The organism is Thioalkalivibrio sp. ALJ21 (assembly GCF_000378605.1).
In the GTDB taxonomy this organism is placed as follows: domain Bacteria; phylum Pseudomonadota; class Gammaproteobacteria; order Ectothiorhodospirales; family Ectothiorhodospiraceae; genus Thioalkalivibrio.
The window spans coordinates 570,325-627,995 of sequence record NZ_KB905155.1 but is presented as its reverse complement, the minus strand read 5'-3'; the positions used below and the strand labels follow the sequence as shown (position 1 = coordinate 627,995).

Below are 57,671 nucleotides of genomic sequence, written 5' to 3'. Positions count from 1 at the left end.
GGATCCCCATCCTTGTAAAGCATGAGCACCTCACCATCGACGTACAGTTGGTTACCTTCGCGGTCCAAAGCCAGGACGCCCTCGTCGAAAGCGAAGACCACGTCGCCAACACCATCACCCCCAGCGTTTTCGGTAAAGTTGAGCGTGCCGGTATAGCCCGCTTCAAGTGCCGCCTGATCCGGAACGAAATCACTCGGGCCGTCGTCGACGATCTCGAGTTGTTTGCCTAGCCCTTCGGTAATCGTTTCGCTCGCCGTATTACCCGAGCCATCCTCAACCGTTGCGGTAACCTCAAGGTCGATCAGTCCTGAAAGCGAGACGATGTCATCCGGATTGTCCGTGTCCGCGTGATCGATCGGCAGGAACTGCTCCATCTCCAGGATTTCACCGTTGATCCGGACTTCGAACACCGTCGTGTCGTCCGAGAGCTGCCCGATCACGGCACCATCCTGCACGGTCAGATAGACTGCCTCCCCACCACTTGTCAGGCCCGAATCACCCTCGTCGGCCTGCAAGGCGTAGGTCAGAGACGCAGTCAGTGATTCAGAACCCACCGAACCGGTTGCCGTTACGTAACTGGAAAGATTGGTCTGGTCCGTGCTGGACCCTTCGCCGATCGTGCCCGCATCAAAAGTCTGAAGGCTCAGGGCACTCATATCCACTTCGAGCTTATCGACATTTGGCAGATCGAACGGACCCGCCGTGTCCGACGCCTCCGCCGTATTGCCGTCATCATCCGACGCAGTCGCCGTCACCTCGTAGGTCTCGCCATCCTCGAAGGCCAGACCCTCCAGCTCCGCCGTCGGCACCGACCAGGTGCCATCGTCTGCCGGCGTCGCCGTGAACGCCTGGTCCACACCTTCGCCACTGACCACGACCTCGATCGACGTCGCATTGCTCGAGGTGCCACTGATCTCCGCCGAGACCTCGTTGTTCTCCGAGCCCAGCTCGAAGCTCACACCCACCGTCGGCAGATCGAACGGACCCGCCGTGTCCGACGCCTCCGCCGTATTGCCGTCATCATCCGACGCAGTCGCCGTCACCTCGTAGGTCTCGCCATCCTCGAAGGCCAGACCCTCCAGCTCCGCCGTCGGCACCGACCAGGTGCCATCGTCTGCCGGCGTCGCCGTGAACGCCTGGTCCACACCTTCGCCACTGACCACGACCTCGATCGACGTCGCATTGCTCGAGGTGCCACTGATCTCCGCCGAGACCTCGTTGTTCTCCGAGCCCAGCTCGAAGCTCACACCCACCGTCGGCAGATCGAACGACGCCATGAGCGATGGCGAAACGGAACTAAACCCGAGGTCGTCGGTGGCTAGCGCATACACCGAATACTCAACTCCTTCCTCGAAGTTCAGATCAGTGAGGTCAACAACCCACTCGCCATTTTCCTGAGTCGCTTCGACCGATTGACTGTTAACAAACACCGTTACACCAGTGGCATCGGTTGCGTTGATCGTCAGGGAAGGATTCGGATCCCCCCCATTACCACCGGCGAAGCCCTCAGGGGCAAATTCAAAGTCACTGATCTCCACAGATGGGAGCGTAAATGCCGCTTCCAGCACGCCGGTCTGTTCGTCACCATTCTCATCGACAACGAAAGCCTCGATTTGGAGGTCGCCCGGGTTCAATCCCGAGATATCAACATTGGTCGCGATCCAGGATCCGTCGTCCTGGATCACCACTTCCTGACCGACCGTGCTGCCGTCCGTGCTGCCGTAGTTGACGCTGTTGCCATCGGAATCGGTAATCGTGAGGCTGACGAATGAACCGGCAGGAATATCCTCGGTCGATCCGGAAATCGTCGCCAGCACGCTCTGCATGCCTTCCCCAAAGTCAGGCACGGCAAACATCATCATTCCGGTCTGACCATCCCCTTGCGGGCCGAAATCGTTCGGCTGCATACGCTCGCCCGGCCCATACATGAAGGACGAGAGCGTGATCGAACCGCCCGGAGTTACATCTTCCGAGGTATCACCATCCGAGGCATCACCTTCCGAGGTGTCTCCATCCGCAAGCGTCCCTCCCCCTTCACCACCGGCGTCACCGGGGCCGCCCAGAGCGTTGGGGTCATAGGCGTACTCGATCTGGCCGATCTCTTCGGAGCCGCGGGCGATACGCACGAAGCTGCCGCCTTCGCCAGCTGCGCCGCCGTCGGCACCGGCGGCCGGGGCTTCGATGATGTCGGTGATGTCTTCACCGCGATCCAGGGCGGCGATGATCTCTTCGACCGTGGCGTCGGCGATCTCGCCTTCTTCGGGCTGGGGTTGGGCGGATTCCGCCAGGTCGTCGGTGATGGTGGCGGACTCGTTGCCCGCGAGGGACATGGTGGAGCCGTCCTCGAAGGCCATCTCGATGAAGGCGCCGTCTTCGGCGATGACTTCTTCGCCGTAGAAGATCTCGTCTCCGGCTTGCAGGACGCGGGTGTTGCCGTCCTCGTCTCGCGCGATCACGGTGCCAACAACGGACTCGACGGTAGCTACGACGACTTCAGACATGACCTTCTCCTTGGACTCGGAAGTACTTCACAGTTTTCGATGGGTACGAGCCTAGGGGAGTCGGCGTTGGCACGACAGGTGTACCGAAGTACAGGGTTTGTGGGGTTATGGGAGAACCGATATGAGGCTCGGTTGGATGAAAACGGGTCGAAGCTGCGGGGCGCGGGGGCTGGATTGATGCGATTCGCTGTGCTCATCGCATCCTACGTGACGCCATCCCCCTCGTTTGATGAGGGTCGTAGGATGCGATGCGCGCAGCGAATCGCACCACCGCCGCTGGAGGCGGCTGACGCGCGTGGCCCGAGAATCAGACGGTCGGGTGCGATTCGCGCAGGCGGGTCAGGTGGAGCACGAGCTGGACACGGTCCTCCACGTTGAGCTTCTTGAAGACGGAGCCGAGGTGCATCTTGACGGTGCGTTCGGTCATGCCGAGCTGGCGTGCAATCTCCTTGTTGTGCGCCCCCGTGGTCACGGCCAGGGCAACTTCCCGCTCGCGGGGCGTAAGGTTCTCGAACCCCTCGGGCGGCGTTTCCGGGTCGCGGGGCTGGGCGCTGCGGACTGTGCGAATCATCCGGGTCATCAGGTCGGGACCCACCCACAAGCCACCCCCGGTGACGGTGGCTGCGATCGTTCGCAGCTGGGCGACGTTGGCCAGTGTATGGCAGTAGCCGTGGGCCCCGGCGTCGAACGCGCGGATACCCTCCTCGTCATTCGGGTGGCGCGACTGCACGATCACCCGATGCACCAGCGTCCTTTGTTTGACGTACTCCTCCCAGTCGGCCAGATCCGTACCAATCCAGCAGGCTTCGGTGCCCTCCGGCAGGGTCGACGGAAATGGCGGGCGCAGCACCTGGGCATCCGGAAAGGCCTCTACCCAGCGCGACGACGGCCGCGACGCTCGGTCCATCATAAAGATCTGCATGTTGCTCAACGCTCCGTAAAAGCCAGCTCGCCCGCGCGGAGGATCGGCTTCAGCAAATACTGCAGGATGGTGCGCCGCCCAGTGATGATATCTACCTGCGTGACCATCCCGGTCATGATCGGATGCTCCTCGTCGAACCCGGTTTCCTCGGTTCGTACGCGGACCTTGTAATAGGTGTTGCCGTCGTCGTCGGTAATCGTGTCCGGGCTGATGTGCTCCACGGTGGCATCCAGGCCGCCGTAGATGGCGAAGTCATAGGCGGTAAACTTCACCTTGGCGTTAAGCCCCGGACGCAGATAAGCAATATCGCGTGGCGACACGCGCGCCTCGATCAGCAACTCGTCCTCCAGCGGCACCACCTCGGCCACCTCGCGCCCGGGCGAGATCACGCCGCCGCGCGTAGTGATGAACATCCGCTGCACAATCCCCGCCATGGGCGATCGCACCTCGGACAGCCGCACACGGTCCTCCAGGCCCTCGGTGCCCTCGGCCAGCTCCTGCAGCCGCCCAAGGGTGTCGGCGAGCTCCGAGCGCCACTGATTGCGGAAATTCAGCCGCACCTCGCGGATCTTCTCTTCCGCTTCCTCGATCGCGGCGTCCAGACGGGCGATCTGGGCCGTCGCCTGATCGCGGTCCCCGCGGGCGTTGGAGACCTCGCGGCGCAAGCGCAGGATCTCCACTTCGGATACCGCCCCGCTCTGCACCAGCGGTTCGGTCACCTCCAGCTCGCGGCTGGCCAGCTCCAGGGCACGGATGGCCTGGCTGCGGCGCGCCCTTACCTCGTTCAGCTCCTCGCGTCTTTGCCGCATCTGTTCTTCGGCAATGCGAATTCGCGAGCGCAGCTCATCCAGGCTTTCTTCGTAAAGCTGCTGTTCCTGTTCGACGATGGCCTGCGGTCCTTCCTGAAGGTCTGGTGTAATCAGGAACGGGGTTTCCGTCAGCAGCGCCATCAGGCGCGCGCGGCGCGCTTTCAATGCGAACTCGCTCGCCCTTGCCTCGCCCAGGTCGGACAAAAATCGCGTCGGGTCCACACGCACGAGCACATCGCCCTGTTCCACGACATCCCCTTCGCGTACCAGCACGTCGGAGACCACACCCCCGTCCATCGACTGCAGCACCTGAAGATTCTGCGACGGAATCACCCGCCCATCCGCGCGTGCCACCTCGTCAATCTCGGCAACGGAGGCCCAATAAACCAGCAGGCCCAGCGTGATCAGGATCCCGTAGAGGAGCGCGCGGGCGCGAATCGGACGCTCCTGTATCTGCGTCCAGTCGGCGTCCGATGCCCAGTTGCGGTGGTCGCCACCACCCTTGGTCAGCCACGGGCGAAAGATACGGTCCACCATCGGCGCACCGACCTTTCCGGTCTGATCCATACCGCGGCCAAGCGCCTCGAAACCCTGGCCGTCCCTGCGCGTGCGCTTGCTCATGCCTGCGCCTTGCCCACGCGGCCTTCCCGCAACGCCTGGATCACCTGCTCCTTCGGCCCGTCGGCCACCACACGGCCCTGATCCAGCACGATGATCCGGTCCACCAGCTCCAGCAGCGAGGTGCGGTGCGTGACGATCACGGTGGTGCGCCCCTGGATGAACTCCGCCAGACGGCGCTTCATGCCCTGCTCGGTGGAGTTATCCATGGAGCTTGTCGGCTCGTCCATCAACAGCATGCTGGGCTCGTGCAACACGGCCCGCGCCACACCAACACTCTGCTTCTGCCCGCCCGAAAGCCGGCCACCGCGCTCCCCGACCTGCAGATCAACCCCTTCCGGATGGGTATTGATCAGATCCTCGATCCCGGAGATCGCAATCGCCTTGCGAATGGCCTCGTCGCCGGCCAGCGGATCGGCGGCCACCAGGTTCTCGCGCAGGCTCCCATAGAACAGCGTGACCTCCTGGCCCACGTAGCCCAGCGACCGTCGCAGCTCGGCCGGGTCCAGCTGGCGAACGTCGATCCCGTCCACCAGCACGGCCCCGGAGGTCGGCTGATAAAGGCCCATGATCAGCTTGGCCAGGGTGCTCTTGCCGGAGCCTACCCGTCCCAGCACGGCGACGTGTTCACCCGGCTCGATCTTCAGCGAAACACTCTGCAACGCCGGCGTGGCGGACTCGGGGTAGGCGAAGCCAACATTGCGAAACTCGATCGCGCCCTCGAACCGATCGCGACTCAGGAAGTGCGAGTCCGCCGGGCGCTCCACCGGCAGCGCCATGATCTCGTTCAGCGAGCCGAGTGCGGTCGAGGCCTGGTGATACTGCATCAGCAGCCCGGCGGTCTGGCTGATGGGCGCCATCGCGCGCGAGGAGATCAGGTAGGCGGCAATCAGCCCGCCCATGGAGAGATCCCCCTCCATCAGCAGGAACACGCCGAGCACGATGATCGCGACGCCGACCGTGTGCTGCGCCCACATCGCCGTGTGCGTCACGCTTGCGGTCAGGAGTCGATTCTGCGCACTGGTCCGGGCCAGGTGCGTCGTGGCGCGTTCCCAGGTCGCCTGCACCCGCCCCTCCGCGCCCAGGGCTTTGAGCGTCTCGGCACCGGTGAGGCTCTCGACCAGGGTCGAGTTGCGCTGCGCCGCCACGCGGTAGCTCTCTTCCGCGAGTCCGTGCAGCTTGCGATGGATGGCAGTGGCATAGAACAGCAGCAGCAACGCGCCAATGGCCACGGGGATCGCCAGCGGCCAGGCGATCAACGCGATGATCGCGATAAACATGAACGCGAACGGCAGATCGACAAAGGCGATGATCGTTGCGGACGATATAAAGCTGCGCACCGATTCGAACGCGCCAATGTTCGACGCAAACGAACCCACCGAGGCCGGGCGGTTCTCCATGCGCAGCCCGAGCACGCGCTCCATGATGTGCGAAGAGAGTTTTACATCCGCGCGCATCGCCGCCTTGTCGACGAAGTGGCTGCGCATGGTGCGCAGGATCAGGTCCGCGATCAGCACGATCACGACACCCGCCGCGAACATGAACAGCGTCTCGGTCGCATGATTCGGGACCACGCGGTCGTACACGTTCAGCACGAACAGCGGCATCGCCAGCGCGAACAGGTTGATCATCACCGCCGCGATCAGCACATCGCGATACAACGGCCGGTTCTCGCGAATAACCCGCCAGAACCAGTGCCCCTTGCTCTCCTTCGAGACCCGCGGTGCGCGCGCATCCATGCGGAATTCTGGGCGCACATAGATTGCACGTCCCACATAACGCTCTTTGAGCCGTTTCAGCGGGACGTCGATGACCGCATCACCCAGCTCGGGGTCGATCACCCGGGCCACGCTCTTGTCTTCGTTCCAGCCGACCAGCACCCAGGCCTCGTTCTCGTCCAGCAGCAGCAGCGCGGGCAGCAGGTCGTCCTTCAGTCCGCGGGCGTCGCGGGTGACGGTGCGTGTGGTCAGTCCGGCACGCTGTGCCGCACGCGGGACCAGGGAGGGGCACAGCCGCCCGTCGTCCAGCGGAAGACCCGCAAGCGCGGAATCCGGCGTCAGACGCAGCCCGTGCATGCGGGCGATCAGGATCAATCCACCGAGAAGGCTGTCCGAACGGCCCTCCCCATCCACGATCGGGAACTCCGGCTCGCGGTCATCCACATCGCCCATGGACCCCGACTCGGGTGTGCCCGTGGCCGGATCCAGTACGGGATCCCCGCGATCATCATTGGAAGGAGGCTGGCTAATCGGTACACCCCTGTGGCCGGACACAGAATCTCGGCATCCGCGCGCACTGTTGATGTGCAGAACGTGAACGCCTTCTCATATTTGCTTGATTCTGCGCCCCAACGTACCGCCGGGCAACGCCTTTACATCACGGGGATCTAACGCTTTCGGCGTAGACGAAAGAAATTGCGCAACAGCTCGGCAGAACGCTTCGCCGCCACGCCTTCGATGCATTCCAGACGGTGGTTATGAGCGGGGTGATGAAGCAGGTCGATGGCGCCTCCGGCGGCCCCTGTGCGGGGGTCTGAAGCTGCAAACACCAGCCGTTCCACCCGGGCGTGGATCATCGCCCCCGCACACATCGAACACGGCTCGAGGGTCACGTAGAGCGTGGTACCGGTCAGCCGATAGTTGGAACACCGCTTTCCGGCTCTACGGAGGACTCTAATCTCGGCGTGCGCAGTGGCGTCATGCTCGCCGATCGGTGCGTTGTGGGCGACGGCCAGACAATAACCCTCCGCATCCACCAGAACAGCGCCCACCGGCACCTCGCCGACCTCCGCGGCCCGCTCGGCCTGCGCAAGGGCGACATCCATCCAGTAGGCATGCGCACCGGGTTCCGTGGGCGCCGGACCGCGCTCGCCGGGTTCCATGCTCCGCGCGTCGGACGCGACCTCAGCCGCCATCGCCCGGGCGCGGTGCGGCGAGTGCGCGCTCGATCACGTCGACCAGGTCCTGCGGCTTGCGCTGGGGCGCAAAGCGGTCGAGTACGGAGCCATCACGACCGACCAGAAACTTGGTGAAGTTCCACTTGATCCCCTGCGTGCCCAATGCGCCGGGGGCCTGCTGCTTGAGGTGCTGGTACAACGGGTGCGCACCCTCGCCGTTCACCTCGATCTTGGCAAACACCGGAAACTCGACCCCGAAACGCACACCGCAGGCCTGTATGGCCTCCGCATCACCCGGCTCCTGCCTGCCAAACTGGTTGCAGGGGAAGCCGAGCACGTGAAAGCCGCGTCCGGCGAACTGTTCCTGCAGTGCCTGCAGCCCCTCGTACTGCGGGGTGAACCCGCACTCGCTGGCCACATTGACGATCAGCAGGACATCCCCGCGATAGGCCCCCAGGGGCTGTTCGGTGCCATCTGCCGCCGGCACCGAGAAGTCGAAGACATCAGTCATCGCGCGCAGCCTCGACATCTTCCAGAATCGCATCCTCCAGATCCGCCAGGACCTCGGCCGTCGCACGCGACAGGGCCGACACCAGCTGTGAGGCCGAACGCCGTTCCAGCGCCTGTTCGGATTCCAGGTGGACCAGACGGCTGCGATCGCCCTGGCTCAGCTGGGCGCGCAGCCCCATGTGCCCGGTCCCCATCACGGCCAGACCATTGGATCCGACCTCATCAGTCCCTTCCAGGTCTCCGTACAGCGCGGTGATCAGGACATGGACCCGCACGGCAGGACGCCCCTGTTCGCGCACTGCAGAGGCGTTGTCGACCAGCTCCAGCGCGGCATCATTGCGCGTCCAGCGTTCCCGCAGCAGTTGTTCAAGCTGCTCCGACGGCTTCAGGAACCACTCGTTGTAGTAATCCGACTCATACTGGTGATTCCCCAGCCGGTACACCAGCCCATTGCCGGCATAGGCCGGAGCGACCCGGACCGACCCCAGTTCGACGGCCACCGGCCCCTCCGCCGTACGTGCGGGCGGCTCGTCCGGCAACTCCAGCAGATACCAGGAGCGATCGAGCGGCTCGCGATCCGGCAACAGCGTGCACCCGCCCAGGACCAGCGCGGCGAGCATCAGGGTCGGAACTTTCCACCAGTTCATGCTTACTCCTCGTCCATGCGGCTGCGCGGTGGCGGGGCACCGAACAGCGTGCCACCGGGGTTGCGGCGTACATCATCCGACAAGCTGCGCAGGCCCGAGATCGCGCCTTGCAGCTCGTCCAGGGTCTCCAGCAGCTTCGACTCGCTGACATCCATGCCCCGATCCAGTCGCTCGACCATCGAGTCCATGCGTTCGACCAGGCCCGCGACATCGGCAGCCTCGGCCGTACGACGCAGCTCCTGGATCGCCTTGCGAGTCTCGGTGGGCAGTGCCTGTGTGTCCGGGTGGTCCACCAGGGCCTCGACCGACTGCATTACCCGATCGGCCGTGCGCATGGTCTGCTCGAGCTCCGAGATCAGGTCATCAGCTCGCTGGTTCAGCCCCCCAGTGTCCAGACTGGATACGGTGTCGTCGACGGTCACCAGCAACGTGTTCAGGTTCTCGATGGTGCCCTCGATATCCAGCCCGTCGATCCGCTTGAGCAGATTCTCGGCGTACTCCATGAACTGCACGGCGATACTCGGGGACGACGGGATGTAGATCGACCGCGGCTCCCAGTCGTGTTCCAGCGGTGGGTGTTCTTCCGGATCGGAGAAGTCCGCCTCCAGATAGTTCATGCCCGTGATGCCCTGTGCCGCAATGCGCACCCGCAGGCCCGCTTCCACCAGGTTCTTCAGGACTTCCGCCTCGAAATCCTGCTCGCGGGCACTAGCCGCGAAGCGGTCCGGCCAGAGCCGGGCCTCGACCATCACATAGCGCTTGCGCTCGCGCGGGTCCACGTCTTGCTGGTACTCCACCGAGGTAAAGCCCAGGTGCGTGATCTCGCCAATGGTCACGCCGCGAAACTTCACCGGCGCACCGATCTCCAGCCCCTGCACGGATGAATCGACGTAGGTCTCGATCGGGATCGATGCGCGAAAGAGATTGCCCGCGGTCATGATGATCAGCGCGGTCACCAGCGCCACCAGACCACCGACGATGAACAATCCCAGGCGAAAATGTTGTCGGGCACTCATGTAGATCTCTCTTCGGAGTCGGCCGAATCGGCCCGCTGCAGGAACCGCTGTACCCACGGGTGATCGGATGTATCACGCAGAGTCGCCGGGTTCCCTTCGGCAACGATGCCCTTGCTTTCCTTGTCGAGCATAATGACCCGGTCGGCAATCGCAAAAATACTGGCCAGCTCGTGGCTGACAATCACGATGGTCATGTCCAGGCTGCGCGCCAGCCGCAGGATCAACTGGTCGAGCTCCGCCGAGGTGATCGGGTCCAGCCCTGCGGAGGGTTCGTCCAGGAACAGGACTTCCGGGTCCAGCACCATCGCACGCGCAATCGCCGCGCGCTTTTGCATGCCGCCGCTGATCTCCGAAGGCATGAAGTCCGCGAACTCCCCAAGCCCGACGAGCTGCAGGCGCGCCCTGGCGATCGCGTCCATCGCCTCGCGTGGCAGGTCGGTATGGACCTCCAGCGGCAGACGCACGTTCTCGAGCAGCGTCATGGAGCCGAACAGCGCCCCCATCTGGTACATCACCCCGACACGGCGCAGGATCGCCTCGCGCGCCTTGCCTTCCGCAGTCGTGATGTCGGCGCCGGCCACCCAGATGTGTCCGTTCTGCGGTGTGTAGAGCCCGATCATGTGCTTGAGCAGCGTACTCTTGCCGCTCCCGGAGCCGCCGAGGATTACGAAGATCTCGCCACGCTGAACGTCGAAGTTGAGGTCCCGCATCAGCACAAAGTCGCCAAACCCCATGGTGAGGTCGCGCACCTTGATCACCGGCTCCGCGCTCGCCACCTGTCAGACCCCCATGTGATAGAACAGGACGGCAAACAGGCCGTCGAACACCACGATCAGGATGATCGACGTCACCACCGCGCTGGTAGTGGAGATGCCGACGGCCGCGGCACCGCTGGCCGTTTGCAGCCCGCGCAGGCAGCCCACGCCCGCGATCAGCAGGCCAAAGATCAACGCCTTGAACAGTCCCGTGAACAGGTCCGAAAGGTCGAGCGCGACGGTCACCTGATTAAAGAACGCCGTCCAGGGGATCCCGAATCCCTGCATCACCACTGCGGCACCCAGCAGGCCAATCATGTTCGCGTACAGCGCCAGCAGCGGCGCGACCAGGATGCCCGCGAGCACCTTCGGCAGCACCAGAAAACGCACCGGGTCGAGCCCCATGGTCTTCAGGGCGTTGACCTCCTCGTTCACCTTCATCGTGCCGATCTCGGCCGCAAACGCGGCCCCGGACCGCCCGGCCAGCAGGATTGCCATCATCAACGGCCCCAGCTCGCGGAACAGCGACACTGCCACCAGATTGGCGACAAAGATCTCGCCACCGAACTGCCGCATCGCGATCGCAGACTGGAATGCCAGGATCACACCCAGCAGGAAGGCAATCAGGGACACGATGGGCAGCGCCTGGAACCCGGCCGCCTCGGCCACCCGAAAGGTGTCCCCCCAGCGAACCTGGCGGGGATTCAGCACGGCCGAACCCAGGGCCCGCGTCAGCTCGCCGATGAATCCGAACTGCGAATAGGCCGCCTGCCCAACGCGCGACACGGCCTCGAGTGACTGGGCCAGCAGTCCCCCGCGAGTCTCGTGACGCGCCGGCTCTACGGTTTCCAGCTCACGGTACGGGGTCAGCTGCTCCTCCACCAGACCCTGGACACCCACCAGTTCCACCTGGCGCCCCGCCCGCTCGATATCGCGCTCCAGGGCATGCAGCAACGCCGCCCCGGCACCATCGCAATACTCGAGGTCACCGACATCCAGCGTCACCGCAGCCTGCGTACCCTCGGCCAGCTCGCGGGCGCGGCGGCGCAGAGGCGACCAGACACGCTCCACCGCATGCACGTCCAGCCGACCCGACAGCTGCAGGCAGGCATCCGGCGAGGCTGTGGCATCATAGCGAAACGTCTGGCCCGAATCGGCGGCCTGCTTGTCCATACTGTCGCTCATGGGGCAATTGCGGCCATGGTAGCCGCAAACTCACCCGACACGCGAAGCGGGGCTTAAATATCTCGCACGCATCACGCTGATCGGGCGCCCTCTTTTTCGCCCGACACCATCCACCACGAGGAGCCCAATGCCTGCGGCCAATGAAGCTCTACACCAGGTCGAAAGCGCGCTGAACGACATCCTGCTGGGCAAACCCGATCGGGTCCGGCTGGCCTTGACCTGCCTGCTCGCCAACGGCCATCTGCTGATCGAGGATCAGCCGGGCGTTGGCAAGACGACCCTCGCCCATGCCCTGGCCGCGGCGATGAACCTCGATTACCGCCGCGTGCAGTTCACCAGCGATCTCCTGCCCGGCGATGTCCTCGGGGTGTCGGTGTTCGAGCAGGGCTCCGGCGAGTTCCGCTTTCACCCCGGCCCGATCTTTACCCAGGTCCTGCTGGCCGACGAGATCAATCGCGCGCCCCCCAAGACCCAGAGCGCCCTGCTCGAGGCGATGGAAGAGCGTCAGGCCAGTGTGGAGGGCGCGACCCGCCCCCTGCCCGAACCGTTCTTCGTGATCGCCACGCAGAACCCGGAAGAACAGGTCGGCACACATCCCCTGCCGGAATCCCAGATGGATCGCTTCCTGATGCGCATCGAACTGGGCTATCCCGATGCCCGCGCCGAGCGCGCGTTGCTCGAACGCGGCGGTGCAGCGGCGGCTCCCGTTGCCCATCCTGCCCCGAGCGCGATTGTATCTCCCGAGGACCTGCAGGCTTGGCAGTCCCGGATTGTCCAGGTGCATGCCGAACCGGTGGTGCTGGACTATCTCCAGGACCTGATTCAGGCGAGCCGCGACCGCGCACGCTTTGCCCACGGACTCTCGCCGCGGGCCGGGCTCGGCCTGCTGCGCGCCGCACGGGCGCATGCCTTCCTCGACGGACGCGACTACGTGACCCCGGACGACCTGGCGGACGTCCTGCCGGCCGTGGCCGGCCATCGGGTCCGCGCCCGCGAACCGGACAGCCCCGCACGCACGGTGGAACGGCTGCTGGAATGCGTGCCAGTTCGCTAGGGCCCGCTGAGCGGCTCCGATCCCGGGGGCGGCGCCTGCGTGAAGGCGTTATCCGCTGGGTCACGCGGCGCCATCGCGACGATGGGGCACAGACCACCCTAGGCCGCGACCGCATCTACATCCTGCCGACCCGGGCCGGCTACACGCTGCTGGCGATCCTGGGCGTGATGCTGCTGGGGGCAATCAACTATTCCAACAACATGGCGTTCCTGCTGACCTTTCTCCTGGTCGGGATCGGCCATAACGCCATCTGGTACACCCATCGCAACCTGCTCGGGCTCAAGGTGTCGGCGCTGCCCACCACACCGGTATTCGCCAACCAGATTCTGTCCGTCTCCCTGCGCCTGGAGGATACGCGCGGGCGCGACCGTGAGGCCCTGCATCTGAGCATCGGCGAATACACGAGCGAACCCGTTGCGGTACCGGGCCGTGGGCAGCAAGTGGCCTCCCTGTCTCTGCCGGCCCCCGGCCGCGGGGTGTACCGACTGCCCCGCCAACACCTGGGCACCCAGTACCCGCTCGGCATCCTGAACGCCTGGAGCTGGCTGGGGCTGACCAGCGAGATCCTCGTGTATCCGCAACCCGTGGACCCGGGGGCCGCCCATACCGCCCTCGGAGACCAAGCCGGCGCCCAGCGGCGTCAGGATGCCTCCACACCGGATCACATCCGCCCGTACCGCCCCGGAGACCCGCCTGGCCGGATCCTGTGGAAGGCCCTGGCTCGCACCGGCAAGCTGCACATCCGCGAAACGGTCGCAGGAGGCCGTGACACGCTCTGGATCGACTGGTCCTCCATGCCGGCCAGCGACACCGAAACGCGCCTCTCCATGCTCTGCCATCAGATCCTGGCCGCCGAGGCCGAAGGCCGCGCCTGGGGCCTGCGCCTGCCCGACCAGACCCTCCCGCCCGGGCAGGGCCCGGCGCAGCGGGAGCGGGGCCTGCGCGCCCTCGCCGAATTCCGCTTCGAGCCGATCCCCTTGCCGGTCGCGGAAACGGCCAGGGGAGCAAAGAAGTGAACCGTTCGAGCCGGCAGCATTTACCGGAGTTGCAGGGCCTGGAACTCGCGCTGCTCGCCCTGCCAGTGGCCGCGCTGCCACATGCCTGGCACCAGCCACTGTGGGTCACGCTGCTCGTAGCGGCGGCCATCCTCCTGCGCAGCTGGTTCCATCTGCGCGACCGCAAGCCCCCTTCCATCGGACAGATGGCCCTGCTCGCCGCTTTCGCGGGCGGACTGACTTTTCTGCAGTACGGCACCCTGTTCGGGCAGGAGGCAGGCACCGCCCTGTTGCTGGTCATGATGGCGCTCAAACTGCTCGAGACCCGCAACCGGCGGGATATCGTGATCGGGCTGTTCCTCGGCTATTTCGTGGTCGTCACCACCTACTTCTTCGACCAGTCGATGCTGATCGCCGCCTGGTCTCTGCTGTCCGCCTGGCTGCTCACCGCCGCCCTGGTCCAGGTGCATGCCGGGCGCCCCCTCGAACGGCGGCGCCTGGCGAAGCATTCCGGCTGGATGATGGTCCATGCCCTCCCGTTCATGCTGATCCTGTTCGTCGCCTTCCCGCGCGTACAGGGACCACTGTGGGGCGACCCGCAACGCGACGAAGTGGCTACCACGGCCCTCTCCGGCGAACTGAACCCCGGCGACATCGCGGAGCTGCTGCAGGACGAAACCACCGCGATGCGTGTCCAGTTCCACGACTACGTGCCTCCACCACGGGCCCAGTACTGGCGCGCGCTGGTAATGACGGACTTTGACGGCCGCCGCTGGCAGGCCGAGGGCGGGGAATCCAGTATTGACCTGCCCCAGCCGGGCGACCCGAACGAGGTGGTGGCCTACACCGCCACGCTGGAACCCACCCGCGTGCGTTACCTGCCGGTGCTCGACTATCCCGTTTCCCTGCCGGACAACGCCGAGTACCGCGACAACCACCAGGTCGTACGCGATCGGCGCATCGTAAACCGCATCCAGTACGACGCCGAGGCCGACCTGACACGCCCACCGGGCGGCGACGAAGCCCTGAGCAGGTCCGCCCGTGAACGCGCTCTTGAGCTCCCACCCAGCGCAGCCCCTCGCTCCCGTGCCGAGGTCGCCCTCTGGCGCGCCACGCATGGCGACGATGACCGCGCGATCATCCAGGCCGCCCTGGATCGCTTCGCAGCCGCCCCCTATCGCTATACCCTGCAGCCCCCCACGCTCGAGGGGGATGTCACCGACCAGTTCCTGTTCGAGACCCAGGCCGGTTACTGCGAGCACTATGCCTCCGCGTTCGCCGTGCTAATGCGCTCGGCGGGGATCCCCACCCGCGTGGTTACGGGCTACCAAGGGGGCGAATGGATGCAGCGGGGCGAATACCTGCGCCTGCGCAACGCCGACGCCCATGCCTGGAACGAGGTCTGGCTGGATGGCGAAGGCTGGATTCGCGTCGACCCCACTGCGGCGATCGCCCCGGAGCGCATTGAGGCCGGCATTGGCGGCCTTACCGGTGGCGAGGGCGAATCCGTGCCCGATTTCCTGCGTCGTGACGGGCTGGGCTGGGTGCAGCAATTTCGATTTGGCTTCGAAGACTGGCGCGATTTCGCCCGGTTCCGCTGGGAGAGTTGGGTGCTGGCATTCGATCCCGAGCGCCAGCGGGAACTGTTTGCCCGTTTCGGGCTCGACGCGACGGACTGGCGTGACATCGTCACGGCACTGGGTGTCGGCTTTGGTCTACTGGCTGTCGCAGCGCTGGCCTGGAACGTTTGGCGCCGCCCTCGCCGTGCCCGTGAGATAGCCGATCGACTGCTGCAACGCCTTTCCCGCCGTATCGAACGACAGCACACGGGGCTTGGCCGGCGCCCGCACGAGCCCGTCGTCGCCTGGGCCCGACGGGTCAAGGCTGCACGGCCGGATCTCGCGCCCCTCGTCGATGCCTTCGCCGAGCACTACAACCGAGCCCGCTTCGCGCCCGCCCGGCCCGACGAACGGGCCGGACACCTGACGGCCCTGCGCCGTCTCGCTGTATCCGACCTTCGCGAGCCAGCCGCCGCCCAGGCCTCGCTGCGGATGCCATAAGCCCAACAAAAAAAGGCCCGGCCGGATTCAGCATCCGGTCGGGCCTCCAGGTCTTCCGAGGCGGCGCCGGGAGCCCCGGGCCGCTGGGTCGTCCGGCCGCTATCAGGCCGCGTCGTTACGGAAGATGAAGTGGTGCCGCGCGCCGCGGCGCTCGTCCTGACGACGAGCAACCTTCTGTACTTCCGGACGGTTGGCAAACTGTGCCAGCGTAATGCCGTCCAGGAAGTCGTACAGCTGCTGGCTCAGATCATCCCACAGCTCGTGCGTCAGGCAGCGTTCGCCATCCTGGCAGTCCTTGTGGCCCTTGCAGCGGGTCACGTCCACCGACTCGTCGACTGCCGTAATGATGTTGGCAATGCTGATCTGGTCGGCACGTTTGGCCAGGCGGTAACCGCCGCCGGGACCCCGCACGCCTTCCACCAGGTCGGCCTTGCGCAGCTTTGCAAACAGTTGTTCCAGATAGGACAACGAGATGCCCTGGCACTGCGAGATGTCGGCCAGGGTCACCGGTCCCACCCGATCATGGATCGCGAGATCCATCATGGCGGTCACCGCGTAGCGGCCCTTGGTTGAGAGTTTCATGTCTTAAAGCCTCCGAGAAACCGTGATCGTGCGTGTCGAGGTCGACATCCATTCACAGAATCGAATCCGTTCACCTTTCCTGACAATCAGAGTCAGGAATAATTCCCTTTTTACCTGACAGTTGTTGTCAGGAATAATTCCCTGATTATATCAGGCGATTGCCGTGAATTCACGTACGCCAGACGCAGGTTATTGTGAGAGCCGTCCGATACTGACGGAGTTCCCTCGGAAATTGTTAGAAAATTAGGGATTTCTGGAACAGGACGGACTTCGCCTGCGCGAGGCCGTCGGACGGGGGTTAAACCGGGAGGATACGGCCGGTTTCGTAATCCGGGCCGTTCAGGATCACGACGAGGGTCCCCACCGGGAGGCGGGGAAACAGTTCGATGACCTCGTCGTTGCGCATGCGCACGCAGCCTTCGGAGGCCGGCTGGCCAATCCGCCCTTCTTCATCCGTACCGTGGATGTAGATGTAGCGATGGTAGGAGTCGATGCTGCCCCCGCGATTGAGGCCAGGCTCAAGCCCTTCGAGCCAGAGGATGCGCGAGGTGATGTTGTCGCGCCGGCTGCGTTCGCCCTCGCCGGTCAGGATCTCGGCGATCTCGCCGGTGTTCGCGCGCGCCCGAAACACGGTGCCGCGCTCGGCACCATCGCCGAAGCGCTCGGCAATACGATGCAGCCCCAGGGGCGTCTTGTAGGTGCCGTTCTCGTTCCCGATGCCGCGCTGGGAGGTCGAGACATCGAAGATTTCCGTGACCTTTCCGTCTTCCCACACGTACAGGCGCTGCTGGTCCACGCGCACCACGACCGCCGGCAAACCTTCGCTGCTTCCCGCCTGTTCCCGCGCCGCTTCCACGACCGGTTCGATCCACTGCAAACTCGGCAAGGTCACTACTCTCTCGTCACTTCTTGTTGGCCAGATCCAGCACCTCGCCCGCCACGGGCGTATTCACCAGTCCCTCGCCGCGCAGCGAGGCCAGGTATTCGAGGTAATCCGGGGGCAGTCCGGTCACGTACTCGCCGGTAAACACGGAGCAGTCGAAGGTCTCGATGTTCCGGTTCCCCCGCCGCACGGCCTTTTGCAGGTCTTCCAGGTCCTGGTAGATCAGGCGGTCGGCGGCGATCGCCTCGCATACTTCCTGTTCGTCTCTGCCGTGGGCGATGAGTTCATGCGCCGCGGGCATGTCGATGCCATAGACATTGGGGTAACGCACCGGGGGGGCGGCGGAGGCGAAATAGACCTTCTTGGCCCCGGCCTCGCGCGCCATCATCACGATCTCGCGCGAGGTGGTTCCACGCACGATCGAGTCGTCCACCAGCATCACGTTCTTGCCACGAAACTCCAGCGAGATCGCGTTGAGTTTCTGGCGGACCGATTTCCTCCGCTTGGTCTGCCCCGGCATGATGAACGTGCGGCCGATGTAGCGGTTCTTGATGAACCCCTCGCGGTACTTGATGTTCAGTTCGTGCGCCATCTCCAGCGCCACGGTGCGGCCGGTATCGGGGATCGGCACGATCACGTCGATGTCGTGATCCGGCCAGATGCGGCGGATCTTCTCGCCCAGCGCGGTACCCATGCGCATGCGCGCCCGGTGCACGAATACGTTGTCGATCACCGAATCGGGCCGGGCAAAGTACACATGCTCGAAGATGCAGGGGTTGAGTTGGGTGTCCTCGGCGCACACGCGTGTCGAGACCTCGCCCTCGGGCGTAATGAACACCGCCTCCCCGGGCGCCAGGTCGCGTTCCAGCTCGAAGCCCTGGGATTCCAGCGCGGCACTCTCGGAGGCGACCATCCATTCGCGCCCGCCCTCCTCGGCTTCACGCGAGCCATAGACGATCGGACGAATCCCGTTCGGGTCACGAAAGGCCAGCAGGCCGCGCCCGGCAATCATCGCGACCACGCCATACGCGCCCTTGGCGCGCTCGTGCACGCGTTCGACCGCGTTGAACACGGAGTCGGCGGTCAGGCCGTTATCCAGATAGCGCAGGAGCTCCTGCGCGAAGACGTTCAGCAGGATCTCGGAGTCGGAATCCGTGTTGATATGCCGGCGGTCGGTCGCAAACAGGGCCTGTTTCAGTTCGCGTGCATTGATCAGGTTGCCGTTATGTCCGAGCGTGATGCCGAACGGGGAGTTCACGTAGAACGGCTGGGCCTCGGCGGAGCTGGAACTGCCGGCGGTCGGATAGCGCACATGGCCAATGCCCATGTTGCCGATCAGCCCCTGCATGTGCTGGTCGTTGAACACGTCCCGCACCAGGCCGTTGTCCTTGCGCAGGTGCAGCCGCCCCTCGTCGTCACAGGTCACGATCCCGGCGGCATCCTGCCCACGGTGCTGCAACACCAGCAGGGCATCATAAAGCGGCTGATTCACCGGGCCACGCCCGACGATTCCGACTACTCCACACATACGGTTCAGGACTCCAGCAAGGCGATCGACTAGCGTTGGTCGGCGGGGGGTTCGGTTTCCGGGGCCGGTGGTTCACTGGCCGGCTCATCCACGGGGGGCTCGACAGGATCATCGGCCAGCAGACTGCCGATCTGTTCCTGCCAGCTGTCGGGCAATTGCGCAACCATCCAGTCCACCAGACGTTCGAACTCGGGGATCAGGCGGCTGTTCTCCCACCAGCCCTCCTCCGGCATCAACGTCAGCGAGGCGGCAAACACCAGCACCGCCACCAGGAGCACGCCGCGCAGCAGGCCAAAGATCACACCCAGAGAGCGGTCCGTACCCGTCAGGCCACTACCGCGCACCAGCCGATTGGCCAGCACTCCAAGGATGCCGCCCACGATCAGCACCGCGATAAAGATCAGGGCAAAGCCAACCCCCAAGCGCAGTGTCGCATCCGACAGCGCCTGCGGCAGGACTTCGGCGACCTCGGCGGCATGTCGAATACCCAGCCAGATGCCCACAATCCAGGTCGCGAGCGAAAACGACTCGCGCACGAAGCCACGAAACAGACTGATGAGCCCCGAGACAACGATCAGGGCAATGATGACCAGGTCGATCCAGTTCACGCGCGGCGGACTTCGGGTGCGAAAAGGCTGCGTAGTGTACCGCAGCGACCGGGAATTCGCAGGGGCTCGCCCACGCTTGAGTAGCGCCGAAGCCTCACGGGAAGGTCACCACGATGCCGGTAATGTCGAGCTCGTCCTTCAACTGCTCGCCCAGCTTCTGGGCTTCGTCGCGTTGCGCCACGGGCCCCACCTTCACCCGATAGATACTGCGTCCCTCGGCCTCGGACTCGTCGATAAATGCCGGCAGACCCGCATCGCGCAGGCGTGCCTCTTCCTCGCGCGCATTGTCTCCGTCGCGGTAGCTCCCCACCTGGACGGCCCATCCCGCGTCAATCGCGCGCGATTCCGGGGCCTGCCGCACCGGCTCGGGACTCACCACATCACTCGGCTCGCTCTCGTCCTCGCCGTCCTCGGCACCACCATTCTCCACCGCCTGCAGATCGGCGATCCGGCTTTCGCCGTCCCCCTCGCGTTCGGGCCGCGCAGGCGCCGCCTCGCGCTCGGACGGGAGCGCGATATCCGGGGCGGCAAAGGTGGGGGCATCGGGCACCGGGTCATCGATACCGCTCATGTATTCGTAGCCCGCGCCATCGAACAGCCACGGCAGAAAGATCACGGCAATCACGATCAGGATTACCGCGCCCGTGAGGCGAAAACGAATGGGATTATCGGTGGTCATGCCATATGCGCATTGGCGTCCCGTGCATCGGGTCTTCCCCGCGACCTTACGCCGCGGGCGCCTGCTCGGGCAAGGCAAACGGGGGAATCCGTCGGCATCCCCCTAGCCATGGGGGACTTCTTCCACTACGGCCACGTCCGGGACGGCTTCCCGCAAGGCCGCGGCAGCCAGATCCGGCGCCTGTTCAAGAACCGCCGCCACCGTGTGAAAGGAACCGAACACCACGCACCGCCCCTGGGTACCGGCCGAATCGGTCGCCAGTTGCAGCGCTTGCCGGATACCGGCGGCCGGACGCACATCGGACTGACCCGCCTGTTCCAGCTCCGCCGCCAGATCGGGCGCAGGAAGCGCACGCGGGAGATCGAGCGGTACAGGAGTCCAGGTATCGACCAGCCCATCCAGGTCACGCCACATGGCACTGCGATCCTTGTCGGCCATCACCGCGACCAGCGCAACGGTCGGGCCGGCCGACGGGTTCTCGCGCAGCCAGCGGGCGAGCTCGGCGACGGCCTGGCCGTTGTGCGCCACGTCCAGGAGCCATTCCGGCGAGCCACTCAGGCGCTGCAGGCGGCCCGGCGGGCGCACCTTCAGGGCACGCTCCATGGTGGCCGCACTCAGCCCGGTGCCCATCCCAAGCGACTCAACCACGGCCAGCGCGGTGGCGGTGTTCGCCAGGGCGGCGCCGCTAAGCCCGCGCGCCAGCGGGACATTCCACTCGACCTGGGCGCCATTCCAGCGCCAGACGAGCCGTTCCTGTTCGACCAGGAGATCGAAATCGCGGCCCAGGCGGACAGTACGGCATCCAAGTGCCCGGGCATGGTCCAGCACGCTCTGCGGAGGCGACAGCTCGCCGAGCGCCACGAGGCGCCCAGCGCGCATGATGCCGGCCTTCTCGCGCCCGATTACCTCGCGCGAATCACCCAGCCAGGCCTGGTGGTCGAGGTCCACGGCGGTAACCGCCGCCACATCCGCATCCCAGATGTTCACGGCATCCAGCCGCCCGCCGAGCCCGACCTCCAGCACCTGCACGTCGACCCGTGCCTCGCGGAAGAGCCAGGCCGCTGCCAGGGCCGCAAACTCGAAATAGGTCAGCGAATCGTCACCCCGGGCCTGATCAATCGCCTCGAATGCCCGGCAAAGGTCTTCGTCCGAGGCCAGCATGCCGTTAAGGCGAATGCGCTCGTTGTACTGGAGCAAATGCGGCGAGGTGAACAGCCCGACCTTCAGACCCTGTGCCTGCAACAGCGCTGCCGTGCGCGTAGTAACCGTGCCCTTGCCGTTGGTCCCCGCGACAATGACGGTACGGGGCGTGCCCGGACCCCGCAGGCCCAGCCGATCGGCGACGAGGGCGATGCGCTCCAGGGTGAGGTCCATCCCCACCGGGTGCAATCGCTCCTGGAAGGCCAGCCATTCAGCCAGGGTGGCGTAGCGCACGGGTGGAATCAGGTAGAGCGCGGGGCGTCCGCCGATTCGCCGGTGTCCTCCGCGCGAATCACTTCCACCTCCGGCTCTTCTTCCTCGACCGGAGGCGCCTCGGGGGCCGGGGCCGGCCCGTGCGTCAGCATGCCGAGCACGGAGGCCAGACGACGACGCATCTCGCCGCGTTCAATGATCATGTCGACCGCCCCGTGCTCGAGCAGGAACTCGGACCGCTGGAACCCCTCGGGCAACGTCTCGCGCACGGTCTGCTGGATCACGCGCGGACCGGCGAAACCGATCAGGGCGTTGGGCTCCGCAACATTCACATCACCCAGCATCGCGAGGCTCGCGGAGACGCCGCCCATCGTGGGGTCGGTCATCACCGAGATGAACGGGATACGCTCCTCGCGCATCCGCGCCAGCACCGCGCTGGTCTTGGACATCTGCAGCAGCGAGAACAAGGCCTCCTGCATCCGCGCCCCGCCGGAGGCACTGAAGCAGACCAGCGGGATACGCTGCTCCAGGGAACGGTTGGCGCCGCGGACAAAGCGCTCGCCCACCGCAGAACCCATGGATCCGCCCATGAAGCGGAAATCAAAGGCGGAGGCCACCAGCGGGCGCCCCATCAGCCGGCCCTGCATGACGACCAGCGCGTCACGTTCGCCGGTCGCCTTCTGCGCGGCGACCAGGCGGTCCTTGTATTTCTTGGAGTCGCGGAACTTCAGGACATCGGAAGATTCGATCTGGGCGGCGATTTCCTCGCGCCCCTCCTCGTCGAGGAAGGTCTCCAGCCGACGCCGCGCACTCATGCGTCGGTGATGCCCGCATTTCGGGCAGACATCCAGATTGCGTTCCACCTCGGGGCGATACAGCGTGGCGTCGCAGCCCTCGCAGCGCACCCACAACCCCTCGGGCACTCCTCGCTTGCTGCTGTTGTCGGTACGGATGCGCGAAGGCATCAGTTTTTCAAACCAGCTCATCCTGAATCCCTTAGTCCTGCGAGCGCCGCATTCTACTACACCGACGCCTCGACGCCGGATGCGCGCACGCGGTCCATTTCTACGCGCATCCCCGCGACGACTTCGGACGCGGCATGAGCGAAGCCGACCGGATCCCCGTCGAATTCCTCGGCGAGGCGCACGATCGCGCTGCCCACGACCACGGCATCGGCCACGCGCGCGACCTGTCCGGCCGTCGCCGCATCGCGGATACCAAAACCCACACCCAGCGGCAGGTCCGTGTGCTGGCGGATGGCCTCAAGGCGCGCGGCCAGCGCCGAGGTATCCAGCGTCTGCGAGCCGGTCACACCCTTGAGCGAGACGTAGTAGATGAACCCGCGCGCCGCGCGCGCCACATGGGCAATGCGTTCGTCGGAGGTGGTGGGCGCCACCAGGAAAATCGGTGCGATCTGCGCGTTTTCCAGCAGCCCCGCGACGTCGTCGCATTCCTCGGGCGGCAGGTCCACCGTGAGCAGCCCATCCAGCCCCGCCTCGCGGGCCTTTTCGGCAAAGGTCTGGTAGCCCATCCGTTCGACCGGGTTCAGATAGCCCATCAGTACCACCGGCGTCTCGACGTCGGTCTTGCGAAACTCGGCGACCATGCCCAGCACATCCCGCAGGCTCGTGCCGTAGCGCAGCGCCCGCTCGCAGGCCTTCTGGATCACCGGCCCATCCGCCATCGGGTCGGAGAACGGGACCCCCAGCTCGATCAGGTCGGCACCCGCCTTCACCAGCGCATGCATCAGCGGCACGGTGGCTGCCGGCTCCGGATCACCCGCGGTCACATAGGGCACCAGCGCGGCGCGGTTCTCCGACCGCAGCTTGGCAAAACGTTGCTCGATGCGGGTCATAGCGTGATTCCTTCGCGTTCCGCCACGGTGTTGAGGTCCTTGTCGCCCCGGCCCGACAGGTTGACGATAATGCTCTGATCCGGGCGCATGGTCGGTGCCAGCTCCAGGACATGCGCGATGGCGTGGGAGGTTTCCAGTGCCGGGATGATGCCCTCGGTACGCGTGAGCCGATGAAAGCCTTCCAGCGCCTGGTCATCGGTCACGGCGACATAGCGCGCACGGCCGGTATCCTTCAGCCAGGCGTGTTCCGGCCCGACTCCGGGATAGTCGAGCCCGGCGGAGACCGAGTGGGTCCCGACGATCTGCCCGTGCTCGTCTTCCATCAGGTAGGTGCGGTTGCCATGCAATACGCCCGGCTGCCCGGCGCAAAGCGGTGCCGAATGCCGGCCGGACTCGATGCCCGCCCCCGCGGCCTCGACACCGATCATTTCCACGGACTCGTCATCCAGGAACGGATGGAACAGCCCGATGGCATTGGAGCCCCCACCTACGCAGGCCACCAGGGCATCCGGCAGCTTGCCGGTCATCTCCAGGTGCTGCGCCCGCGCCTCGCGGCCGATCACGGCCTGGAAGTCCCGCACCATGGCCGGATACGGGTGCGGACCCGCAACGGTGCCAATGATGTAGAAGGTGTCGTCGACGTTGGTGACCCAGTCGCGCATCGCCTCGTTCAGGGCATCCTTCAGCGTGCGCGTACCCGATTTCACCGCGACGACCTCGGCCCCCAGCAGACGCATGCGGAAGACGTTCGGGGTCTGCCGGCGCGTGTCCTCCTCGCCCATGTAGATCACGCACTCCAGTCCCAGGCGTGCGGCCACGGTCGCGGTCGCCACGCCATGCTGGCCGGCACCGGTCTCCGCGATGATCCGGGTCTTGCCCAGGCGCTTGGCCAGCAGGGCCTGACCGATGGTGTTGTTCACCTTGTGCGCACCGGTGTGGTTCAGGTCTTCCCGCTTGAAGTACACCTGCGCCCCGGCCAGCTCCTTTGAAAGGCGCTCGGCGTGATACAGCGGATTGGGGCGTCCGACGAACTGCTTCAGGTCATGGTCCAGCTCCGCCATGAAATCGGCATCGCCCATGTACTGCTCGTACGCCTTTTGCAGTTCGTCCAGCGCGCCCATCAGCGTCTCGGACACAAAGCGCCCGCCATAAGGCCCGAAATGCCCGCGGGCATCCGGGAACGCCGCCCAGTCGATCTTGCTCATTCATTCACCTCGCATTGGCGCACGGCCTTCACGAAGGCCTCCATGCGCCGTGCATCCTTGACCCCCGGGGCACTCTCAACCCCGGAGCTTACGTCCACCCCGTACGGGCGCAGGTGTCCCAGCGCCACGCGTACCGAATCCTCGTCCAGCCCCCCGGCCAGCAGCCAGGGCCGGTCCAGCGCCTCGGGCACTGTGTCCCAGTCGAAGCGGTGGCCGGATCCCCCGCTACGCCCGCCTCCATGGCTGTCCAGCAGAAAGCCCTGCGCGTGGGGGTGGGCATCCATCACCGGCCGCGGATCATCGGCCTCGTTCATCGACACAGCCTTGAGGTAGGGATGCCCGAAACGCGTACATTCCGCTGCCGACTCATGACCGTGAAACTGCAGGCAGTCCAGACGCACACCGGCCAGGACCTGCTCGACGCGTGCCGGGTCCGGGTCCACGAACAACCCCACCGTCGTCACGAACGGGGGCAGCGCCGCCACGATCTCCGCCGCGCGGTCAGACTCGACGTAACGGCGGCTGGGCGGGTGGAATACCAGGCCGATCGCGTCGGTCCCGGCACGCGCCGCGGCCTCCGCCTGCTCCGGCGTCTTGATTCCGCAGATCTTGACCCTGTAGCGCATGCCCGCCATCTCGAAAAACGCAGTCGCAAGCCTACCAGAACCCGGGCTCGGGCCCGGCTTTCCCGCAATCAGATCGCCCCATTGCCGGGGATGCCCTCCAGCGCCGGCCCCTCGGCACTGGGGAGAGTGAACTCGGGTGGATAGTCGACATGCACGAAGTAAAGCCCATCGGCCGGGGCCGTGATGCCCGAGACCCGCCGGTCGCGGGCCGCGAGAATCCGCGCAGCCCAGCCCGGCTCTTCGCGCCCGTCCCCGATCGCCAGCAGCACCCCGGCGATGTTGCGCACCATGTGATGCAGGAAGGCATTGGCATGGATATCCAGGACCACGTACGAACCGCGCCGCTGGACCGCAATGGAATGCACCTCCCGAATCGGCGATTTCGCCTGGCATCCGGCGGCACGCAGGCTGGAAAAATCGTGTTCGCCTACAAACGTCTGCGCCGCGTCATGCATCCGCGCGGTATCCAGCGGGCGTCGCCACCAGGCCACCCGCCCCGCCTCCAGCGCGGGCCGCACCGCTCGATTCGCGATCACATAGCGATAACGGCGACCAAAGGCCTTGAAGCGCGCATGAAAGTCGTCATTGACCGGCTCGGCCCAACGCAGGGCTATCCCGTCCGGCAGGCGACTGTTCGCTCCAAGTACCCAGGAGTGCCGTTCACGCACCGCCGAAGTGTCAAAGTGCGCCACTTGAGCGGTCGCATGCACTCCCGCGTCCGTGCGGCCCGCGCAGGTGAGCTCGACCCCATCATTAGCCACGAAACTCAACGCTGCTTCCAGATGCCCCTGCACGCTGGGGCCGTCTTTCTGGCGCTGCCAGCCCAGCAGCCCGCGCCCGTCGTACTCGACCCCCAACGCCCATCGCTGACGTACCGCTCCAGACACCCGATCTGCATCACGCATTGTCGACGCCGTATTTGTCATCACCCGATCACCACCACCAGGCAATCCAGCCGCCTGCGACCGCAACCATCCACAACCACGCCACGGCCACCGCGCCCCCTTTCCGGACTCCACCCATGCCCTGATTGAAATCGCCAGCCGCTGGCTCGGGCAGCTCCCCACTCAAGGCACGGTCCAGCCGAACAATCAGCCAGTCGCGCGCCGCCTGCAGTCGTTCACGCCAACCACCACGGAGTTGCTCACGTTCGCGTTCGGTGTTGACCCGATCCGACTCGAACAGCTCCAGGGCCAGAAAAAGCCGCTGCGCGAAGCGTGTGCCCCACGCGCCAAAACAACCACGAGGGCCCGCCAACAACGACGACAGCGCCGAGACCAGTTCCCCTCGCGAGAAACGCTCGGTCAGCCAGACCACCAGGACAACCACCAGCGCCAGCGCCCCGATGCGCCACGCGGCCTCGCTCAGGCCGGCCAGTGCCGAACCGCCTTGCGCTTCGACTGGCCATACGCCGAAGAACACCAGCAACGAGAGATAGAACCATTTCAATCGCCAGAGCAGGCGCCCGCAGCGACGCCAGGCGAACGGCCCGAGCCAAACCAGCCCCGCCGCCCCGACCAGCACTGCCAGGACCACGGGCGGCTTTGCGGTCGCCAAAGCCACCGACGCCAGCAAAACGGCCGGGAGCGCCCAGAGGGACGCCAACCCGGCCGTTTCTTGTTCCCTTTCGAAACCCTGCCGCATCATCGCGACAGGATACTGCTTCACAACACAGTTTGGCGGCTCAGGAGCTCTCCAGCTGCTGACGAATCGCCTCAGCCTTCGCCTTCTGATCCTCCGACCCGGTGGCCACGATCTCGTCGATCAGTTCGCGTGCACCTTCGTCATCGCCCATGTCCGCATAGGCCTGCGCCAGACTCAGGCGCGTTTCATTGTCTTCGTCGGCCCCGATGGGCGAGGAGTCTCCGTCCTCTTGCGGCAAGGCATCTTCCTGGCCCGCAGCCGGCAGGTCCTCGTCGCCCAGATCCAGTGCCGGGATATCACTCCCGGCCGCATCCTCCCGGGTTTCTTCATCCAGGTTCGGCAAATCGCTGTCGTCGATATCGAACGACAAGTCATTCAGGTCATCGCTGCGCGCTTCGTCCGTCTCCGAAAGGGTCTGCTCCGCTGGCGTCGAAGCCCCTTCATCGAAGGTCTCGTCAAAATCAAAGGTCAGCCCGGAGTCCGTCTCTTCCTGCGGCTCGGCGGTCTTCCCGAGATCATCGGTCTCCGATTCCACGTCTGGGAGATCCAGGCCGGAGAAGTCGATCTCGTTCGGTGCTTCGCTGTCATCTGCCGCCTGCGGCTCCACTGCAGCGCCCAGACCTTCTACCCCCGCCGGAGCGCCCGCGGGCCCTGCGCTGTCATCACCAGCGCCACCGATGCGCGATTCCAGCTCCGCCAGATGATTGCGCGTTCCAACATCGTCCGCCGGCAGGCGTTCGCGCAGGGCGGATGCCGCCTCACGGGCGCCTTCCTCGTCGCCCAGCGCCACGCGCGCCTCGACGAGCTTCAGACGATACTGGGTATTGTCCGGGTCGCGCTCGATGGCCTGGGTCAGGGTCTCCTCGGCCTGATCATTCATCCCGTAGGCCAGGCAAACATCCACTTCGGCCAGCACGTCGTCCACTGAGGCATCGCCACTGGAGCTCACCACTACAGGCTCACTCACCGACTCCTCTGGCTCGTCCGAATCAGCCAGCGGTTCGCGATCGTCGTCCTTGCCCGCGACAGCTCCGGCCGCCAGGCCCGCAGCGGCCCCGCCGGCTACGGCTGTAGCGGCGCCGCCCGATCCCGCGCCGGCACTGTCGATTTCACGTGCCTCGTAGCCGGCGGGATCCGCCGCCGCGGCCCGCACACCGCTGTTGTCCGCCCGCGCCGGCATGCCGGAAGCACGCTCTTCAACCACCACTTCGCGCCGACCACCACGCGCAAAGGCCAGCAACACCAGCAGCAGCAGGATTACCAGTGCAATCGCCATCATCAGCAGCAGCGGATCATTCATGATCCGCTCGTGCAGCGGCGCATTGCGTTCGGCATCTGCCCGATCGAGCCGTGCCATCAGTTCATTGCGTTCCGCCCGCAGCTGGCTCAGCTGCTCCTCGAGCTCCGCCATGTTCTCGCTCGAAAGCTCCGCAAGGCGGCCACGCTCACCCAGTTCCTCGCGCAGTTCGGTGATCTGCTCGCGCATCCCTTCCATCTCGGCGCGCTGGGACAACATGGCTTCCTGGAGCAGATCGGGGGACTCGGCCGCGGCCGCCGCCCCTTCATCCGTTTCCGGCAGGAGTTCTGTCACGATCTCCAGGCGGTCGTCGGCCGCCGCCGCGTCATCGTCCTCGTCCGTGGCGGCCACGGCATCATCCGCGGCGGCCTCGTCGTCCTCGGACACCGCCTCATCGTCCTCCGCTACCGCCTCGTCCTCTTCCGGGACCGCCTCGACTTCCGGCTCGGCATCGGCCGCTTCCTCAGGCTCGGGTTCCTCGCGAGCTGCGGTCACCGTTCCCTCGCGCCAGGCCTGAACCTGTCGCTGCACTTCCTGGCGCGCCTCGGCCGCACTACGCGACTCAAGCTCCGAACGCGACGGGACAGTCAGTTCAGCGCCCGCGCGCAGGCTGTTGATGTTCTGGTCAGAAAACGCGTCGGGGTTGGCCTCCAGGAACGCCAGCATCGCCTGATCCGCCATGCCGGCCAGACCCGCGCGCTCCACGATGCGATAGAGGGTGTCGCCGCTACGCACGGTATAGGCCTCGCCTTCGCGGGGCATCGGCGTGTCTTGTCGACGCGGCGCCTCGCGGGCGGTGTCACGCGGGGCCGGAGCCGCCGCCCCGGAAGGCATGGTGTCCGGCGGATCAAGCAGCAAAGAGACTTCACGCATTGAACGCCCGCCATCCCAGCGGGCCTCGAGGAGGATACCCACATACGGCTCGCGCACCGGCTGACGCGTGGTCAGCACCACCCGGCGATCCGCCCCCTCGCCCTGAACCTGGATGTTCAGGTCGCCCGGCACGCTACCGCGGCTCATGCCGGCGCGCCGGTATTCGTTCTCCGAAGCCTGACGCACCTGCAGCGAATCACTGGCCGCGGCACCGCCTCGCAGCGGAATCTCCGCCCGCAAGGTCTGGTTCAGATGGGATTGCAGGTTGACCTCACCGAAGCTCACCGAATTCGATGATGCCGGTGCAACCAGCAGCAAGAGCAGTAGCCCGAGTAGTAACTTGCGCACGAATCCCCCCTGAATGTGCCGCGCGGCCTGTCATCGCATGGGGCTTGAATAAAAGCCCCAGCGCCCCCTGACCGCGTGTTGCCGGGTATGAATTTTCCCGGACTTTTACCGGATTAAATCACAGGTAATCCCGGATCAAAACCTCGGCAATCTGGATTGTGTTCAGCGCGGCCCCCTTGCGCACGTTGTCGGAGACCACCCAGAGGTCCAGCCCGCGGGGGTGCGAGATGTCCTCGCGGATGCGGCCGACGAACACCGCATCCTTGCCGGAACCCTCGGTGACGGCAGTCGGATAGCCGCCATCCTCGTGCTTGTCCAGCACCGTCACCCCCGGTGCGGCGGACAGGATCTCGCGCGCCTTCTCGGCGCTGATCTTCTCGCGGGTCTCGATGTGCAGGGCCTCGGAATGGCCGTAGAACACCGGGATTCGGACGGCGGTCGGGTTCACCAGGATGGACTCGTCGCCCATGATCTTGCGGGTCTCCCAGACCATCTTCATCTCTTCCTTGGTGTAGCCATTGTCCTGGAAGACGTCGATGTGCGGGAGCGCGTTGAACGCGATCTGCTTGGGATAGACGTTGCACTCCACCGGGCGGCCATTCAGCAGTGCCGCCGTCTGGTGGGCCAGTTCCTCGATCGCATCCTTGCCGGTGCCGGAGACCGCCTGGTACGTCGCGACGTTGATGCGTTCGACGCCGACCGCGTCGTGCAGCGGCTTCAGCGCCACCAGCATCTGGATGGTGGAGCAGTTCGGGTTCGCGATGATCCCGTGCTTCTTGTAGCCGGCGACGGCCTCGGGATTGACCTCGGGCACCACCAGCGGGATCTCCGGGTCGTAGCGAAACTGCGAAGTGTTGTCGATCACCACGCAGCCGGCCGCGGCGGCCTTCGGCGCGTACTCCGCGGACACCGAGGCCCCCGGCGAAAACAGCCCGATCTGCACGGTCGAGAAATCGAAGGTGGCCAGGTCCTCCACTTCCAGCTCGCGGCGGCCGAAGGCGACCGTCTTGCCGACCGAGCGCGCACTAGCCAGCGCATGCACCTTGCCCAGCGGCAGGTCGCGCTCCGCGAGGATGGAGAGCAGGGTCTCGCCGACGGCGCCGGTTGCGCCCACCACGGCCACGTCAAACTTGCGGTCACTCATCGTTCATTCCCGGTTTAAGTTCTATCTTCAAGATATTGATTATTCGTAATACTCGTAGGATGCGTTGAGCGCAGCGAAACGCATCATTGGCTACAACGCCTAGCTCTCCAGCGCGGCCACCAGGGCATCACCCATCCCCTGGGTGCCGACCAGCGTCATGCCTTCCCCGAAGATGTCCGGCGTGCGCAGGCCCTGATCCAGCACCCGCCCCACGGCCTGCTCGATACGCTCGGCCAGGTCGTTTCGGTTCAGGCTGTGGCGCAGCAGCATCGCGACCGACAGGACGGTCGCCATCGGATTGGCCTTGCCCTGCCCGGCGATATCCGGCGCGGAGCCGTGGATCGGCTCGTACAGACCGACCCCCTCGCTGTTCAGCGAGGCCGAGGGCAGCATGCCGATGGACCCGGTCAGCATGGCCGCGGCATCGGACAGGATGTCGCCGAACATGTTGCCGGTCACCATCACGTCGAACTGCTTGGGATCACGCACCAGCTGCATGGCCGCGTTGTCCACATACATGTGAGACAGCTCGACCTCCGGGAATTCCTTCCCGACCCGCTCGACCACCTCGCGCCACAGCTCCGAGACCTCGAGCACATTGGCCTTGTCCACCGAGCACAGGCGCTTGCCGCGCTTCATCGCCGCCTCGAACCCGACCCGCGCGATGCGTTCGATCTCCGATTCGCTGTAGGCGGCCGTGTTGAAGCCGTAGCGCTCGCCGTTACGCTCCTCGATCCCGCGCGGCTGGCCGAAGTAGATCCCGCCGGTCAGCTCGCGGACGATCAGGATATCCAGCCCGCTGACCACCTCCGGCTTCAGCGTGGAGGCCGAGGCCAGCTGCGGATACAGGATCGCCGGGCGCAGGTTCGCGAACAGCCCCAGATCCGAACGGATTCCCAGCAGGCCACGCTCGGGGCGCAGGTCGCGCTCCAGCGATTCGTACTGCGGGCCGCCGACCGCGCCCAGCAGGATCGCGTCGGCGCGGCGCGCCGCCTCGCGGGTGGCCACAGGATACGGGTGACCTGCCGCATCGTGCGCCGCGCCCCCGATCAGGCCCTGCTCGATCTCCAGATCCAGCCCGCCGATCTCGCCTACACGCTCCAGCACCTTCAGCGCCTCGGCCACGATCTCGGGTCCGATCCCGTCCCCGGGCAATACCAGAATTCGGCTCACAAACCTCTCCTAACCATCAGATCAATCGAATTTCTTCTCTACCTGTAGGAGGCCAACCCTCTGGCCGATTGGGCGCCAGGACAGGCCCAATCGGCCAGAGGGTTGGCCTCCTACAAGGGGCACCATTCAGCCCTGCGAGTGCTCCGCCATCCAGGGCCACTCGCGGCGCTGGCGCTCCTCATAGGCGCGAATGTCATCGGCGTACTGCAGCGTCAGGGCAATATCGTCCAGGCCGTTCAGCAGGCGATGGCGCCGGTCTTCGTCGAGCGTGAAACGAAACACCGTACCGTCCGGCGCCGTTACGGTCATCTCTTCCAGGTTCACTTCGACCTGCGCGCCCGGGTTCGCCTCGACCTGCTCGAACAGTGCCTGCACCTCGTCCTCTGCCAGCACCACCGGCAGCAGCCCGTTCTTGCAGCTGTTGGAGAAGAAGATGTCCGCGAACGATGGCGCGATCACCGCGCGAAAGCCGAAGTCGGTCAGCGCCCACACCGCGTGCTCGCGCGAGGAGCCGCAGCCGAAGTTCTTGCGCGCCAGCAGGATGCTTGCCTGGTCGAACGGCGCCTGGTTGAGCGCGAAATCCGGGTTGATCCGGCGCTGCGAGCTGTCCATGCCGGGCTCGCCCGGGTCCAGGTAGCGCCAGTCATCAAAGGCGTTCGGGCCAAAGCCCGTGCGCTTGACCGATTTCAGGTACTGCTTCGGGATAATCGCGTCGGTATCGACGTTGGAGCGATCCAGCGGCGCGACAATCCCACGGTGTACGGTAAAGGCCTGCATCGCTTACGCCTCCTTCAGTGCCGACGGTTCGACGAAGTGCCCGGCCACAGCGGCCGCAGCGGCCAGCGCCGGGCTGACCAGATGGGTACGCCCACCCTGCCCCTGGCGGCCCTCGAAGTTTCGGTTCGAGGTCGAGGCGCAGCGCTCGCCCGGCTCCAGTCGGTCCGCGTTCATCGCCAGACACATGGAACAGCCCGGCTCGCGCCACTCGAAGCCGGCATCCAGAAAGATCCGGTCCAGCCCTTCCTGCTCCGCCTGCTGCTTCACCAGCCCGGAGCCCGGCACCACCATCGCCAGCTTGATGTTGTCGGCCTTCTTGCGGCCCTTGACCACCTCGGCGGCCGCGCGCAGGTCCTCGATCCGCGAGTTCGTGCAGGAGCCGATGAACACCTTGTCCGGACGGATCTCGGTCATCGGTGTGTTCGGCTGCAGATCCATGTACTCCAGCGCACGCTTCATGCCCTCGGCGCGCACCGGATCGGACTCGGCGGCCGGGTCCGGCACACGGCCGTCGATCGACGCGACCATCTCCGGCGAGGTGCCCCAGCTCACCTGCGGGGCGATCTCGGCGGCATCCATCTCCACCACCGCGTCGAACTCGGCGTCGGGGTCGGAGACCAGCGTGCGCCAGTATTCTGCGGCCTGTTCGAACAACTCGCCGCTCGGCGCCTGTGGCTTGCCGCGCACGTACTCGATGGTCTTCTCGTCCACCGCGACCATGCCCGCGCGGGCCCCGGCCTCGATGGACATGTTGCAGATGCTCATGCGGCCCTCGATCGACAGGCTGCTAATCGCCGAGCCGGCGAACTCGATCGCATAGCCGGTGCCGCCAGCGGTACCGATGCGGCCGATGATCGCCAGCACCACATCCTTGGCGGTCACGCCCGGGCGCAGCTCGCCCTCCACGCGGATCTGCATGGCCTTGGTCTTTTTCTGCCACAGGCACTGCGTGGCCAGCACGTGTTCGACCTCGGAGGTGCCGATGCCGAAGGCCAGCGCGCCCAGCGCGCCGTGGGTGGAGGTATGCGAGTCGCCGCAGACGACCGTCATGCCCGGCAGGGTGGCCCCCTGCTCGGGGCCGATCACATGCACGATGCCCTGGCGCACATCCGCCATCGGGAAGAACTTCAGCCCCAGGCTCGTGACGTTGGTCTCCAGCGTCTCCACCTGGGTGCGCGAGACCGGATCCTCGATCCCGCGGTCGCGATTGGCGGTGGGCACATTGTGGTCCGGCACCGCCAGCACGGAATCCCCGCGCCAGGGCTTGCGCCCGGCCAGACGCAGACCCTCGAAGGCCTGCGGGCTGGTCACCTCGTGCACCAGGTGGCGGTCGATGTAGAGCAGCGTCGAGCCATCCGGCTCCTCGCGCACCACATGCGCCTCCCACAGCTTGTCGTACAGTGTCTTGCCTGCCATCACCTGCTCCCGCGGCCGCGCCGCGATGTTCCTGCCATATTTTCGGTGAGCGCCCGCCAAAGCCCCCTGTAGGAGGCCAGCCCTCTGGCCGATGGGCCCCGACGCCGGATCGGCCAGAGGGCTGGCCTCCTGCAGACGAGCGGTACCACCGCATTGCCAGTCTGCGGCCGCTCTTCCATTCTTTCAAATCCGATTTATTATCTTTACCATTCCATATAGTTATGAATTGGCGATGCGGAGTCGCATCAGTCAGCCGTTCATTATCCCACGGAGGCGGAGGATGCGCCCGGAACAGCTCAGCATCGAGTCCCTGCAGGCCTTCGTGGCGGTGGTCGATACCGGCGCCTTCTCCGCCGCGGCCGAGCGGCTGCATCTGACCCAGCCGGCGATCAGCAAGCGCATCCAGTCGCTGGAAGCGACACTCCAACGCCCCCTGTTCGAGCGCCAGGGGCGCCGCGTACGACCCACCGAGGTCGCCGAGCGCCTGCTGCCCGAGGCACGCGAGATCCTGGCCCGCCTGCACGCGATCGAGCAGCAGGTGGCCGACCTCGACCAGGTCGTGCGTGGCCGCATCCGCCTGGCCACCTCGCACCACATCGCCCTGCACCGCCTGCCCGCCCCGCTGGCCGCCCTGCGCACCCGCTACCCCGAGCTGGAGCTGGAACTCGCGTTCATGGATTCCGAGGCCGGCATCGAGGCAGTGATGCACGGCGACGCCGACCTGGCCCTGGCCACCCTGCCCGCCGACCTGCCAAAAGACGCCGAGGCGCACACCGTCTGGACCGACGAACTGGTCCCGATGATCGCCCGCAGTCGCGCCCAGGATGCGCCGCAGGACACCCTGCAGCGCCTGCACGACTGGCCGGCGATCCTGCCGCCATTGGGCTCCACCACCCGCCGCCAGATCGATCAGGCCCTGGCCGCAGAGGGCCTGCACCCCGCCGCTGCCCAGGAGAGCCCGTACCTGGAGGTCATCCGCATGATGATCGCCGCCGGCCTCGGGATCGGCTTCCTCCCCCGCACCATGGCCACCGACGAACTGACCATCCTCGAATGGCCCGCCCCATCCATCACCCGCCAGCTCGGCTGGGTCCGCCACGCGGACCGCTACCGCTCGCGAACCCTTGCGGCGGTGATCGAGGAATTACAGTAATTTGATGACTGCAGTCGAACCACCGTCTCAGGCGCGTGCGGCCTCGCGGGGGAGCAGGGAGGAGATCATCCAGGTGGCGAAGATGAACAGGGTGGAGGCGATCAGCGCGCCCTCCAGAGCCCAGACCATGAAGATGGCACCGGAGGCGACGGTGCCGACCAGACGCCCACCGGCATTGGCCATGTAGTAGAAGCCGACCTTCATCGCGACCCGGTCGGTCTCTGCGTAGTCGAGGATCAGGAACGAGTGCACGGCGGAGTTGATCGCAAACACCACGCCAAACACGCCCAGCCCGACCATCAGCACCCAGGCCGGGTCCAGCCCCGTCTCCAGGCCGATTACGATGCCGATGGGCAGCAGCATCAGGATGAAGGCCCACAACCGCGCGGTCAGCCCAGTCGGATGCAGCCCGCCGCGGCCCAGCAGGCGCGGCACCGAGGCCTGCACGACCCCGTAACCGATCACCCACAGCGCCAGGAACGCCCCCACCTGCATGTGGTTCCAGTCAAGTGTCGCGCTGAGGAATACCGGCAAGGCGACCACGAACCAGACATCGCGTGCGCCGAACAGGAAGAACCGCGCGGCCGAGAGCACGTTGATCGCGGCGGAGTTGGAGAACATCTGGGTGAATTTCGGCTTGCCCCCGACCTTCCCCAGCCCGCGCGGCAGGCCGACGATGGAGAACAGCATCACCACCGCCAGCATCCCGGCCAGGATCACCAGCGCCATCTGGAACCCGACCGAGTACAGCAGCGCACCGCCGACGAAGAAGCCCACCCCCTTCAGCGCGTTCTTCGATCCGGTAAGGACCGCCACCCAGCGAAACAGCCGCCCCTCCCCGTCGCCGGCCACCAGCTTCACCCCGGACTTGGCACTCATCTTGTTCAGATCCTTGGCGATGCCCGACAGCGCCTGCGCGAACATCACGTAGGCCACGCCCAGCCAGGCCTCGGGCACCGTGAGCATCAGCAGCGCCGCAACCTGCAACAAGGTCCCGCCGATCATCGTCGTGTTCACTCCCAGCCGCGCGGCCAGCCAGCCGCCGGTCAGGTTGGTGATCACCCCGAACAGCTCGTAGAACAGGAACAGGAACGCGATCTCCAGCGGGCTGTAGCCCAGCTGGTGGAAGAACAACACGACCAGCATGCGGATCGCGCCGTCGGTGACGGTAAACGCCCAGTAGTTCGCGGTGATGCGCGCGTAGGCGCCCAGCCCCAGGGTGGGCGGTGCGTTCGGCGTTTCGGCCGGGCTGCCCATCCGTCCTACACGCCCTGCTCGGCCACGCGCGCGACCAGTTCGACCAGCCGGTTGGCATAGCCCCATTCGTTGTCGTACCAGGCCAGCACCTTCACCTGCGTCCCATCCACCACCATCGTCGACTGCGCATCGACAATGGACGAGCGCGGGTCGGTGCGGAAGTCGCTGGAGACCAGCGGGCGTTCCTCAAAGCCCAGGATGCCGGCGAGCTCGCCCTCGGCCGCCGAGCGCAGCAGTTCGTTCACCTCCTCCGCGGAGGTCTCGCGCGCCGCCTCGAAGGTGAAGTCCGTCAGCGAGGCATTCATCAGCGGCACGCGCACCGCATGGCCGTTCAGCCGTCCGTTCAGTTCCGGGAAGATGTCGCCGATCGCCTTCGCCGAGCCGGTGGTGGTCGGGATCAGGTTCAACCCGGCCGCACGGGCCCGGCGCAGATTGTCGCGCGGCAGGTCCACAGGCGACTGCGTGGCGGTCATGTCATGCACCGTCAGGATCGTCCCGTGGCGGATCTCCAGGGCCGGGTGCAGCACCTTGACCAGGGGCGCCAGACAGTTGGTGGTGCAGGAGGCAGCGGTGACGACGCGGTGCCGGGCCGGATCGTAGGCCGCATCGTTGACGCCCATCACTACGTTCAGCGCACGCTCGTCTTTCACGGGTGCCGCGACGACCACGCGCCGGGCCCCGCGGTCGAAGTGCGGCTGCAGGGTCTGCATGGTGCGGAAGGCGCCGCTGGCATCGATCACGATATCTACACCGGACTCGGCCCAGGGCACCTGCCCCGGTTCGCCCAGCTGCGTGTGGCGCAGGCTGCGGCCGTCGATCCGCAGGGCATCCGGCTCGGCCTGGATGCCGTGATCCCAGCGCCCATGCACCGAATCGAACTCCAGCAGGTGTCCGGTAACCGTACCGTCCGCCGCGACCTCGTTCAGGTGCACGATCTCGAGGTCATCGCGATCCCAAGCCGCACGCAGCGCCAGGCGGCCGATCCGCCCCATCCCATTGATGCCGACCCGTACGGCCATGACGCCCTCCCGCGAAAAATCGCGTCAGGATACCTCCCGATCATGACAACCGCATTACAGACTGAGCAGTGCCCCTAGTTGAGAGCGACGATAGCCGCGTTCAGGTAGATCGCAAAACCTACCCACAGCAGGTACGGCACCAGCAGCGCGCTCGCGATTCGGTCGTGGCGCCAGAAGACGATCAGGGTCGCGAGGATCAGGGGCCAGAGGATCAGGATCTCGACCAGTGCCAGATCGGGCCGTTGCATCCCGAAGAACAGTACGGACCAGCCCAGGTTCAACACCAGCTGGGCGAGGAACAGCCCCATCGCGAGCGGTGCACCCGCGAAGCCGGTGCGACGCCATACCCGCCAGGCGGCCACGGCCATCAGCGCAAACAGGACGGTCCAGACCGGGCCGAATAGGGCATCGGGCGGATTCAGCTCGGGTCGCTCCAGCGTCTGGTACCAGTCCTGTACCGACAGGCTGGTGGCATAACCACCCGCGGAGGCCACCAGGAACACCAGCGCCACCCAGCCCACCAGTCCGACTCCGTCCCTTGTATTAATCATCGACCCTCCTCTCTCGCGTGCCCCGTACCCTTGCTTGTAGACCCCGACGCAGGGAGTTTGAACCGAAATCAGCAAACTGAACGAGGTTCATGCGCGATTCAGCGGCTTGCGGCACACTCGCAGCTAAACGTGATCCCGTTCACCCATTTCGAGCCGCGTGCATGCCCAAGCTCTCCACCCTGATCACCCTGGTCCTGTTCCTCCTGGCGGGCGGTGTGCTCGCCTGGCTCTTTTGGGGCCCGGATGACGAACAGGCCTCTTCCGCGCGCTCCGGTGGCGGCGAAACCCGGCCCGTGGCCGTCGCCGTCGCCACCGTGCAACAGCAGGATCTGGTGGAACGCCGCCGCTTCACCGGCAGTATCGAGGGCGCCGATCGCATCGTGGTGACACCACGCGTCGGGGGACGCGTCGCCGAAGTCTTCGTGAACCTGGGCGACCGAGTGGAACCGGGCGATCCTCTGCTGCAGCTGGACACCGAGGAATTCGAGCAGGACGTCACCCAGGCCGAGGCCGAGCTGGAAGTGGCCGAAGCCAGCCTGGCGGAGGCCGTCGCCAGCCGCAACGCCGCCCAGCGCGACCTGCAGCGCACCCGCGAATTGCGCGATCAGGGAATTGCCTCGCGCTCGGAGCTTGAGGCCGCCGAGACCGAACTCGCGCTGGCACAGACCCGCGTGGCCCTTGCCGAGTCCCAGATTCGACAACGCCGCTCTGCCCTGCGCACCCGCGAGATCCAGCTGGGCTATACGCGTATCGATGCCGACCCGGGCAGCACCACCCGCTGGGTGGCCGAACGCCTGGTCGACCCCGGCTCGGTAATCAGCGCCAACGAACCCGCGCTTGCGCTCGTCACCCTGCAGCCGGTGCGCGCGATTCTGGCGGTCACCGAGGCGGATTATTCGAGGATCTCGCGCGGCCAGGAAGCGACCGTGCGCACCTCCTCGTACCCCGACGCGTTATTCGAAGGCACCATCACACGGATCTCCCCGGAGTTTCGCCCGGGTTCGCGCCAGGCACGGATCGAGGTCGAGGTACCGAACGACGATGAACGGCTGCGGCCCGGGATGTTTGTCGAGACCGCGATCACCCTCGGCCAGCGCTCGGACACCCTGGCGATACCTCGGGATGCCATCATCCAGCGCGAGGCGGGTCCCACCCTGTTCAGCGTCGACCGCAGTGGCGACCGCCCCGAGGCGCGCCGCCACATGGCCGTTACCGGCGTGCGTGACGGCAACTGGATCGAACTGCTGGAGCCCGAGTTGCCAGAGGGCACCGAGGTGGTGGTGCTCGGGCAGCACCTGCTCGCCGATGGCACCCCGCTGCGCCTGACCGACCCGCGCAGTGTGCCCGGCGCGGACTTCGCCCCGAGCATGTCGGAGACCGAAGAGCCGTGAATCCGGCTCGACTTACCGTCCACCGCCCTGTGCTGACCAGCATGGTGGCCCTGATCGTGGTGATCCTGGGCCTGACCGCGCTGACCCGCCTCCCGGTCGACCTCCTGCCCGACATCACCTATCCGGTGGTCACGGTGATGACCTCCTACCCCAACGCCGGGGCCGAGGAGGTCGAGCAACTGGTGACCCGTCCGGTGGAACAGGCAGCGGCCGCAATCACCGGGGCCCAGGAGATCCGGTCCACTTCGGCCGAAGGCAACAGCAATGTGCGCGTCAACTTTGCCTGGGGCACCGATATCCGACAGGCCGTTGACGACCTGCGCGATCGTCTGGCGCGTATTGAAGGTCAGCTGCCGGATGAGGCGGACCGCCCCCTGGTGCGCCAGTTCGACACCCAGGACTCGCCCATCATGCGCCTGGGCGTCGGCTCGCAGCTCGACGCGATCCATCTGCGCACCCTGATCGACAACCGCATTGCCCCGCGCCTGGAGCGCATCCCCGGGGTGGCCGCGGTGGATACGTTTGGCGGGCTGGAGAGAGAGGTGCGCGTCGAGGTCGATCCAGACCGGATACAGGCGATCGACCTGGGGCTGGACGATCTGCGCAATCGAATTCGCGATGCCAACGTGATTACCCCCGGCGGCCCGATCATGGACGGTCGCCGCGAATACCGGCTGCGTACACCGGCCGAGTTCCGCTCGGTGGGCGAGATACGCGATACGGTGGTCCAGCGCAGCGAGGATGGCGTGACCTACCTGCATCAGGTCGCCGAGGTCCGCGATACCCACCAGCGCGTCACACGCCGTTTCCGAGTCAACCAGGAAGAAGGCGTCCAGCTGGCCGTGCGCAAACTGGCGGACGCCAATACGGTCGAGGTCTCCGAAGCGGTCCATGCCGAACTGGTCCGTCTCAACCGCGACTTCCCGCAGATCGACATCCGCGCCGTCACGGACGAGGCGGGATTCATCCGCAGCTCCATCACCAATGTCGGTCAGTCCATCCTCTACGGGAGCGCGCTGGCCGTTCTGGTTCTGCTCGTCTTCCTCCGCAACATCCGTTACACACTGGTGGCGGCCACCGCGATTCCTCTGGCGGTCATCTCGACCTTCGGACTCGTCTACTTCGGCGGGCACTCACTCAACCTGATGACCATGGGCGGGATCGCATTGGGTGTGGGCCTAATGGTCGACAACGCGATCGTGGTGATCGAGAGCATCGCCCGAAGGCGGGAAGAACACGCGGAGCAAAGCGCGATCGAGGCGGCCGTCAGTGGTACCGGGCGTGTGGCACCCGCGATCATCGCCAGTACACTGACCACCGTCGCCATCTTTCTGCCGTTGTTCTTCGCCCAAGAACTGGCCGGGCAGCTGTTCAAACCACTCGCCGCCGTGGTTGCCTTCGCGCTGGCCGCCTCGCTGATCGTGGCCCTGACCGTGGTGCCAATGCTGATGGCACGCGCCCCGATGCCCAGGCGCGACACCAGCGCCCTCGCCCGCATGGAACGGCGCTATCAGGGCCTTCTGCGCGGCACGCTGGCGCATCCCTGGATGGTGATCGGGATCAGTGCCTTGCTGATGGTCATCGCACTGGCCGGTCTGCGCGGCGTCGGCACCGAGTTTCTGCCGGCCACCGACGAGGGCGAACTGCGCGTGCATGTCTCCATGGAACCGGGGACACCACTCGAAGAGTTGTACTCCACCATGGCCAGCCTGGAAGAGGTGATTCGCGACGAGGTGCCGGAGCTCCAGAACCTGGTGTCCAGCTCGGGCGCCTCGGCCTTCCGTGCATCGTCGCCCGCTTCCGGCAACATGCGTGTAATGGTCGGCTCGCGCGACAGTCGCAGCCGCTCTTCCGAGGAGATTGCCGCTGCCCTGCGCGAGGCCCTGGGCACCCCGCCGGGAACCGAGATTCGTGTCCGCGCCTCCAGCAACATCTTCTTCCGCGGATTCGGCCGTGGCGATGACGAGGAGCGTCTATCGGTCGAGGTGCGCGGCTTCGAGCTTTCGACCATGAATGCGGTACTCGAGCGCTTCGAGGAGGCGCTGGCCGATGTCCCCGGCATTACGGACACGCGGGTGGGGACCGATGGCGGCCAGCCCGAATTCGCCACCCGCATCCATCGCGACCGCGCCGCCGACCTCGGCGTGGATGTGCGAACGATCGCCCAGACGCTGGAGACCGCACTGGGCGGCTCCAGCGCCGGGCAGTTGCGCGCGGGGGGCGACGAGACCCGCATCTGGGTCCAGCTGCGCGACGCCGACCAGAGCTCGCTGGACGACCTGCTTAACCTGACCGTGCGCAGCGAGGACGGCGAACGCGTCGCCTTGCGCAGCCTGATTTCCTTCGACACCGAGATCGGGCCCGACAGCATCGAACGACGTGAACAGGCCCGCGTACGGACGCTGTTCATCAATCTGGGCGACCGCTCGCTGGGTGAAGTGGCGGCCTCGGTCCGCGAGGCCCTGGCCGACATCCCGCTGCCCGAGGAGATCGACTACTCCGTCACGGGCGACATCGAAGAACAGGAAGCCGCCTTCTCGGAGCTGCTGCTGGGTACGATGCTGGCCACCCTGCTGGTGTACATGGTCATGGCCAGCCTGTATGAATCCCTGCGCGATCCCCTGATCGTGATGTTCTCGATCCCGCTCGCGATCATCGGGGTGACCGGTGCGCTGATCCTCACCAACACCACGCTCAACGTTCAGTCGCTGATCGGCGTGCTGCTGCTGGTCGGCATTGTGGTGAACAATGCGATTCTCCTGGTGGACCGCATGGCCCGGCGGCACCGCGACGACGGCATGGACCTGCACGAGGCCGTCGTGGCCGCCGCGGGCGAGCGTCTGCGACCCATCCTGATGACCACGCTGACTACGATACTGGCCCTCTCGCCGCTGGCCATCGGCATGGGCGACGGCGGCGAGGCCCAGGCGCCGATGGCGCGGGTAGTGATCGGCGGGCTCCTGTCGTCTACCCTGATCACCCTGGTGCTGATCCCGACGCTGTACCTGCTGTTCCACCGTCGCGGAGAACGCCCGCAACCCGTCTACCGAGTCGGAACCGAAGATGCCTAGCCTGTACCGAGTCGCCCTGCCACTGCTGGCTTCGCTGGCCCTGGCCATTCCCGCCACGGCAGAGGAAGACGAGCCGACAGGCAACGGGTTGCGCCTTTCATTGCCGGCCGAACAGCTGATGGCAATCGATCCGTTCGCCCGCGAGCCGGTCGGTGAGGAGACGCTTTCGCTGGAAGAAGCAGTCGCACGAGCGCTGGAAAGCAACCGCGGCCTGCGCGCCGAACGCCTGCAGACCGCGATCGCGGGTACCTTCGAGGCACAGGAGCGCGCCGTATTCGACCCCGAGCTGTTCGCCGAGGTCGAGGTCAGCCGTGACCAGAGCGTGCGGCTGCTGGAGGAGGCCGAAGAAGATACCGACGAGGTCACCTCGACCCAACGCTTCGGCGAGGCGGGCATTCGTCAGGCGCTCCCGACGGGTACCGACCTGAGCCTGTCCGTGCGCAGCCAGCGCGCCAGCAGTTCGCGCGTCGACCAGACCCAGTTCTCCTCGCGCGCCGGGCTGACGCTGACCCAGGCCCTTCTGCGTGGAGGCCGGATCGAGTCGAATCTGGTGCGCCTGCAGCAGGCCGGGCTGGACGTCGAGGCTACGGAATACGAGGTGCGCGCGTTCGTCGAGCAGCTGATCACGGACGTCGAGACCGCCTACTGGGACCTGGTGCTCGCCGGCGAGCAGATCGAGATCTTCGAGGAGGCCCTGGCGGTCGCCAGCCAGCAACTGGACGAGACGCAACGCCGCATCGATGCCGGTGATCGGCCAGAGACCGAGGCCGTATCCGCACGCGCTGAGGTCGCCCTGCGTCGCCAGGGGCTGATCGATGCCCGCAGCGAACGCGCCCGCGCCCAGGACACCCTGGCGCGCTTGATCCAGGACGACGGGGGCCTGTGGGACACGCGGCTCCTGACCAGCTCCGAACCGGCACTGGACCGGTACGAGATCGAGCCGCTTGATACCTACGTGGCGCTGGCCCGCGATCACCGCGCGGATTTGAACGAAACCCGCCTGCGAGTGCAACGCGACGATCTGGAGGTGATCCGCACCCGCAATGGGCTCCTGCCCCGGCTGGACTTCTTCGTCACGCTCGGCCAATCCGGCTATGCGGACAGTTTCGGGCGCACCTTCCGCGATACCCAGGGCGACGGCTACGACCTCGCCGCGGGGCTGCGCTTCGAGATGCCGATCGGCAACCGCGCCGCCGAGGCGGAGCATACGCGCGCCCGCCTCACACGGCAGCAGATCGCCGAGACCCTGGCCAACCTGGAACAACTGGCAATCGAAGACGTGCGCTCGGTCTGGTTCGACGCCGCCCGCGTGCGCGAGCAGATCCGCGCGCAGGAAGAGACCATCGAGCTGCAGGAGGAACTCCTGCGCGTCGAGCAGACCCGATTCCGCGTCGGAGCCGGGACAGCGCTGGCCGTGGCTCAGGCCCAGCGCGACCTGCTGGAAAGCCGTCTGCGCCTGACCGAGACGGTTGTGCGCTTTCGCCAGTTGACCACCGAGCTCCTGAACGCGAGCGGTACGCTGCTGCTGCACCGCGGGATCGACGCACCGGGCTCCGAGCGCGTGGACCTGCGCATGTAATTTCGAAGGGGCGCCTCTCCTGGGCCTCTATCCCCGCGCCAGACGCCGATTCAGGGCCCAGACGGACAGCGGTGCAAAGAGCACCGCAATCGCGGCAGCCCAGACGAGGGTCCACAAAGCGGGCTCCAGCGCATCGCCTCCGCTCAACAGGGCGCGCGATGCGTCCGCGAGCAACGAGACGGGGTTGGCCTGCACGAAGGGCTGCAGCACGGCGGGCATCGTCTCCAGCGGTACAAACGCGGTGGAGACGAACGTCACCGGGAACAACGCCGTGAAACCGAACAGCTGTACATGCTCCGGGTCGCGGGACAATACGCCGACCAGCACCATGATCCACGATGCGGCCGAGGCGAAGATCAGCACCAGCGCCACCATCGCCAGCACCTCCCAGACCGAGGTCTCGATCCGAAAGCCCAGCAACACCCCCACGATCAACAGCAGCGCGATACAAAGCGCCTGTTTCAGCAGATCGGCCAGGATGCGCCCGGCCAGCGGCGCCCAGCGGGGAATGGGCAGAGCGCGAAAGCGGTCGAACACCCCACGCGTCAAATCCGTATTCAGGCCATGCCCGACATAAACGGTGACAAACAGCATGTTCATCGCGATCACGCCAGGGAGCACGAACGGCAGATAGGCTTCGGTCGAGCCCGCCACCGCGCCGCCGAACACGTACAGGAACAGCACCAGAAACAGGATCGGCTGGATGGAGTAATCCCCCAGCTCCCAGGGATTGCGACGCACCTGCACGAGACTGCGCCAGGCCAGGGCCAGCGTCTGGTCCAGCGACTTCATGCCCCCTCCTCTGCCGTCTCGGACGTAACCTCGGCCGCATGCCCGGTCAGCGCCAGAAAGACATCGTCCAGGCTCGCGGTGCGCAGGCCGAGTTCGACCACTTCGATCCCCGCCTGATCCAGGGCTCGCAGCACGGTCGGCACCACGGCACTGCTCGTCACGGCGACGCTCAGGGTGTTGTCCCGCGCTTGCGGGTGTTCCCCGACGATAGGCGCGATCGCTCCGGCCGCATCATCGAGCCGGGCCGTGTCCGCCACCACCACGAACAGCGAGCGACCACCCACGCGTTCCTTCAATTCCGCCGAGGTCCCCTCGGCAATGATCCGCCCGCGATCCAGCACCACGATCCGATCTGCCAGCGCGTCCGCTTCATCCAGATACTGGGTCGTAAGCAGCACGGTGGTTCCCTGCTCCCGCAGTTCTCCCACCAGGCTCCACAGGTCGCGGCGCGCCCGCGGGTCCAGCCCGGTGGTCGGCTCGTCGAGGAAGAGAATGGCGGGGTTCCCGACCAGGCTGGCCGCCAGATCCAGCCGCCGCCGCATTCCCCCGGAATAGGTCTGCACCGGACGGTTCGCCGCATCCAGAAGATGAAACTGCCCGAGCAGCTCGTCCGCACGTCGGCGAGCGCCACCACGGCCCAAGCCCAGCAACCGCGCGATCAGCAACAGGTTCTCGCGGCCGGTCAGCTTCTCGTCGACCGAGGCGTACTGCCCGGTCAGCCCGATGATCTCGCGCACCCGTGCCGCATCGCGCACGACATCGAAGCCACCCACCTCCGCTGTTCCCGCATCCGGCGTGATCAGGGTGGAGAGCACGCGCACGATTGTCGTCTTGCCGGCACCATTCGGGCCCAGAAGCCCCAGGATGCTCCCGCTCAGGACCTCCAGATCGACGCCATCGACCGCGCGCGTGCCGTTATAGGAACGCACCAGCCCCTGCAAACGAATCGCTGATCCCATCGGCGTAGCATTCACCGCACAAGCCGAGGGCGCAACCAAGTGGCTTTATAAATGACGGCTAAACAGCCCGTGACGGGGAGTCCCGAGTAAATCCCTCCAGGCGAGGGCCGGCAATTTGACCAGAGTCTCGTGGTCGCCACCTTCCAGATACACATCCCCTTCAGTGGGGGCATGTTCGTCCAGTAGCGGCTCCAGGCCGTACGGCTCGGCCAGGGCCGGGATCGCACCCAGGGCGCAATCGGGGAAGCGTTCCGCCACCTCCTGCTCGGTGGCCAGCCCGACGTGTTCACCAATCAGGTGGTGTAGTTGCCCTAGGTGCAGACGCCGCGATGCCGGCAGGATCGCCAGCATGTAATGCCCGGCATCCTCTACGAGCACGGCCTTCGCCAGTCGATCGCCGGGCACATGCGCGGCCTCCGCCGTGCGGGTCGCACTGCTGGCATACGGATGCCGGACCAACTCAAAGGCGACGCCCTGCGCCGCCAGATAATCACTCAGGGTTCTCGCGATGCCCATGCTGCGGCCCTCTTGCTGTCCTTATCCACGGACTATAGACCCGCATCATCCGACCGGCTCGGCAACCCCTTGCTTGTATTCGGTCTCCGCGATTTGAAGGCGATTGCGTCCGGCATCCTTGGCACGGTAGAGGCACTGGTCCGCCCGGGCGAGGGCCGTCTCGAAATCACGTGCATCGCACATACAGGCCAGCCCCGCGCTGAACGTCACTCGCAGTCCATTGTCGCCAATCGGCAGTCTCGTGCCGGCGAAGTCCCGCCGAATGTCATCGAGCACGGCCCAACCCTCATCCGGCTGCGCCTGGCCCAGGAGCACCACAAACTCCTCGCCACCCCAGCGGCAAAGGAGATCGCGGCCCTTGAGATTGCGGCGAAGATGCTCGGCGAAGGCACGGATCACTTCATCGCCTGCCTCGTGACCATGTAGGTCATTGACGGTCTTGAAATGATCTAGGTCCATCAGCGAAAGCACTGCGGGAAAACGTTCCGACGAAAATTCGGCTATCGCTTCCTCGAAGCCACGCCGGTTCAGCAAACCTGTCAGGGGGTCCCGGCGCGCATCGACGCTCAGTTGTTCATGGGTATCGACCGTCGCGGAGTACGAGCGCACCCGCATCCACTCGGCAAGCACGGCCAGCAGAACCAGCGCCGCGAGGGCCACCATGATCCGGCTCTTCTCCACCAGGCTGTAGGGGTAGACCCATTCCTGGCTATAGGGCCCGTACAGCCCCAGCGCCACGACCGCGATGAACAGCGCGCAAATCCACATGGTGAAACGCACACTGGTGAACCCGGCCATCACCATGATGATCGCCACTGGAAACGCGAAATACACGCCAGTGCCTTCCACTCCCCCGTGCAGGATCAAAAAGACCCCCAGTAGAAAAGCAAGCGCCGAAAGGAAGTAGCTCACATCCCGGGCTCGCCCCGTCAGGCGGCTGTACAGCATGAACGCCAGACACAGGACCGCCGTCACCAGTAGCACCAGCGCCAGGCCGGAGCGCCCGGCCATCACGGCCAATGTCCCGAATATCACGAGGATCGTCGAACCGACGGTCGCAAACAGCGATACGAGCAGTACGCGGCGTTCGGCCTCGATCGCCTCGGGTGTCCTTCCAGCCATCCGCCCCCTCCGTCGGAAATGCCGGGTTCGCCCTCCTGGCCCAGGTCAGCGCAAGCATCCTGTCGCGCTCGTCAAACTCCCTGCTACCCCGCGGCGGCCCTTCCCGCACTGCCATTCACCACCCCACACGGGAGGCCAGCCGTCTCGAGTGCGGACCGCCACGCTCCGCAACAAACCGCCCTGACACCGGATGGGCTGCAACCATCGCCCACCGCGGCAGCAGCAGTGTACAGAGACGTAGACAGGAAGGCCGCTATCGGCCGCCAATGGATTGAATAAAGCCCACGAGTATTGCGCCCCTGTTGAACAGGAGACGGCCCAGATGGCGCAAACCTTCCGCTCGCCGCGATGAACCCCTGGCGATGTTCCTCGGTCCCAAAGCACGCAACGACTGTGCGCAAACCCTGACCCAAGGTTCCCCTGGCACGACTTCTCTCGCGGGAGGACCTCAATCGGCCGTTCTGCTGGACGCTACCACGAGAGCCTTCCAGCTCGTTCGCCGAACGGCGAGCGATCGAGAGACGACCACCAGGGGAAACGTCGGGACCAGAATGGAACCGTTGAAGGAAGCCGACCGACGATGCCCAGAGGCCCTGATGGATTCCATGAAGGAACCCTGCATTGCTGGCTCAAGCCGGGAGAATATCTGGAGGTTTCTGGTCTTTGTTCCGGGGTACCGCGGAAGACACAGGCTGAAGCCCGGCCTCGCCAGGCTCCACCGCCGTATGTTCCGCTTCAGACAACTCCAGATGGTTGCGCCCCCTGTCCTTGGCGCGATAGAGGCTTTCATCGGCTTCGATCAATGCCTGTTCAAACCCCCCGGCATCCTGCAAGCACGACAACCCCGCACTGAAGGTCAGCTTCAAGCCGTTTTCGCCAACGGGCAACACCGTGCTCGCGAAGCCGATTCGAATGTCGTCCACGACGGCCAAGGCCTCATCTGGCCCGGCTTCGGTGATCAGCAAGAGGAACTCTTCCCCCCCCCAGCGGCAAAGCAGATCCCCTCCCCTCACACAGGGGCGCAGATGCCGGGCAAAGGCCCGAAGTGCATGGTCTCCCACCTCGTGCCCGTGCTCGTCATTCACTGACTTGAAATGATCAAGATCCAGTATCGCCAGTACCACAGGAAAGCGTTCGGGGGGAAGGGCTGCCATCGCCTCCTCGAACCCCCTCCTGTTCAGCAGTTTGGTCAACGCGTCGTATCGCGCATCCGTCCTGAGCTGCTCGTGGGTGTCAAGCGTTGCGGAATAGGACCGCAGCCGTATCCATTCCGAGAACACCGCCAGCAAAACGAGAACGCCCAGGCCGAGCATGATGTGCATCTTTTCATCGGCGCCATAGGGATATACCCATCCCTCGCCTACTGGGCCAAAAAGTGCAAGCGCGACAACGGAGAGAAACAGGGAACAAATCGTCAATGTAAAACGAACGCTCGTAAACCCTGTCATCACCATGATGACAGCCAGCGGGAATGAAAAGTAGGCTCCGGAACCTTTCACACCACCATGTACAACAAGAAATATTGCCAACATGAACGCAAGGGCTGAGAAAAGGTAACTAACCGTTCTGATCCTTCCAGACAGCCGACCATATACCATCAATCCTAAACTTAATACCGATGCTCCAAGGACAACAGAACCTAGAACCACGAACCCCGTCGACATCGACAGAACGCCAAAGATGAACAAAATGAATGAACCTGACGTTGCAAAGATGTTCACGAGCACAGTGCGACGCTCGTTCTCGATTTCTTCCGGTGTTCTTACAGTCATCCGTTCTCCTAAAACGCACCGGCCTTGGTCTTCTGTTGATGCGACGAATATCGTGTTTCGCGAGGGCCGCACCCAGCTCCGTCGACGCTCACAGTGCAGAGGATTCACGACGCGAAAGCTACGCCACGCCCTTAACCCAAGTTAATATTCGTGAGCGACAACCCTTAACCCATGTTAAGGGAGGCCAATACCAATTTCCTGCCAGCAATCTACACGACCCACCACCCCTTCAGAGGGGGTTTTTTGTGACGCAATATACAAAACCCTCCATATACAGGAGACCACCACGGCCGTTCCCTGACAGGGATCTCGTGACCAATGGATGAGGGAAGCCATAGTAATCCAATCGTTGAGACTGGGGTGATTCAGTTTCAACAATTGCCGAACAGCATAAGCAAACCTAGTGGAACTGGTCAGGCGGGAGGGGTTCAGACATACATGGCCATACCAACATTATGGGAACGTCAGTAGGTGCTGATTTAGACATTTGATGCGCAAGTTTTGATCACAAATTAACGAATTAGAAAACTAGTTCGTCTACCGCGGGTCGCGGGAATGAGGAAGCGCACCCTGGATCCCGGGAAGGGGACCACAGCGGGCGTATAATGGGCGAATGACTCGATATTCAGTTCTCGATCTCGCTCCGATCACCGCGCACGCTGACGCCGGCCAGGCCCTTCACAACACCCTAGATCTGGCCCAGTTGGCGGAGAAACTGGGATTTGGTCGCTACTGGCTCGCCGAACACCACAACATGCCCGGGATCGCCAGTGCTGCGACTGCGGTGGTAATCGGCCAGGTGGCGGCCGCCACGACGCGGATCCGCGTGGGTGCCGGAGGCATCATGCTGCCCAACCATGCGCCGCTGATCGTGGCCGAGCAGTTCGGCACCCTGAATGCTCTGTTTCCGGGTCGAATCGACCTCGGGCTCGGACGGGCGCCGGGCACGGACCCGGCCACAGCCCGTGCCCTGCGCCGCAGCGCGGAGAGCGACCCCGACCAGTTCCCGCGGGATGTCGCGGAACTGCAGAGCTATCTCGCCGATCCCGTTCCCGATCAGGCCATTCGTGCGATACCGGGCGCCGGTTCGCGCATTCCAATCTGGATCCTCGGGTCCAGCCTTTTCGGGGCCCAGCTCGCAGCGTACCTGGGGCTGCCCTACGCCTTTGCCTCGCACTTCGCCCCGGGTCAGCTGCATGACGCAATCGCGGTCTACCGCCGCGAATTCCGGCCCGCCCCGGACCTGGATGCGCCCTGGGTGATGGCCGGCTACAACGTCTATGTGGCCGAAACCGATACCGATGCGCAGACGCTGGCCAGTTCCATGGAGCAGGCCTTCATCAGCCTGCGGCGCGGCCGGCCGGAGCCGATCCAGCCCCCGATTCCGCATTACCGCGAACAGCTCGACCGCGCCGAACGAGCGATTGTGGAACAGACCATGGCCTGCTCCGCGATCGGGGCACCCGACACCGTCGAGGGGGAGATGCGCCGCTTTCTCGAGGCCACGCAGGTCGACGAACTGATCCTGACCACCACGACCTTCGATCACGACGCCCGTCGTCGCTCCCTGGAACTCACCGCCCAGGTCTGCGACCGCCTCTCGCGTTCCTGAGGGTCGCGTTTAAGCGAACGGGCTTGGCAACGGGCGCCCGGCACAGGATCATTCGCCCTTTCGAACATGCACGAGGGCGGGCGATGTCATACCTGAAGGATTTTCCGAACCAGGAAGGCTATTTCGGCGAGTTCGGGGGTGCGTTCCTGCCCCCCGAACTGGAACCGCATTTTGCCGAGATCAACCGGGCCTACCTCGTGCTCGCCCGCTCGGCCGACTTCCTGAACGAGCTGCGCTACATCCGCAAGCACTACCAGGGCCGCCCCACCCCGGTGTACTACGCCCACAACCTGAGCCGCGAGGCCGGCGCGCATATCTATCTCAAGCGCGAGGACCTTAACCACTCCGGAGCACACAAGCTGAACCACTGCATGGGCGAGGCCCTGCTGGCCAAGCACATGGGCAAGCGCAAGCTGATCGCGGAAACCGGCGCCGGCCAGCACGGGGTCGCGCTGGCCACGGCGGCCGCCTACTTCGGCATGGAATGCGAGATTCACATGGGCGAGATCGACATCGCCAAGGAAGCGCCCAACGTGACCCGCATGAAGCTGATGGGCGCACAGGTCGTGCCGGTGTCCTTCGGCGGGCGCTCGCTCAAGGAGGCCGTGGACTCCGCCTTCCAGTCCTACCTGTCGCAAGCCGACCAGGCGCTGTTCGCGATCGGCTCCGTGGTGGGTCCGCACCCGTTCCCGCTGATGGTGCGCAACTTCCAGTCGGTGGTCGGCATCGAGGCGCGCGAGCAGTTCATGGAGATGACCGGCGGCGAGCTGCCCGATCATGTGGTCGCCTGTGTTGGCGGCGGCTCCAACGCGATGGGCATGTTTGCCGGCTTCATCGAGGACGCCGGCGTCCAGCTCAACGGGGTCGAGCCACTCGGACGCGGCACGAAGCTGGGCGAACACTCCGCCACCATGACCTACGGCAAGCCCGGCATGATCCACGGCTTCAAGTGCATGCTGCTGGCCGACGAGGCAGGCAACCCGGCCCCGGTCCACTCCATCGCCTCGGGCCTCGACTACCCCGGTGTCGGCCCGGAACACTCCTACCTGAAGACCATCGAACGGGTGGCCTACCATGCGATCAGCGACGACGAGACCCTGGAGGCCTTCTATCGCCTGTCGCGTGCCGAGGGCATCATCCCGGCGCTGGAGAGTGCCCATGCCGTTGCCTGGGCGATGAAATACGGCCGCGAGAACCCCGGCGTCACGATCCTCGCCAACCTGTCCGGCCGGGGCGACAAGGACATCGACTACGTCGCCCGCGAATTCGGCCACGGCGACTAACACCTCGGGAACTCCGTGCCAGGACCCGGGTATCTAACACCCACAGGTTTTGACGGAGGGGTGTGATGGCGGGTGGCTGGTCCAAAGACGGTGCGGAACAGGAGCAGATCGACGACACCGTCGAGGACGCGCTGGCGCGTGTGCGCAGCCAGCTCCCCGAGGGCGAGAGCCTCGAGGCGTGCGAGGAATGCGGGGCCACGATCCCCGAGGCCCGCCGCTGCGCCCTGCCCGGCGTACGCCTGTGCGTCCCCTGCCAGGAAGCGCATGACGAAGCGGACGCGGCCTTCAGCCCCTACAACCGGCGCGCCTCCAAGGACAGCCAGTTGCGCTGAACCCTGCCGTATCCCGCGGCCACTATGCAGAGGTCGATGCCGATGGCCCGCACCCTGTACATCACCCACCCCGCCTGCCGGCTTCATGATGGCGGACCCGGACACCCGGAGTGCCCGCAGCGCCTGGCCGCGATCGATGCGGCCCTGCAAAACCTCAATGGACTGGAACGCATCGAGGACCCGCCGGCGGCCGCCGACGAGGACCTTTTGCGCGCCCACACCCGCGCCCATGTGGACGCGATCCACGCAGCACAACCCGATCCGGGCGTTCGCGTGGCCGTGGACCCCGACACGCACATCAACGAGCATTCCATTCGCGCGGCCCACCATGCAGCCGGCGCGGCAATCGAAGGGACGCGCCGGGTCCTTGATGGCAAGGCCCGTAATGCCTTCTGCACAGTTCGCCCTCCGGGACATCACGCGGAGCGGGACCGGGCGATGGGCTTTTGCCTGTTCAACAACGTGGCGATCGCGGCGCTCTGGGCCCTGGACGTACACGGCCTGAGTCGTGTCGCAATCACGGACTTCGACGTCCATCACGGCAACGGGACCGAGGACATCTTTCGCGATGATCCCCGGGTGCTGTTCTGCTCCAGCTTCCAGCATCCGTTCTATCCGAACCGCCCGCTGTCCCGGCGCGAGCACCTGGTCCATACACCGCTTGCGGCGGGGACAGACGGACCCGCCTTTCGCACGGCGATCGAGCGCGACTGGCTGCCCGCCCTGGAGCGATTCCGGCCCGAGCTGATCCTGGTATCGGCCGGATTCGATGCCCACCGGGACGACCCGCTCGCTGGGCTCAATCTGCTCGAGAGTGACTTCGAGTGGGTCACGCGTCAGCTGATGGCCATTGCCGAGCGGCACGCGACCGGCCGTCTGGTCTCGGTGCTTGAGGGTGGCTACGATCTCGCGGCGCTGGCGCGCAGCGTACGCAGCCATGTGCATGCACTGACGGAAAACACGTAACCACCCCATGGGTGCGCTACCCTGCGCCCATGAACCTGCGCAGCCACCCCCTCCTGATCGGCCTGATGTTCCAGGCCGCTCTGATCCCCCTGGCATTCTTCCTGGCCGCAATCGCCGGGATTCCGCTGGGCGAGCACCTGCACTGGGATCCGGATCATGCGCTGATCGGGGTGATCGCGGTCCTGCCGATGCTGGCGATGCTGGGGCTGGTCGCGCATTTCGGCGGGTCCGCCTATGACACCCTTTCGGGCCAGGTGCGCGACTTTATCGCGCGGCTGTTCGGTAACGCCTGGCCAGGGGCCATCCTGCTGATCTCGCTGCTGGCCGGGCTCGGCGAGGAACTCCTGGTTCGCGGCGTGCTGCAGACCTGGCTCGACACCCACCTGCCGGCATTCCTGGCGATCCTGATCGCCGGGGTGGTCTTCGGCCTGGCCCATGCGATCACGCGGCTCTATTTCGTCTTTGCGACAGCCATCGGCCTTTATCTGGGGCTCGTCTATTATCTGACGGGCAACCTGCTGGTGGTCATCATTACCCACGCGCTGTACGACTGGATCGTGATCCACTGGTACCGGCGCAAGCTCTAACGCCCACTTGCAGCCATTTCCTTAACGGACATTCTCAAGGGCGCCGCCGTGAACCGACTCCACCGGGGCGATTTTCTGCTACTGCTGGCGCTGCTGGTCCCGCTCTGGGCCGGTGGGCACCTGGCGCCCATCATCTGGGAGCGCGACGAGGTCATCCGCTGGCTGACGCAGGTCTCCGGGGTACTCGCCCTCACCTGCATGCTGCTGGCCGGCATCCTGAGCATCCGGCTCCCGCACAGCGACCGCCTGTTCGGCGGGCTGATCGATCTCTGGAGACGCCACCACGCCCTGGGCGCCGCCTCCCTGCTCCTGGCCATCGCCCATGTCTGGCTCGTCGCCGCCGGGGGTCTGGGGCACTCGGTAGCATCCGCCGTTCACCGCCTGTTCCCGGGCCCCGATCACTGGCCCATCCTCGCCGGCTGGGGGGCACTGATCGTGCTGGTCATCGTGCTGGCGCCGACCTTCAAGTTCTTCGGCGAACCCGGATACGCCCGCTGGAAACGCCTGCATGTGCTTTCCGGGCTCGCGCTTCTGCTGGGGGTTGTCCATGCCTGGCCGCTGGCGCAGGCGACCTGGCCCTGGTGGCTGCTCGGGATACTGGCTCTGGCCGCCTACCTGTGGCGCAAGCTGCTCTCGCCCCGGATCGGACGGCATGAGTACCGGGTCGACGGCGTCGAGCGGCTGACCGCGACCATGGTCGAGCTGCGTCTGCGTCCCGAAGGAGAGCCGCTGGCGCATCAACCGGCCCAGTTTGTTTATTTGACGCCGCTCGACCCGGGACTGGCCAGCGGCCAGGGCGAAGAACACCCCTTTACCATCGCCTCCGCGCCCGGGGAGGAATACCTGAGGATTGGAATCAAGGCCCTGGGCGATGGATCGCGCGCGTTGCAGACGATCGCCAAGGGTAGCCCGGTCCAGGTCGAGGGCCCGTATGGCACCTTCCTGGACGGGCATGACCGCAAGCAGCCAGCGGTCTGGCTGGGCGCGGGAGTCGGCATCACCCCCTTTGTGTCTGCGGTACGCGCGCTGGCGCGCGAAGGACGTTCGGCCAACCCTCCCGTGCACCTTTTCCAGCTGGCCGATCGGCGGGAGGCGGCGGCCTACCATGACGAACTCGAGCGTCTCGCCAACACGATCGAGGATCTGGACCTGACATTGCACCTGCGCGAACGGGACGGCCTGCTCAGCGCCGATTTCCTGCGGCAGCACTGTGCGGATTTCGCATCCGCCGAGTTCTGGATCTGTGGTCCGGGGGTTGTCGATCGTTACGTCCGCGGACTCCTGCATGCCGAAGGCGTGCCGAACTCGCGTATCCACTCAGAGGCCTTCCATCTACTGTGAGCACGCCATGACAAGAACCGGCCAGACTGTCTATACGCTCCTAGTCGCGTTTATCGCGAGCCTGCTGACCCTCCTGGTCGTGCACCTGCTGGGCCCGGACACCACTCCACCGGTTGTGGAGGGCGACGAGGGCATCACGCACGAGGAACTGGTCCGCCACGCCAGCGAAGACGACTGCTGGATGGCGATCCATGGCGTGGTCTATGACCTCACTGAGTACCTGCCGCGTCATCCGACGCCGATCGAGGACGACTGCGGAACGGATGCCTCGCACGGATGGGATACCAAGGGTACCGGCCGCCCCCACAGCCGCCGCGCTCACGACATGCTCCCCGACTACCGCATCGGCGTACTCGCCGGGCAGGAGTCGCCTTGAATCGCGTCAGGACCGCGCCTCGCAGATCGCCAGGGCCAACTGATTCCGAACCGATTTCAGAGCGCGCAGCACCAGCGGGTCCAGCTCCGTACTGCCCGGCGCCAACTCCAGGTACAGCAGCCCCACACAGCGCTCACGCACACCCAGAGGCAGCAAGAGAAAACTGCGCGCATCCAGCGCATCACGGAACTCCCCCGGAATGTAGCGGCTGATCGCCGGGTCCGAACTGTCGCTGATCACCATGTCCTTGCGCTGTGTCATGGCCAGCGAGAGGACATTGCCGGAGCCGCTCAGCGACAGGCGAAGGCGCCCGGACAGGGATTCCGCCTCATGCCCGAACGCGGTATGGGCCACCAGCGTGCGGCGTTCCCGATCCGCCAGCATCAGCATCGCGCGGCGCAATCCGAGCACCTGGTAGATATTCTCCAGCGTCGCCTGGACCAGCGGGTTCAGCTCGAACCCCTCGACCATCGCATCGAGCATGTCCGTCAGCGACTCCATCAGCGCCGCCGCCTGCTCGGCCGGTGACGCCGCCCCGGAGCCCGGGGCGTCGGCCGCCAGGCCACCATTGGCATCCAGCAGGGCCTCCTCGTCCGGAACATCGCCACCCTGCGCGGTCTCGCCAACCCCCAGATTCCGCCGCAGTTGCCGCAGATGTTCCTGCCCCTCGCGCGGCAGCTTGACCACGCTCAGAAACTGCTCGAGATGCTCGCGCCCGTCCTGGATGGCCCGGTGCATCCCCGTGGCTTCGACATCCAGCGACGCCTTGTAGCGTCGCCGCAGTTCGGCCAGGGCGAGATCCTGCTCCGCCGGGTCCTGGTGGATAATGCGACCCGCCATCTCGCTGGCCAGAGTTACGATCCGATGTAGACGCTGGTCCGGGTCGCGTACGGCCGGCAGCGTGCCCTCGGGCGCCCGTTCGACCGCCTGAACGATCTCGCGCGGGAAGTTCCAGTCCTCCAGCACGGCACGCGCCAGTGCCTCGTACGAGAGCCCAAGCACCTGGCGTGCCGCACTGCCCTCGGAAACGCCCTGCGTCTGCCGGATCTGAATCTCGTCGGCCTCCTCGGGAAGGTAGTAGAGCGCCAGCATGCGACCGATGTCGTGGAACAACGCACAGACAAACGCCTGTTCGCTTTCGACCCCGCCGAGCTGCCGGGCCAGCGTGCGTGCCAGCATCGCGCTGAACAGCGTTTGCACCATCGCCTGCATCAGGCGAGCGGACTGGCTCCCTCCCTTGAGGTTTTCCAGCAGGACGAGGCCTAGCGCCGCCGTGCGCACCTGCTCGAACCCCAGCAGGACGACCGCCCGAGACACCGTGCGGATGTTGCCGCCAAAGTTGCTGTAGAAAGGGGAATTGGCCAGCCGCAGAAGCTTCTGGGTCGTCGCGTAGTCCTTCAGCACGGCATTCGACAGCTCGGCGACCGAGCGCTGCTGGCTGTCGCCCGAGCACTGCGTAATCTCGCGGATATGGGCCGAGATCCCCGGGAAATCCGGCTTGCGCCGAATCCGGCGAAGGATGAAATCGCCCGGATCCCCCGCCTCGGTCTCGCGACCCTCGGTCACGGCGAGAAACGCCTCGCGCAGCGCCTGGGCCGATGTGTAACGCTCGTGCGGATCGGGCCGCAGTGCCCTCAGGGCGATGGCATCCAGGCGTTCGTCGCCCTCGCCTGTGTGCTTCGACGGCGGTTCGGGGACACCGGCTTCCATCTCACCCGGCACATCCCGGTCGGCGTCCCCGGAAAAGGCCCGCCGTCCCGCCAGCAGTTCATAGAACAGCGCGCCCAGCGAGAACACGTCCGCTGCCACTGTCGGCGGCCCTCCACACAGCTGCTCCCGGGCCAGGTAATGGCGCGTCTGTGTCTGATGCCCCGCGGCCTGTTCGCTACCCTCAGGCAACGCGAGACCCAGACCGGTGACTCGCGCATGACCGTCCGCGCCAACCGTGATGTTCGCAGGCTGCAGCGACCCAT

50 protein-coding genes (2 of these 50 only partly in view) are annotated in these 57,671 nt (G+C 65.6%); 14 read left to right on the top strand and 36 right to left on the bottom strand.

Features of this window, described 5'->3' with window-relative positions; genetic code table 11:
- The 10 genes from F579_RS0102920 to F579_RS0102875 form a co-directional block, all read right to left on the bottom strand.
- Positions 1-2,501, bottom strand: partial view of a retention module-containing protein gene (locus tag F579_RS0102920; RefSeq protein ID WP_019025570.1) — the 5' portion only. 1,360 nt of this gene lie to the left of the window's left edge; 2,501 of the gene's 3,861 nt are visible here — the first part of the coding sequence; it begins with the start codon at positions 2,499-2,501; its stop codon lies beyond the left edge, outside the window.
- A 307-nt stretch (positions 2,502-2,808) separates the two neighbouring features.
- Complete coding sequence (locus F579_RS0102915; protein ID WP_019024345.1) at positions 2,809-3,423, bottom strand: response regulator transcription factor; 615 nt, start codon at positions 3,421-3,423, stop codon at positions 2,809-2,811.
- 5 nt (positions 3,424-3,428) lie between these two features.
- Positions 3,429-4,853 carry an HlyD family type I secretion periplasmic adaptor subunit gene (locus F579_RS0102910; protein ID WP_019024346.1) on the bottom strand — a complete coding sequence of 475 codons (1,425 nt, stop codon included), beginning with the start codon at positions 4,851-4,853 and terminating at the stop codon, positions 3,429-3,431.
- A complete protein-coding gene (locus F579_RS0102905; protein ID WP_019024347.1) occupies positions 4,850-7,021 on the bottom strand; it encodes a type I secretion system permease/ATPase in 2,172 nt (723 codons plus the stop codon). Before F579_RS0102905 ends, F579_RS0102910 begins: the two co-directional genes overlap by 4 nt.
- 215 nt (positions 7,022-7,236) lie before the next feature.
- Positions 7,237-7,764 (bottom strand): tRNA adenosine(34) deaminase TadA, encoded by a 528-nt coding sequence (gene tadA, locus F579_RS0102900; RefSeq protein ID WP_018994934.1) that lies wholly within the window; start codon positions 7,762-7,764, stop codon positions 7,237-7,239.
- A complete protein-coding gene (locus F579_RS0102895) occupies positions 7,754-8,257 on the bottom strand; it encodes a glutathione peroxidase (protein WP_019024348.1) in 504 nt (167 codons plus the stop codon). The genes tadA and F579_RS0102895 overlap by 11 nt, the downstream gene beginning before the upstream one ends.
- The gene (locus tag F579_RS0102890) at positions 8,250-8,903 is read right to left on the bottom strand and encodes an ABC-type transport auxiliary lipoprotein family protein (protein ID WP_019024349.1); all 654 of its coding nucleotides are present in this window, start codon (positions 8,901-8,903) and stop codon (positions 8,250-8,252) included. Before F579_RS0102890 ends, F579_RS0102895 begins: the two co-directional genes overlap by 8 nt.
- A gap of 2 nt (positions 8,904-8,905) precedes the next feature.
- Positions 8,906-9,919 carry an MlaD family protein gene (locus F579_RS0102885; protein WP_019024350.1) on the bottom strand — a complete coding sequence of 338 codons (1,014 nt, stop codon included), beginning with the start codon at positions 9,917-9,919 and terminating at the stop codon, positions 8,906-8,908.
- A complete protein-coding gene (locus tag F579_RS0102880; protein WP_019024351.1) occupies positions 9,916-10,695 on the bottom strand; it encodes an ABC transporter ATP-binding protein in 780 nt (259 codons plus the stop codon). Before F579_RS0102880 ends, F579_RS0102885 begins: the two co-directional genes overlap by 4 nt.
- A gap of 3 nt (positions 10,696-10,698) precedes the next feature.
- Entirely contained in the window at positions 10,699-11,847 is a 1,149-nt protein-coding gene (locus F579_RS0102875) for an ABC transporter permease (RefSeq protein WP_019024352.1), read from the bottom strand.
- A 139-nt stretch (positions 11,848-11,986) separates the two neighbouring features.
- Here F579_RS0102875 and F579_RS0102870 point away from each other — a divergent pair, with 139 nt between their 5' ends.
- From F579_RS0102870 to F579_RS0102860, 3 genes are read left to right on the top strand one after another with little or no spacing between them, the layout of a single operon-like run.
- Positions 11,987-12,913, top strand: a complete 927-nt coding sequence (locus tag F579_RS0102870; protein ID WP_019024353.1) for a MoxR family ATPase — start codon at positions 11,987-11,989, stop codon at positions 12,911-12,913.
- The gene (locus tag F579_RS0102865) at positions 12,895-13,929 is read left to right on the top strand and encodes a DUF58 domain-containing protein (RefSeq protein ID WP_019024354.1); all 1,035 of its coding nucleotides are present in this window, start codon (positions 12,895-12,897) and stop codon (positions 13,927-13,929) included. Before F579_RS0102870 ends, F579_RS0102865 begins: the two co-directional genes overlap by 19 nt.
- Positions 13,926-15,968 (top strand): DUF3488 and transglutaminase-like domain-containing protein, encoded by a 2,043-nt coding sequence (locus F579_RS0102860; RefSeq protein WP_026301043.1) that lies wholly within the window; start codon positions 13,926-13,928, stop codon positions 15,966-15,968. The genes F579_RS0102865 and F579_RS0102860 overlap by 4 nt, the downstream gene beginning before the upstream one ends.
- 102 nt (positions 15,969-16,070) lie before the next feature.
- On the opposite strand, the gene iscR is transcribed toward F579_RS0102860, so the two are convergent.
- From iscR to leuC, 17 genes are all read right to left on the bottom strand, one after another.
- Positions 16,071-16,550, bottom strand: a complete 480-nt coding sequence (gene iscR / locus F579_RS0102855; protein WP_012982722.1) for a Fe-S cluster assembly transcriptional regulator IscR — start codon at positions 16,548-16,550, stop codon at positions 16,071-16,073.
- A 298-nt stretch (positions 16,551-16,848) separates the two neighbouring features.
- Complete coding sequence (locus F579_RS0102850) at positions 16,849-17,442, bottom strand: L,D-transpeptidase (protein WP_019024356.1); 594 nt, start codon at positions 17,440-17,442, stop codon at positions 16,849-16,851.
- Between the two features lie 10 nt (positions 17,443-17,452).
- Positions 17,453-18,961, bottom strand: coding sequence for an amidophosphoribosyltransferase (gene purF, locus F579_RS0102845; protein ID WP_012982724.1), 1,509 nt, complete (start codon positions 18,959-18,961; stop codon positions 17,453-17,455).
- A gap of 29 nt (positions 18,962-18,990) precedes the next feature.
- On the bottom strand, positions 18,991-19,569 hold the full coding sequence (locus F579_RS0102840; RefSeq protein ID WP_019024357.1) for a CvpA family protein: 579 nt from the start codon (positions 19,567-19,569) through the stop codon (positions 18,991-18,993).
- Between the two features lie 94 nt (positions 19,570-19,663).
- Complete coding sequence (locus tag F579_RS0102835) at positions 19,664-20,248, bottom strand: SPOR domain-containing protein (protein ID WP_019024358.1); 585 nt, start codon at positions 20,246-20,248, stop codon at positions 19,664-19,666.
- A 102-nt stretch (positions 20,249-20,350) separates the two neighbouring features.
- Positions 20,351-21,682, bottom strand: a complete 1,332-nt coding sequence (locus tag F579_RS0102830; RefSeq protein ID WP_019024359.1) for a folylpolyglutamate synthase/dihydrofolate synthase family protein — start codon at positions 21,680-21,682, stop codon at positions 20,351-20,353.
- Positions 21,683-21,690: 8 nt separating this feature from the next.
- Complete coding sequence (gene accD, locus F579_RS0102825) at positions 21,691-22,647, bottom strand: acetyl-CoA carboxylase, carboxyltransferase subunit beta (RefSeq protein ID WP_012982728.1); 957 nt, start codon at positions 22,645-22,647, stop codon at positions 21,691-21,693.
- A gap of 35 nt (positions 22,648-22,682) precedes the next feature.
- A complete protein-coding gene (gene trpA / locus F579_RS0102820) occupies positions 22,683-23,516 on the bottom strand; it encodes a tryptophan synthase subunit alpha (RefSeq protein WP_019024360.1) in 834 nt (277 codons plus the stop codon).
- The gene (trpB, locus tag F579_RS0102815) at positions 23,513-24,721 is read right to left on the bottom strand and encodes a tryptophan synthase subunit beta (RefSeq protein ID WP_019024361.1); all 1,209 of its coding nucleotides are present in this window, start codon (positions 24,719-24,721) and stop codon (positions 23,513-23,515) included. Before trpB (F579_RS0102815) ends, trpA begins: the two co-directional genes overlap by 4 nt.
- Entirely contained in the window at positions 24,718-25,347 is a 630-nt protein-coding gene (locus F579_RS0102810; protein WP_019024362.1) for a phosphoribosylanthranilate isomerase, read from the bottom strand. Before F579_RS0102810 ends, trpB (F579_RS0102815) begins: the two co-directional genes overlap by 4 nt.
- Positions 25,348-25,415: 68 nt before the next feature.
- On the bottom strand, positions 25,416-26,204 hold the full coding sequence (gene truA / locus F579_RS0102805; RefSeq protein WP_019024363.1) for a tRNA pseudouridine(38-40) synthase TruA: 789 nt from the start codon (positions 26,202-26,204) through the stop codon (positions 25,416-25,418).
- A gap of 76 nt (positions 26,205-26,280) precedes the next feature.
- The gene (locus tag F579_RS0102800; RefSeq protein WP_026301044.1) at positions 26,281-26,994 is read right to left on the bottom strand and encodes a hypothetical protein; all 714 of its coding nucleotides are present in this window, start codon (positions 26,992-26,994) and stop codon (positions 26,281-26,283) included.
- A 37-nt stretch (positions 26,995-27,031) separates the two neighbouring features.
- The gene (locus F579_RS0102795) at positions 27,032-29,446 is read right to left on the bottom strand and encodes a FimV/HubP family polar landmark protein (protein ID WP_019024365.1); all 2,415 of its coding nucleotides are present in this window, start codon (positions 29,444-29,446) and stop codon (positions 27,032-27,034) included.
- Positions 29,447-29,627: 181 nt separating this feature from the next.
- A complete protein-coding gene (locus F579_RS0102790; RefSeq protein ID WP_019024366.1) occupies positions 29,628-30,653 on the bottom strand; it encodes an aspartate-semialdehyde dehydrogenase in 1,026 nt (341 codons plus the stop codon).
- A gap of 99 nt (positions 30,654-30,752) precedes the next feature.
- Positions 30,753-31,826 carry a 3-isopropylmalate dehydrogenase gene (leuB, locus tag F579_RS0102785; RefSeq protein WP_019024367.1) on the bottom strand — a complete coding sequence of 358 codons (1,074 nt, stop codon included), beginning with the start codon at positions 31,824-31,826 and terminating at the stop codon, positions 30,753-30,755.
- 126 nt (positions 31,827-31,952) lie between these two features.
- On the bottom strand, positions 31,953-32,603 hold the full coding sequence (gene leuD / locus F579_RS0102780) for a 3-isopropylmalate dehydratase small subunit (protein ID WP_019024368.1): 651 nt from the start codon (positions 32,601-32,603) through the stop codon (positions 31,953-31,955).
- Positions 32,604-32,606: 3 nt separating this feature from the next.
- Complete coding sequence (gene leuC, locus F579_RS0102775; RefSeq protein WP_019024369.1) at positions 32,607-34,019, bottom strand: 3-isopropylmalate dehydratase large subunit; 1,413 nt, start codon at positions 34,017-34,019, stop codon at positions 32,607-32,609.
- Positions 34,020-34,299: 280 nt separating this feature from the next.
- On the opposite strand from leuC, the gene F579_RS0102770 reads away from it, so the two are divergent.
- Positions 34,300-35,172 (top strand): LysR family transcriptional regulator, encoded by an 873-nt coding sequence (locus F579_RS0102770; RefSeq protein ID WP_019024370.1) that lies wholly within the window; start codon positions 34,300-34,302, stop codon positions 35,170-35,172.
- Between the two features lie 27 nt (positions 35,173-35,199).
- On the opposite strand, the gene arsJ is transcribed toward F579_RS0102770, so the two are convergent.
- The 3 genes from arsJ to F579_RS0102755 form a co-directional block, all read right to left on the bottom strand.
- Complete coding sequence (arsJ, locus tag F579_RS0102765) at positions 35,200-36,429, bottom strand: organoarsenical effux MFS transporter ArsJ (protein WP_019024371.1); 1,230 nt, start codon at positions 36,427-36,429, stop codon at positions 35,200-35,202.
- 5 nt (positions 36,430-36,434) lie between these two features.
- Entirely contained in the window at positions 36,435-37,448 is a 1,014-nt protein-coding gene (locus tag F579_RS0102760) for an ArsJ-associated glyceraldehyde-3-phosphate dehydrogenase (protein WP_019024372.1), read from the bottom strand.
- 74 nt (positions 37,449-37,522) lie between these two features.
- Complete coding sequence (locus F579_RS0102755) at positions 37,523-37,999, bottom strand: TspO/MBR family protein (RefSeq protein WP_026301045.1); 477 nt, start codon at positions 37,997-37,999, stop codon at positions 37,523-37,525.
- 161 nt (positions 38,000-38,160) lie between these two features.
- On the opposite strand from F579_RS0102755, the gene F579_RS0102750 reads away from it, so the two are divergent.
- From F579_RS0102750 to F579_RS0102740, 3 genes are read left to right on the top strand one after another with little or no spacing between them, the layout of a single operon-like run.
- Positions 38,161-39,390, top strand: coding sequence for an efflux RND transporter periplasmic adaptor subunit (locus F579_RS0102750; RefSeq protein ID WP_019024374.1), 1,230 nt, complete (start codon positions 38,161-38,163; stop codon positions 39,388-39,390).
- A complete protein-coding gene (locus F579_RS0102745) occupies positions 39,387-42,461 on the top strand; it encodes an efflux RND transporter permease subunit (RefSeq protein WP_019025567.1) in 3,075 nt (1,024 codons plus the stop codon). Before F579_RS0102750 ends, F579_RS0102745 begins: the two co-directional genes overlap by 4 nt.
- Complete coding sequence (locus tag F579_RS0102740; RefSeq protein WP_019024376.1) at positions 42,454-44,040, top strand: TolC family protein; 1,587 nt, start codon at positions 42,454-42,456, stop codon at positions 44,038-44,040. Before F579_RS0102745 ends, F579_RS0102740 begins: the two co-directional genes overlap by 8 nt.
- 27 nt (positions 44,041-44,067) lie before the next feature.
- Here F579_RS0102740 and F579_RS0102735 read toward each other — a convergent pair whose 3' ends face one another.
- The 5 genes from F579_RS0102735 to F579_RS0102715 form a co-directional block, all read right to left on the bottom strand.
- Positions 44,068-44,832, bottom strand: a complete 765-nt coding sequence (locus F579_RS0102735) for an ABC transporter permease (RefSeq protein ID WP_019024377.1) — start codon at positions 44,830-44,832, stop codon at positions 44,068-44,070.
- Positions 44,829-45,791 carry a daunorubicin resistance protein DrrA family ABC transporter ATP-binding protein gene (locus F579_RS0102730; protein ID WP_026301046.1) on the bottom strand — a complete coding sequence of 321 codons (963 nt, stop codon included), beginning with the start codon at positions 45,789-45,791 and terminating at the stop codon, positions 44,829-44,831. The genes F579_RS0102735 and F579_RS0102730 overlap by 4 nt, the downstream gene beginning before the upstream one ends.
- A 45-nt stretch (positions 45,792-45,836) precedes the next feature.
- Entirely contained in the window at positions 45,837-46,307 is a 471-nt protein-coding gene (locus tag F579_RS0102725; protein WP_019024379.1) for an aminoacyl-tRNA deacylase, read from the bottom strand.
- Between the two features lie 45 nt (positions 46,308-46,352).
- Positions 46,353-47,429, bottom strand: coding sequence for a GGDEF domain-containing protein (locus F579_RS0102720; RefSeq protein ID WP_019024380.1), 1,077 nt, complete (start codon positions 47,427-47,429; stop codon positions 46,353-46,355).
- A 629-nt stretch (positions 47,430-48,058) separates the two neighbouring features.
- The gene (locus F579_RS0102715) at positions 48,059-49,201 is read right to left on the bottom strand and encodes a GGDEF domain-containing protein (protein ID WP_019025566.1); all 1,143 of its coding nucleotides are present in this window, start codon (positions 49,199-49,201) and stop codon (positions 48,059-48,061) included.
- Positions 49,202-49,814: 613 nt separating this feature from the next.
- Here F579_RS0102715 and F579_RS0102710 point away from each other — a divergent pair.
- From F579_RS0102710 to F579_RS0102680, 7 genes are all read left to right on the top strand, one after another.
- On the top strand, positions 49,815-50,813 hold the full coding sequence (locus tag F579_RS0102710; RefSeq protein ID WP_019024382.1) for an LLM class flavin-dependent oxidoreductase: 999 nt from the start codon (positions 49,815-49,817) through the stop codon (positions 50,811-50,813).
- A gap of 83 nt (positions 50,814-50,896) precedes the next feature.
- Entirely contained in the window at positions 50,897-52,096 is a 1,200-nt protein-coding gene (gene trpB / locus F579_RS0102705) for a tryptophan synthase subunit beta (RefSeq protein ID WP_019024383.1), read from the top strand.
- A gap of 65 nt (positions 52,097-52,161) precedes the next feature.
- Positions 52,162-52,428 carry a DksA/TraR family C4-type zinc finger protein gene (locus tag F579_RS0102700; protein ID WP_019024384.1) on the top strand — a complete coding sequence of 89 codons (267 nt, stop codon included), beginning with the start codon at positions 52,162-52,164 and terminating at the stop codon, positions 52,426-52,428.
- Between the two features lie 36 nt (positions 52,429-52,464).
- On the top strand, positions 52,465-53,394 hold the full coding sequence (locus tag F579_RS0102695; RefSeq protein ID WP_019025565.1) for a histone deacetylase family protein: 930 nt from the start codon (positions 52,465-52,467) through the stop codon (positions 53,392-53,394).
- Between the two features lie 29 nt (positions 53,395-53,423).
- Positions 53,424-53,981: a CPBP family intramembrane glutamic endopeptidase gene (locus F579_RS0102690; protein ID WP_019024386.1), complete on the top strand. Its 558-nt coding sequence runs from the start codon at positions 53,424-53,426 to the stop codon at positions 53,979-53,981.
- Positions 53,982-54,029: 48 nt separating this feature from the next.
- Complete coding sequence (locus tag F579_RS0102685) at positions 54,030-55,322, top strand: ferric reductase-like transmembrane domain-containing protein (RefSeq protein ID WP_019024387.1); 1,293 nt, start codon at positions 54,030-54,032, stop codon at positions 55,320-55,322.
- Between the two features lie 7 nt (positions 55,323-55,329).
- Positions 55,330-55,698 (top strand): cytochrome b5-like heme/steroid binding domain-containing protein, encoded by a 369-nt coding sequence (locus tag F579_RS0102680; RefSeq protein ID WP_019024388.1) that lies wholly within the window; start codon positions 55,330-55,332, stop codon positions 55,696-55,698.
- A 6-nt stretch (positions 55,699-55,704) separates the two neighbouring features.
- Here the strand turns inward: F579_RS0102680 and F579_RS0102675 are convergent, their stop codons facing one another.
- On the bottom strand, positions 55,705-57,671 hold the 3' portion of the coding sequence (locus F579_RS0102675) for an HDOD domain-containing protein (protein WP_019024389.1). The gene runs 406 nt beyond the window's last position; only the last 1,967 of its 2,373 coding nucleotides appear in the window; its start codon lies beyond the right edge, outside the window — the gene reads right to left on this strand; the stop codon is at positions 55,705-55,707.

What these genes read in the sequence shown, in the direction of transcription:
- F579_RS0102915 (WP_019024345.1), bottom strand. Translation starts at nt 3,423, where the DNA reads ATGCAGATCTTTATGATGGACCGAGCGTCGCGGCCGTCGTCGCGCTGG.
- F579_RS0102910 (WP_019024346.1), bottom strand. Translation starts at nt 4,853, where the DNA reads ATGAGCAAGCGCACGCGCAGGGACGGCCAGGGTTTCGAGGCGCTTGGC.
- F579_RS0102905 (WP_019024347.1), bottom strand. Translation starts at nt 7,021, where the DNA reads ATGGGCGATGTGGATGACCGCGAGCCGGAGTTCCCGATCGTGGATGGG.
- tadA (WP_018994934.1), bottom strand. Translation starts at nt 7,764, where the DNA reads ATGGCGGCTGAGGTCGCGTCCGACGCGCGGAGCATGGAACCCGGCGAG.
- F579_RS0102895 (WP_019024348.1), bottom strand. Translation starts at nt 8,257, where the DNA reads ATGACTGATGTCTTCGACTTCTCGGTGCCGGCGGCAGATGGCACCGAA.
- F579_RS0102890 (WP_019024349.1), bottom strand. Translation starts at nt 8,903, where the DNA reads ATGAACTGGTGGAAAGTTCCGACCCTGATGCTCGCCGCGCTGGTCCTG.
- F579_RS0102885 (WP_019024350.1), bottom strand. Translation starts at nt 9,919, where the DNA reads ATGAGTGCCCGACAACATTTTCGCCTGGGATTGTTCATCGTCGGTGGT.
- F579_RS0102875 (WP_019024352.1), bottom strand. Translation starts at nt 11,847, where the DNA reads ATGGACAAGCAGGCCGCCGATTCGGGCCAGACGTTTCGCTATGATGCC.
- F579_RS0102870 (WP_019024353.1), top strand. Translation starts at nt 11,987, where the DNA reads ATGCCTGCGGCCAATGAAGCTCTACACCAGGTCGAAAGCGCGCTGAAC.
- F579_RS0102865 (WP_019024354.1), top strand. Translation starts at nt 12,895, where the DNA reads ATGCGTGCCAGTTCGCTAGGGCCCGCTGAGCGGCTCCGATCCCGGGGG.
- iscR (WP_012982722.1), bottom strand. Translation starts at nt 16,550, where the DNA reads ATGAAACTCTCAACCAAGGGCCGCTACGCGGTGACCGCCATGATGGAT.
- purF (WP_012982724.1), bottom strand. Translation starts at nt 18,961, where the DNA reads ATGTGTGGAGTAGTCGGAATCGTCGGGCGTGGCCCGGTGAATCAGCCG.
- F579_RS0102835 (WP_019024358.1), bottom strand. Translation starts at nt 20,248, where the DNA reads ATGACCACCGATAATCCCATTCGTTTTCGCCTCACGGGCGCGGTAATC.
- accD (WP_012982728.1), bottom strand. Translation starts at nt 22,647, where the DNA reads ATGAGCTGGTTTGAAAAACTGATGCCTTCGCGCATCCGTACCGACAAC.
- trpA (WP_019024360.1), bottom strand. Translation starts at nt 23,516, where the DNA reads ATGACCCGCATCGAGCAACGTTTTGCCAAGCTGCGGTCGGAGAACCGC.
- trpB (WP_019024361.1), bottom strand. Translation starts at nt 24,721, where the DNA reads ATGAGCAAGATCGACTGGGCGGCGTTCCCGGATGCCCGCGGGCATTTC.
- F579_RS0102810 (WP_019024362.1), bottom strand. Translation starts at nt 25,347, where the DNA reads ATGCGCTACAGGGTCAAGATCTGCGGAATCAAGACGCCGGAGCAGGCG.
- F579_RS0102800 (WP_026301044.1), bottom strand. Translation starts at nt 26,994, where the DNA reads ATGATGCGGCAGGGTTTCGAAAGGGAACAAGAAACGGCCGGGTTGGCG.
- F579_RS0102790 (WP_019024366.1), bottom strand. Translation starts at nt 30,653, where the DNA reads ATGAGTGACCGCAAGTTTGACGTGGCCGTGGTGGGCGCAACCGGCGCC.
- leuD (WP_019024368.1), bottom strand. Translation starts at nt 32,603, where the DNA reads ATGCAGGCCTTTACCGTACACCGTGGGATTGTCGCGCCGCTGGATCGC.
- leuC (WP_019024369.1), bottom strand. Translation starts at nt 34,019, where the DNA reads ATGGCAGGCAAGACACTGTACGACAAGCTGTGGGAGGCGCATGTGGTG.
- F579_RS0102770 (WP_019024370.1), top strand. Translation starts at nt 34,300, where the DNA reads ATGCGCCCGGAACAGCTCAGCATCGAGTCCCTGCAGGCCTTCGTGGCG.
- arsJ (WP_019024371.1), bottom strand. Translation starts at nt 36,429, where the DNA reads ATGGGCAGCCCGGCCGAAACGCCGAACGCACCGCCCACCCTGGGGCTG.
- F579_RS0102760 (WP_019024372.1), bottom strand. Translation starts at nt 37,448, where the DNA reads ATGGCCGTACGGGTCGGCATCAATGGGATGGGGCGGATCGGCCGCCTG.
- F579_RS0102755 (WP_026301045.1), bottom strand. Translation starts at nt 37,999, where the DNA reads ATGATTAATACAAGGGACGGAGTCGGACTGGTGGGCTGGGTGGCGCTG.
- F579_RS0102750 (WP_019024374.1), top strand. Translation starts at nt 38,161, where the DNA reads ATGCCCAAGCTCTCCACCCTGATCACCCTGGTCCTGTTCCTCCTGGCG.
- F579_RS0102740 (WP_019024376.1), top strand. Translation starts at nt 42,454, where the DNA reads ATGCCTAGCCTGTACCGAGTCGCCCTGCCACTGCTGGCTTCGCTGGCC.
- F579_RS0102735 (WP_019024377.1), bottom strand. Translation starts at nt 44,832, where the DNA reads ATGAAGTCGCTGGACCAGACGCTGGCCCTGGCCTGGCGCAGTCTCGTG.
- F579_RS0102730 (WP_026301046.1), bottom strand. Translation starts at nt 45,791, where the DNA reads ATGGGATCAGCGATTCGTTTGCAGGGGCTGGTGCGTTCCTATAACGGC.
- F579_RS0102725 (WP_019024379.1), bottom strand. Translation starts at nt 46,307, where the DNA reads ATGGGCATCGCGAGAACCCTGAGTGATTATCTGGCGGCGCAGGGCGTC.
- F579_RS0102720 (WP_019024380.1), bottom strand. Translation starts at nt 47,429, where the DNA reads ATGGCTGGAAGGACACCCGAGGCGATCGAGGCCGAACGCCGCGTACTG.
- F579_RS0102715 (WP_019025566.1), bottom strand. Translation starts at nt 49,201, where the DNA reads ATGACTGTAAGAACACCGGAAGAAATCGAGAACGAGCGTCGCACTGTG.
- F579_RS0102710 (WP_019024382.1), top strand. Translation starts at nt 49,815, where the DNA reads ATGACTCGATATTCAGTTCTCGATCTCGCTCCGATCACCGCGCACGCT.
- trpB (WP_019024383.1), top strand. Translation starts at nt 50,897, where the DNA reads ATGTCATACCTGAAGGATTTTCCGAACCAGGAAGGCTATTTCGGCGAG.
- F579_RS0102700 (WP_019024384.1), top strand. Translation starts at nt 52,162, where the DNA reads ATGGCGGGTGGCTGGTCCAAAGACGGTGCGGAACAGGAGCAGATCGAC.
- F579_RS0102695 (WP_019025565.1), top strand. Translation starts at nt 52,465, where the DNA reads ATGCCGATGGCCCGCACCCTGTACATCACCCACCCCGCCTGCCGGCTT.
- F579_RS0102690 (WP_019024386.1), top strand. Translation starts at nt 53,424, where the DNA reads ATGAACCTGCGCAGCCACCCCCTCCTGATCGGCCTGATGTTCCAGGCC.
- F579_RS0102680 (WP_019024388.1), top strand. Translation starts at nt 55,330, where the DNA reads ATGACAAGAACCGGCCAGACTGTCTATACGCTCCTAGTCGCGTTTATC.